This window comes from Pseudobacteriovorax antillogorgiicola, from assembly GCF_900177345.1.
Classification (GTDB): Bacteria; Bdellovibrionota_B; Oligoflexia; order Oligoflexales; family Oligoflexaceae; genus Pseudobacteriovorax; species Pseudobacteriovorax antillogorgiicola.
This window is the reverse complement of sequence record NZ_FWZT01000001.1, coordinates 172,282-228,135: the sequence shown is the minus strand read 5'-3', so window position 1 is coordinate 228,135 and position 55,854 is coordinate 172,282. Positions and strand designations below refer to the sequence as shown.

The window sequence follows — 55,854 nt, the reverse complement described above, 5'->3', positions numbered from 1 at the left end:
CTAAGAGAAATTCTTAACTGGCGCTTTCTTCTAGGTAGAACACCCGGGGATTCACGTGTTCGTGCCGTAGGTGCCTAAGCTGCTGGCGAGCCAACTTTTGTAGGACGATATTCACCTGAAGATCTTCTTTTTTTAGCTCTTTTTTAACGCTTTTGCGAATGCTGCGGTACGCTTTATGTGGATGGAAGATGAGTCCTCGGCTCAGCCAGTACTGATCTTGTATCTGGTAGATGAAGCCTTGGAAAATATCATTTTTTAGGATTCCATCAAAACGTTCTGTCGATCGCGCCGAGATCTTATATCTTGTCTTGTGAATCATGTCCTTCAAAATGATCCCGACATCTGAGATCTTGTGGACCGAAAATACCGAGTGATGAAAATCTTGAATTTGATGGTCGTCTTTCAAGTCCTGGTAACATTCAAACGGAGTTTTGCCAGAAAACTGATTCGATGTTTCTAGCGGTCGTTCAAATATAAAGTAATCAATAAAGTAGCTAATTCTATTTACATAAAATATATCGTCTGGAAAAAACTTTCCTGTTTTCCAATAGAATTGCTCTTTGGCTTGAACGAGCTGCTCAGCCCCTATCTTGCTGTGAGCCCAGAGTAAGATCTTTTCGATCGCTTCTTCGATAGAAGACTTGTGGCCCCCTAATGAGTCATCGATCGCTACCGCAATGATGTTACTACTGCCCTGGTCTATTTCATTGTCAGACACCATTCGAACACCTTTTCACCTAGCATTGGAAATCGGAATCTAAGAGGAATCCAGACGAAGGTTTGACCAGCTCCACAGGCTTTACGAAGCATCTTAAGCTGAGCAATATTGGTACCTCCTTCTAGATCTAATATTATGTCATCGATCGGGATATAAATGCCATAATCTAAATAGTGTCGCTGAATTTTACGCTTTCCGGCTGTTCTTGGGAGGCTGGAAAAAGCCTCATCTTCAGCGAGAGATTCTAGTGCGTGGCTAGCGGCCAATGCCTGGAGTGAAGGCTGGGTCGTGCTATAGCAGGCAGCACATAGAGGGATGAACGATGCTAGAATCCACAAATAGTGGAGGGCATCTGATTTAGATAACTTAAACTTCATGGCTTCTTTTGGTTCCAAATCAACTCCGGAACGCCAAGTGTATGACTTATGTGTCGACTTAAAATAAAGAACCAATCGCTCAAGCGATTCAAATAACGAATCGGCTCGTCTCGGATCGCTTCGGATGCCTTTAATTGTATCGCGAAACGCTCGGCACGACGACAGATGGTACGACAAATATGAGCTGCGGAGTTGCCAGGGTGGCCCCCGGGAAGGACGAAATTTGCCAATGGTTCAAGCTCGTCATTGTAACGATCCATCTCTTGCTCTAAGCGCTCAACGTCGCGATCATTGATCAGAGCCGATTTACGGGATTCAACCATACTCTGAGGTGATGCGAATTCACCGCCAATATCGAATAGCTCGTTTTGGATCTGAGCGAGTTGGGCGTCAATATGATTAAGCTCAGGGTAGGCTGTAAGGGTGTCCTTGAGCCAACCAACAGCTGCATTCAATTCGTCTACGGTACCATAAGCTTCTAGGCGAGGGTGTGTTTTGGCGATTGAGCTACCATCCGCTAGCCTTGTTTCCCCTTTGTCGCCCGTCTTGGTATATATCTTTGAGAGCCTCATTCTTCCTCCTTATTCTGAGCTGGTCTAATGTAAAGCAAGAATGAGAGGTCTCCAAGAGAGCATAACGGCGGAGATGTCCAAGTCTTATTATTTAATCATTGCTTTGGTTTCGATTCACTTGATCACGCATTTTGTCGCTAGGGTGAAAGGTCACCACACGGCGGGCTGAAATTTCGATCTTTTCACCGGTATGGGGGTTACGCCCTGGACGAGCGCGCTTCTCTTTCACTGTCCACTTGCCAAAACCCGAGATCTTCACATCCTTGCCGTCTTCTAGCCTGAGTTTGATTTCTTCCAAAATGATCTCAAGAATTTCTTTGGCTTCTTTAACCGGGTATCCCACCTTATCTCGGATCATCTCGACCAATACATCTTTCGTAAGAGTTGACATGCTATTTCCTCCTGGATCTGAATCCTCGCCCCTGGTTCACATGTGGAATCGGAAAATTCCGAACTTACCTAAGTATATTAGCAGGTTCATTGTGTTTCGAGAAGAAGCTGGAGAAAATTTTTTTAATAGTTTCAGGGTCAAGGGGGATTTCGAGGGGTACAATGTCGATTATAAGCTTTTTCTCATGAGGTTTGGTGCAGGCTTTCGGCCCGATAATTGAGGTGAGTCTCCCTTGACTTGCCCTAATCCGAATATAAAATATGTTGAATTCATTTCAAAAGTTGTTCGAGACAACCCATAGGAGATGGTGAATGATAGAAATCTCGGGGATCAGTAAGCGCTTCGGCGAAGTCGTAGCCTTGAAAGATGTGTCTTTTAAAGTTGATAAGGGGCAGATCATTGGTTTTCTAGGGGCAAATGGTGCGGGAAAAACAACGACCATGGACATCCTCTGTGGGTGCATTGGCGCTGATTCAGGGCATGTTAAGATATGTGACTTTGACATTACTGAGAATCCAATAGAGGCCAAGGCTCGCATTGGATATCTGCCAGACGAACCTCCCATCCATGGCGAAATGACTGTTAGAGAGTTTGTCACCTATGTGGCAAAGCTCCGTAAAGTCCCTGTCGGCCAAGTGCCACAAAGGGTAGATGAAACTCTGGAAAAACTCTCCTTGACTCACATGCAATCGAGACTCGTGGCGAACCTATCGAAAGGCTATCGGCAACGGGTTGGTCTGGCTCAAGCCTTAGTGCATAACCCACCAATTCTCATCCTCGATGAACCCACTGAAGGCTTGGACCCAAATCAGATTATTCAGATTCGTGAGCTGATTCTGTCTCTCAAAGGAGATCACACTATTCTCTTCAGCTCTCATATCTTGTCGGAAGTACAGTCTCTCTGTGATCGCCTGATCATCATTAACGACGGTGAGATTGTGGAACAGGGCACGTATGAAGAGATCGTCAAGAAATTTCAAGGGGAGCGCTCTTATGAACTTGTGGTAAGGCAGGGTGCAAGCGCCTTATGTGATAAGCTCCAGGGCATCGAAGGCTTGACTCACGTTGCAGTAGATCCCCAAAATCAGAGTCGCATTAGTTTTCATGCTTCGGGCCGTGACGATGTTGTCGATGATGTGGCAGCTGCAGTGCTAGAAGGGAAATTTGGCTTGCTCGAAATTTCTCAAAAATCGGCGAGTCTTGAAGATGTCTTCCACCAACTGACGCGACACTGAAGGAGTGAACTATGTCCAGTGTTTTCTTAATTGCTAAGCGGGACCTAGTGTCCTACTTCCATTCTCTTAAAGGATCGATCATCTTTTGGTTCTTTCTGATATTCATGGGTTTCTTTTTTCATTCATTTGTATTCACCTTTGTTGAATATCAGGCGCAATCCGCGGGCTATGGCGGAGGCGGACCAACTTTAAGTCAGCTTTTAACTGCTATCTTTCACAACTTACATTTCATTTTGCTACTCATTGTGCCAGCTGTAACCATGGCTTCGTTTGCAGAGGAGAAGCGCACCCAAGTGGATCGTCTGCTTCGAACTTCGCCAGTTACGATGCTTCAGATTGTCCTTGGCAAGTTTTTTGCCAGTATTGGAGTTCTAACCCTTGTGCTCATAGCCTCGATGGTATTTCCAGCCTATACGATGATTTATGGCAACGCAGACATCGGAGCGATCGCTTCCTCTTACCTTGGTGTTTTCCTCTTGATGAGTTCCCAGGTGGCCTTAGGAATTTGGATTTCCTCCATGACAAGCAATCAGTTCATCGCCTTCGTATTCACGATGTTTGGCCTATTCCTGCTTTTGATTCTAAACTGGATTGCTCCAAACATTACCAGTTCAGGGGGCGCTGAGGAGTTTGTCAAATACTTAGCATCGACTACGCACCTTGATAACTTTTTTAAGGGTCTGATTACCGTTGCGGATCTAGTGTACTTCGCATTGTTTACAGCGACATTTCTGCTCTTTGCTCATGTTTCTCTAGATTCCCAGCGTTGGAGGTAGTGCCATGAAATCAAAACTATTAATTCTTCCATTTTTGTCGATTTTCTCTGTAGCTATGGCGGTTTTGGTCGGTAGTACCATGAGCGATATCCCGTGGCTGTCTCATAGCCTTTGGGGGCTGGCAGCAGCGCTGATAGCAGCGTGGATTGTGGCGGAAAAAGACAGTATCCAGCAATCGTTTGCCGTTAAAGGTGCTCGCTATGGTATGAGCACAGGGCTGACTGTAGTCCTGGGTTTAGTCATTATTGTTGGGGTAGGCTTCCTATCAACTCGGGCACGTTTCAATCAATCTTTTGATGTCACTCGGGACGGGATCAATACCCTTTCCGATCAATCTCTCAAAATGATTGAAAAGTTTGATGAATCCAATCCCATTACCGTGCTGACATTTTTCGACGACGACATGAAAAAAACAGAATTCACGCAGTTGTTGGATCTTTATCTTGGGGCTGGGCTTCCCGCACAAGTTGAACATATCGACCCCAAAGCAGAGCCGACGCGAGCCCTTGCGGAGAATGTTACCACCGTTGATACGGTTATTTTGAAGCTAGCAGATCAGAATAATCGTCTGACAGACTTCACAGAAGAGAAATTGACCAATGGATTCCTAAAACTATTAAAGCAAGATAGTAAAAAGGTCTATTTCACCCTGGGTCATGGTGAGCGAGACTTGGAGAATCAAGAGGCTGAAGGCTACCGCTTGATCAAAGATGAGCTAGTCTCTGAACGTTACGAAGTAGCCACGGTAAATCTTCTAGAAGCTGGTAAGGTTCCGGATGATGCTGATATTGTGGTGGTTGCGGGTCCAAAATACGATTTCAGGGAAACAGAAATCGCCCTACTAGACGCTCACCTCGCAGCAGCGAAGCCAGTTCTAGTTCTCGTTGACGCTATGACCAACGTTCCAAACTTACAAAAGCTTATGGAAAACTATGGTTTGAAAGTCGATAATAATATGCTGATTTTGAGACCCGATGATCCCAGGGCTCAGCTTTTAGGGCAGAACAACGCCCTGATCACAGAGTTTGATGAATTCTCTCCCGCAACGAAAGACCTAGCAGCCAAAGGAGCGGTAACCCTCGTTGCTGCGAACTCCCGATCTATCTCAGAGTCTGTGGATAACGACAAGGGCATGAAGCCGACTCTAGTGGCGAAGACAGCCGACATCATTATTGCCGTCGACAAGGTTACTAAGCCGCAAGACTTGGAAGATATTGGTCCAGATAGAATTGTAGGTGGTCCGTTCGCTGTGCTTGGAGTTGCTGTTGGTCAAATTGGAGGTGAAGAAATTGCCGAAAATAGTCGCAAGAGCGAATCCACAGAAGCTAAGGATGTCGGCAATGACAAGCTTGGCAAGGCAGCCAAGGAGCTGAGAGTCGGAGTAGTAGGGTCGTCCGACCTTGTGACGAATTTAGGTGTGCAGCGCGGAGAAAATGTGGATATGTTTTTGAATATGGTGAACTATCTGCTTCAAGATGAAGACTTTATTTCGATCCGCCCTAAAGATCTAACCGAGTCGCGCCTCGATGTTTCGAGTGCATCGAGCCAACTACTTTTACTGTTCTTTGCGTACATCTACCCCACAGTGTTCTTGGGTGGGGGTATCTTCTACTGGGTTAGAAGGAGGCGTGCATGAAGTCACTAAAAACCCCCCTCATCCTTCTTGTCATCATCGCAGCCCTTGCAGGTGTTGGATACTGGGATGAGTGGCAAACCAAACAAGACAAGGATGCAAGTGATAAGAAGAATCTTCTATTCACGGACCTGAAGGCTGAGGATGTATCAAAAATTTCCATTCAGTCGCAAGATAAGGGCTTGATTGTAGCTGAAAAGCGAGATGCGGTTTGGCATTTAGTTAAGCCGCGTTCGGCTCGTGCTGATCAAGACAAGCTATCGTCTCTGGTGAAGTCTCTTGTAGACTACAAGTACGAACGAGATCTTGGGGCCCAAAAGGATGATGGCTATGGTCTTGAGGAGCCGAAGGTGAAAGTCATAATCACCCATGGCGACAAGACAACAAGCCTTATGATCGGCAATAAAAGTCCGGTGGGCTTTAGTAGCTATTTGAAGCTGGCTGATAATGATGCCGTTTTTCTTGGAAACCACTATATTTTTACTAGCCTAGACAAGAAGTTTGATGACTTTCGGGACAAAACCCTGGGGCTTCCTAAGCTATCCCGACTGGATCGTTGGGAGCTGAACCTTCCAGAACAGCAGTTTGCCTTTGCAAGAAAGGATCAAGGTTGGGTGTTTGAGAGCCCTGTGACGAACCAAAGCCTCGATGAGGAAGCCTTGCGGAAAAGTGTTTCAGCCTTTTCCGGATCAATTGTTGAAGAGTTTATCGACGAACCATCGACGGAGCTGATGGAGGCCCTCAAGATTGGTCAGAATGGTACTGAAAACTTAGGAAATGTCGCCTGGACGGACTTCCAGGGTCAGCGATCTAGCTTACTGATTCTTAGCAACAATGAAAGCTTGTACGGTAAACTCAATGATCAACAGGGCTACCTAAAGCTTAGTGACGAACTGCGCTCAGAGCTAGAAAAGACCCTTTGGGATTTCCAAGACAAGCGGCTTGTTAGCTTCGATTCTAATAGCGTTAAGTCTGTGCTTATCGATGGCACGTCTTTTATCAAATCCGAGAATGGAGTTTGGAATGAGGCTGGGAAGGAGGAAGTCTCTGTGGAGCATCCCAGGCTTCTCCTTGTCGATCTTGAGTATGGACGAGCGATCTCTATCATTGAGAAAGAATGGGACTTGGGTGAACCCCTTCACCGAGCTGAGATCACCATGAATGATGGTGGTGTGCTCAAAATTTCAGTTTGGCAACACCCTGAGAATGAGGGCGAAGCGATAATTCGAAAAGAGCATGAATCATCCAAGTTTTACATCACAGAAGACTCTATTTTAGAAAATTTCGTCGCAAGCGAAGTTGAGGATGACGAAGCCCCCCTTGAATCTCAAGGGTAGGTGACTTCCGCCTTTTTATCCCTTCCAAGAAGATCAGCCACTGCTTGTTGCAGTGGCTTTTTCGTGTAAATAACCTCATAAACAACTTTGGTAATCGGAGCATCAACATTAAGCTTTTGGCTTAGTTGAAAGGCTGACTGAGCTGTTGTCACACCTTCGGCGACGGAGCCGAGCTGATCGAGAACATCAGCAAGTTGCTTGCCTTGTCCAATTTGAAATCCAACTTTGTAGTTCCGGCTTTTTTCAGAGGTGCAGGTGAGAAATAAATCGCCAACACCTCCCAGGCCGTTGAATGTAATGGGGTTTGAGCCCATGGCCATCCCAACTCTTGTGATCTCTGCCAAACCTCTGGTGAGAAGTGCGGCCCAGGCATTGTTCTGCAACCCCATTCCTCGTGCTGCACCGGATGCGAGAGCGATCACATTCTTGAGTGCTCCTGCAACTTCAAGGCCGATCGGGTCATTGCTGGTATATGCCCGAAAGGCTCCTGTGTGAAATAGTGTTTGTATGAATTCGGCGGTCTTTTCATCGTGAGATGCGATGGACACCGCTGTAGGTGCATCTTGGGCAACTTCGATAGCAAAGCTGGGGCCGGACAGAATCGCAATATTTTCTTTTGATGTCTGTGGTACCAACTCTTCAACGATGGCAATGGGCATCTTTAAGGTTCCCATTTCAATGCCTTTTGAGGCGCAAACTAGCCGAGTATTAGGGCTAATATGCTGAGCAATAGGCTCCAGCGCCTGCCGCATATATTGGGTTGGAACCGCAATAACAATGACCTCGGAATTGTTGACAAGATCAGAGGATAGGGTAGCTGTCGCCTTAAGATCAGGGCTCAAAGTTACGGACTTTAGATAGAAAGGGTTTTGGTGGGTTTGATTGATGGCGTTTGCGATTTCCTGGCGACGAGCCCACAAGGTAGTGGTTTCGCCCTTCTTTGCTAAATGATGAGCTAGTGCAGTTCCGAAATTTCCTGCTCCTAGAACTAGTACCTGCGAATTTGACATTGTTAACCCTCCCCCGTGAATCCTCTTGCTCTTCCATCCGCGCTCAGTCATAAAAAATGCTCACTGTGAATTCGTTTTCGGGAGCAACCGTGTTTGAATCCAGTATGGTGGTCTTCTACGCAATATTAGCCGTATTCCTGACCAGTGCGCTGACAAAAGGAGGCTATATTAGGCTAGGGGGCCTAATGATCTCAAGTGGACTTTTGCTTGTTACCTCCCTAGATTTGGGAAATGTGGAACATTTACTGCTATTTGTGCTGGTAATGCTGTTCCAGCTAAGTTCGGTTATGCTGTTCTTGGTACGCCATGATGATAGTTGGAAGGCTAGTCAAGGCTTATTGCTTGTAGGAATGGCGCTATTGATCCAATACACAGAATCCTCTATCCATGAGATCACAGTGCTTGTCATGGCCTATGGTTTTCTTACGTTAGCTTTCGCGGTTTCGTTCCGTCGCTGCTTGGAAGCTCTGGAGCTCGTTGTAGTGGCAGTGTTGCTTCTGGCCATTCACCAGGGTAAGGAAGGCTCCTTCCTAATTGCTGTTTTAGGGTTAAAGGAAGCTGTGAAGTGGTTGGTGGTAGGTTTTCTAGGAAAAACTGTGAAAAAGGCCGTGGGCGACTTCAAATACCTTGAAATACTGAGAGGCTAGTTATTGATTTCCTTACTTTGTTTGCTCACTATCCTATTTTTCTCATTGCTAAGTGCTGGGCTCAGGCGTCAACGTTGGTCTCGATCGACATCGTTTGAATTAGGTGAGACCGCCTTAGGGGGGCCAGCCCTATACTCATGGCTTGAGATTCTTGGTTCGGTGCTATCAGTAAAACAAGCACCTCGCTTCACCAAGACTTTGGTTTCAGGCCTTGTGATTTGTTTACTCATCACCTTGGCGAGAAACTTATGACGACTATCCCTTTGGAAGCTTGGTTAAGTCTCTTAGGGCTGCTCGTACTGCCCTTTAGCGTTCGAGCCAGCGTTAGGCAGCGCTTTTTATGGCTGGTGACTTCCAGCCTTGCTTTTATAGCAGTGTTTTTGGAGCAAGATATCCTGCGTCTGCTCGTGATCGACCTGCTGGCATTGGGTATGATGTTTGGTAGTATTGAGGCTAGCCATCGTCGTGTGGAAGCGCTTATTAAGTTCCAAATATTCCAGAGTTTAGGAACGCTTATCCTAATAAGCCATATTCTTTCGTTCAATCTTCTATCAGACCCTGCTCGGGACTTACTCCTGATCCTCGGTTTGGCATTGAAGCTAGGGTTATTCCCGATGCATCGTGCCTGGGTGGATCATATGGATGCTAGTTCCCCCCTCGTGGGACTATGGTTTTCCTTTGTCTATCGCCTGTGCTGGATCTTTTCTCTGCTGAACACAGGAGTATCGTTTGTACCTGGGTTATGGCTAGGGATGATGACGCTATTCGTAAGTGCTCTTTTGATACTCCCTCAGTCGAACCTCAATCGTGCGCAGGCATATCTAAATTTGTTCGTTACCGGTCTTCTAGGGATTGCTTTGGGTCTGTTCTTTCCTCAGCAGAGTGCGTTAGCTCCCATTTTGCTCGCTTTGGCAAGTTTCCCTAAGTCTTGTCTGCCAGATGCCGATGGCTTTTTATCTTTTGATCACAGAGGCAGTCTCAGCCAGAGGCAGGGGCTAGGATTATGGGCAATTGTGATAGTACCCATTGCTGTGAGTTTGTACACGATAGAGGCAGCCGGTCAGGCCGCCTCAATAAATCAAACTATTGTTATCAATGGATTGATCATCTTAGCCAGTTTTCCGCTGATCTATCGAACTTCGAAAATATACTGGCTCCTGAAACCATAGTTTAGGCATCTATTATTTCAACGAGCAAGTCAGCCTCTTCCACTTGATCACCTTTGTTCACAAGAATTCGTTCAGCCTTTCCATCAACCTTGGCTGTGATAATATACTCCATCTTCATCGCTTCCATCACGATAAGTGCCTGGCCTTTTTTAACAGTATCTCCAGGGACGATGTTCACCTCTAGGATTTTGCCTGGCATCGGTGAGGGAACGTGGCCAGTATTAAAGCTGTCGGCTTTTTCTCGCTTAGTTGATCCTTGGTTGGCAGATTCATCTTCGATTTCAAGGGCCCGTGGGAAACCGTTAAGCTGGAAAAACAAGCGCCGAATACCTTGTTCGTTGGGCTCTGTCATTCCAGAAAGGCTGACATAAAGGGTTTTGCCCATCTCAAGCTCAATTTCAACCTCTCGGTTTGGTTCTAATCCATAGAAAAATAGGTCAGTTGGGACCTTTTCGACCCGTCCATACTGCTCCTTGTGCTGCATGAAGTCTTGCCAGACCTTTGGGTAAAGGCGATAGGACAAGACATCGCGATCAGACATAGAACGTTTGAATTTTGATTCAAGCTCTTGGCGGGCCTTTTCAAGGCTATCGTCGTTTGCCACAGGGGGAGCGCATGGTGGTGGTGGGTTGTCTCCCAAGACCATCGCGCGAACCTCTTCGTTAAAGCCGCCGTAGGGAACTCCCATGTGACCTTTGAAGAAGCTAATAGCGGAATCGGGGTAGTCTAACTTCGGCTTCTCTTTGAGGAATGTCTCTCCGGTAAGTCCATGTTTTTGGAGCAATAGGGCCATGTCGCCGACGACCTTGGAAGATGGGGTCACTTTAACAATATCACCGAGGAGTTGATTGACCTCTTTGTAGCGAAGGGTCAGCTGGTAAAACTCGTTCGGGCTGACTCCGACTCTTCGAGCTTGATCCACGAGGTTTGAATATTGGCCACCAGGGATTTCATGCTCGTAGACATCCGTTGATGTCGCTTTCAAACCAGGATCGAAAGCATGGTATTTCTCTCGAACGCTGCCCCAATAGCGGCTGAGTTCGTCGAGAACCTTGAGAGGTACGGTGGGGCAATTGTCTTGCCCTTCTAAAGATGAGATCGTAGCATTCAGGCTTGGCTGTGATGTTAAACCGGACATGGAGCTTACGGCCCCATCGACGATGTCACAGCCGGCTCCCGCCGCCGCGAGCAACATGGCTTCCGATGATCCTGAGCTGGCATGGGTATGCAAGTGAATTGGTAGGTCGATACTGTTCTTGAGCTCTTTGATCAAAACTTCCGCAGCCTTGGGGCGGAGCAAGCCAGCCATATCCTTGATACACAGGATATCAGCACCCATAGTCTCTAGTTCTTTGGCAACCTTGACAAAATAATCAAGAGTGTACTTGGTCTTGCTAGGATCGAGAATATTTCCTGTGTAGCAAACGCAGGCCTCAGCAACTTTTCCATGCTTTTTGACTTCTTCAATGGCTGTGACCATCTGAGTAGCATTGTTCAAACAATCGAAAATGCGGAATACATCCAATCCTGCTTCACAGGTCAGTCGCACAAAGTCACGAACGACCCATTCAGGATAGTTGGTGTATCCTACTGCATTGGAGCCCCGGAACAGCATCTGAAGCATGATGTTTGGAATCTTCTCACGAAGGATGGCAAGACGCTCCCAGGGATCTTCTTTTAGAAAGCGCATGCAGGTATCGAACGTTGCTCCACCCCACACTTCCAATGAGAAAAACTGATCAGCATGGGTGCGATAGTAATCCGAAGCTTGCAAGATATCGTAGTTTCGCAATCGCGTGGCGAACAGAGACTGATGGGCGTCTCGCATTGTAGTATCTGTCAACAGCAGGGACTTTTGTTCTTTGACCCAGCTCTGGAGCCCGCTTGGGCCCGCTTGCTCCAGGATCTTCTTGGCAGTGACGGCTGAGTCCTTTTCAAACTCCGAAGTCTTTGGCAAGGAGTAGCTTTCCCCGACTGCGATCCGGTTTTTAGAGCTTAAATTATGAGGGTTATTGACCGTTGTATTAGCGATAAACTTGAGTAGGCGCGTCGCTCGATCTCTAGGTTGCTTAAATTGGAATAGCTCAGGATGGCTGGATAAGAAGCTTGTGTCTATTGAACTTTCCAAAAAGTTTGGGTGCTCAAGGATATTGATCAACAGCGGAATATTATGCTTTACACCCCGAATGCGGAACTCTTTCAAAGCCCGTGACATTTTTCGAGCTGCGCCATAGAGGTCGAAGCTATGGGCCGTGACCTTCACTAGAAGGGAGTCATAGTAAGGTGTTACAAGGCCGCCTGAGGTACCTAGGCCTTCGTCCAAACGAATTCCAAACCCTTGAGCTGGTCGATAAGCAAGGATTACACCCGTATCTGGAGCAAAGTCGTTTTGAGGATTTTCTGTTGTAATCCTGCATTGGATGGCTACGCCGCGGGCTTTGATACTTTCCTGGCCATCAATGCCAATCGCTGGGTGATTCATCTTCCGGCCCGCAGCCATCAGGATGGACATCTGAACCAGGTCGACACCCGTAATCATCTCTGTAACTGTGTGCTCCACCTGGATTCGTGGATTAACTTCAAGAAAATATGGTTTTCCATCTTGATCGACGAGAAACTCAACCGTTCCTATACCAACATAATCAACGCTTTTGGCCACGTCCACGGCGTACTTTAGGACCTGGCTTCGAGTCTCAGTAGAGATCCCGATGGCTGGGGCTAGTTCAACGACCTTCTGATGGCGTCTTTGGATCGAGCAATCACGCTCGAAGAGATGGATCACTTGACCATGGCAATCACCAGCAATCTGAACTTCGATATGCTTGGGGTTTTGAATATTTTTTTCTAAGTAGACATCTGCTTTGCCAAAGGAACTCATAGCTTCGGAGCGAGCACGATTGAAGGCTTCGATCAACTCGGGTTCGTCTTTGACGATTCGAATTCCTTTGCCACCTCCTCCTGAGAGAGCCTTTAGGGTGATTGGGTAGCCAATCTCTTGGGCCTTGATTTTGGCTTCTTCAAGGGTTTCAACGGGGTTTTGTGTGCCTGGAATGACAGGCAGACCAGCATCGAGTGCCACTTTTTTGGCCGTGAGTTTGTCTCCAAATGCTTTTAGTATCGTTGAATTTGGGCCGCAGAATAGAATGTCATTGTCTTCGCAGGCCTTTGCAAATTCATCGTTCTCAGAAAGAAATCCGTAGCCGGGATGAATGGCGTCGATCTTTTTATCTACAGCGAGTTCCACAATCTCTTGCCAGTTTAGATAGGCTTCAAGAGGAGCTCCCTTTTGCCCCACTTTATAAGCTTCGTCAGCTTTGAAGCGATGGACTGAAAAGCGATCTTCATGGCTGTAAATAGCGATTGTTTGCATATTGAGTTCGGTGGCTGCACGAAAAATTCGGGTTGCGATTTCGCCTCGGTTAGCGACCAGCAGTCTTTTATTTGCAACGACGCGAGACTTTAGTTCCATTCTCTTCCCCTATACTGTCGGATAATTCCTACTTCCTGTGAGATCTTTTGACTTTGCGGAACGAATACCAGCAACTTTTTGGTAGATTATTTACAGGAAGACCCGCATTTACGAAGATGTACGTCTCCTTTTATAGGAAAAACGATGGGGTCACAAGCGGCACCTAGGAAAACATGGAATTCTGGCGAAAGATCTGTAGGTAGTGGATTATGGAAAGTGTCAAAAAGTCTGTAGTAGTGGCCCTAGAGCCTTACCTGAAAGGCCTTGATGCCTCAAGTTATGACAATTCGGTATTGAATATTCTTGGGGCTCAGCCGGTCCAGGTTGAGTTTTTAACCTTGGTTGCCATTGAGGAAGAGTTTCGTGGCAGCGACGGGCAGGGCACTATTGTAGTGCTTTTACCACATAGTCGTGAGTTCAAGCGCTGGCATGAGTTGATCGCCGAGAACTTTCATGGTGCTGTCAAAACCTTTGAGCTTTCTGCAAGTCAGTTTTGGGGAAGTGATCGCTACGCAAACCAAGCTCGTATTTTGCACCAGCGTATGAACGCTTTGAGTCAGCTAGCGCAAGGACAAGGGTTCAAAGTTGTTTTAGCTAGTTTCCCAGGGTTGATGCAAGCTACGCTTGAACTCTCCGAACTGAGAAAGCTAACCATTCCGCTGAAAAGAGGAGATGAGTTCGATTCAGATGAATTACTCGATAGGATTGGGGATCTAGGCTACCAGGAAAGTGATGTGGTGACTGAACCCGGGTTTTACTCCCAGAGAGGAGGTATTCTTGATATCTTCACGCTTCATCAAGATCAACCGGTACGCATTGAATTCATCGCAGATACACTGAGCACTATGAGGACTTTCGATCCCGTCAGTCAAAGATCCACAGGAGAAATCAACGAGTGCCTCATCCCGCCTGCCCTTGAACTTGACTTTCATCACTCAAATCATCGAGCCTATAGCCAAGACTTACACACATTCCTTTTAACGAATGAACGTTTGGATCGTCACGAACGCCAGGGCATGGTAGATGCTCTTCTAAAAGGTTTTCGTTTTCCTACCTTACCACTGTTTTTTCCTCTGTTGCGGCGGAGCAGTGGCCAACGGTCACTTTGGGATCAAATTGAGGGTGTTCCCATTCTGTCACATGGATCGTGGCCACGGCATGTTGACGACTATGGTTCATTTACCAAAAATATCAGGAATGCTTTTAAGTCGGACCTAGAAAGCGGCAAGGCGAGCTACCCTCCAGAAGAGCACTTTTCTGCGCCACTGCCAGAACCTAGTCAGCCACTGATCGAGTTTGGTAACCCCTTCCGCGAGGGTCCAAAGATTTGGGACGGGCAGTCGCGAACGTTAGGGCCGCTTAACCTAGACACTTCTGTGCGCTTGATTGCTGAAACTCTCCAAGAGGGGCAGAGGGTTTTTGTACTTGTTCAATCGAAATCTCAGCAGCAGAGAGTCTCTAGTGTTTTTGATGCTCATAACATTTCTTGGCAAGAGTCAAAGAAACCCGTTATGGCATGTCTTCGCCATGTTTATGAAGATCAGTCCGTGACTATCCTTAGGGGGGATCTATCACAGCCTGTTTATCTTGATCTTCATCAATGTTTGATCATCCCAGAGCATGCATTCTTTGGTGAACCAAAGCGAAGAGCTATGTCAACCAAGAAGTCCTTGAAGGCTGTTCTAAGCTCGTTTCGCGATCTTAAAGAAGGCTCACTTGTTGTTCATATTGAGCACGGGATTGGCCGCTACTGTGGAATGAAAAATATTTCGGTCGCAGGCCTTTCCTCAGAATTTTTGGTGATTGAATATGCCGGTGGCGATCGGATCTATCTGCCGGTCGATAAATTGGAGCAATTACAGAAATACTCTGGCGGTAGCAGCTCGTCACCTCATTTAGATCGCCTTAAAAGCCAAGGCTGGACCAAGAAAAAGCAGCGAGTTAAAAAAGCTGTTAAGGATATGGCTGATGAGCTACTTAAAATACATGCCCAGCGAAAGACAAGCCCAGGTACGGCTTTTTCAAACCCCAATGATCTATACTTTCAATTAGAAGCTGATTTTCCCTACGAGGAAACCGATGATCAGTTGCGTTGTATAGATGAGGTTAACGCTGACTTGAGTTCCGCGCATCCGATGGATCGACTAATCTGTGGTGATGTTGGTTTTGGAAAAACTGAGGTTGCCATTAGAGCTGCCATGAGGGTTGTCATAGATGGCTTCCAAGTTATGGTCTTGGCCCCAACTACTGTTCTTAGCTACCAGCACTTCAATACCTTTCAAAAGCGCTTTGAGAAATATGGTGTCGTGGTAGCCCTATTAAATCGATTTGTGAAAGCGAAGGCAGCGAAGGATGTGATTGATAAATTCAATCAGGGCCGTATTGATGTTCTAGTCGGCACTCATCGCGTGTTGAGCAAGGATGTCAAGGCTCGCAACCTTGGTTTGATTGTGGTCGATGAGGAACAACGCTTTGGAGTCGGGCACAAGGAGAAATTAAAGGCTCTGAAAGCCTCATCGGATATTCTTACGCTAACAGCAACCCCGATCCCTCGTTCACTTCACATGTCTTTGCTAGGTCTCCGCGACATCTCTACGATCATGACGCCTCCGACGGAAAGGCTAGAAGTAAAAACCTATGTGGTTCAATGGGACGATAGTATTATCAAAGCTGCCATCGAAAAAGAGGTGGCTCGGGGTGGGCAGGTGTTCTTTGTTCACAATCGAGTCGAGGATATCCTAGAATTAAGATCGTACCTGTCTGATCTGGTCCCAGGAGTTGATATTCGGGTAGGTCATGGGCAGATGACGGAACAGGAGCTTGAGAGGGTAATTGTCGACTTTCTAGAGCAAAAGTTCTCAGTGCTGCTTTGCACTACCATCATCGAGTCTGGGATTGACATGCCTAATGTCAATACTATCCTTGTTAATCGTGCTGATCGGTTTGGTTTGTCGCAACTCTATCAGATGCGAGGGCGAGTCGGGCGGTCTAGCCGTCAGTCTTATGCCTACTTTTTAACCAAAGCCCATATGATGATGACACCGGACGCAGAGCAGAGACTCCAGGTTCTCGCAGCTCACCAAGAGCTTGGTGCTGGGTTCTATATTGCTAACTACGATCTTGAAATGCGCGGTGCGGGAGACTTGCTTGGAGGAGCGCAGTCGGGGCATATCAGTGACGTGGGTATTGATATGTATACTCAACTTTTGGAAGATGAGATTCGCAAGTCACAAGGTGGTCCACAGCGGTTCGAGATCGACCCGGAAATCAAAATCGACATCAAAGCTTCGCTACCTCCCACATATATTGATGCTGAGTCTCAGCGCCTGAACATTTACAAGAGAATCTTCTCTAGCCTTGAGATTGAAGAGCTAGAAGAGATCAAATCTGAAGTCCAGGATCGCTATGGACCATTGCCAGCAGATGGCGGGGCCATATTTCAGGTTGCTCGCCTGAAGTTGATGCTTAGAACCCAAAGAGCCGTAACGTTGTCGCGAGTTTCTGACAGCAAATACGAGCTAACTTTTGGATCTTTGGAAAAGGAGCATATCAAAAGGCTACTCAAAGCCAGCGAAAAAAGGCCAGATGTTTTTAAGATCAATCCTGACTACAGTATGATAGTGACAGTAGAAGCGTTGGACGAGGCCTTTCAAGGTCTCGACGGGCTTATCTATGCCCTGGATATGCTGACGAAATACTGAAGGCTTTGGCTATGTTAAAAAAGTATCTTTACGGCTCGATCACCATTCTTTTCTTTGGTTTTGGGGTCTATTTTTGGAAAATTTTAAATACTGGGATCTATATTCCCGATTCCGACGATCTCTCCTACGATCGATTTGCGAATAACAAAAATTTGCTTGTGGTTGGCGATAAGGCGATCACATATGACGATGTTGAGTGGGAGTATAACCTTCTTACCCAGGGTCTCATCGACGATAGCGACCTAACATCCATTCCTGAAGTGTATAACCGCGAGGAGCAGCTAAAAGCTCTAAGAGAGCGCTTGGTTGCAAACTTGATCGAACGCAAGCTTCTCTTTGAGTTCATCGAGCAAGACAGCGATTTTAACCTTTCAGATCCTGCGCGTTACACAGATTGTGTCGGTGATTGGCAGAAAACGATCGATCAGAACAACGAATTTTTCTTGGCAGCAACTGACAAAGAAAGGCTTAAAAATAGGCTTTGCGAGCGGGATATCATTCTTCAGTACCTGAATGAAAGGATCTTTGCCCAGGTTGAGGTCACGGACAAGGAGGTTGCTGATTATTACTCTGCCAATATTAAGAGCTTCGAGTTTCCTAAGCGGGTTGTGATACGTCAAATTGTTTTGGCTTCAGAGAACGAGGCCAAGCGAGTACGGCACCGGGTGCGGGTCCATAATTTCGAGCGTTACGCTCGTGAAATGTCGATCACACCAGAAGCAGAGAATGGCGGTCTGCTAGGGCCATTTGCCAAGGGGGATATGCCACGTATCTTTGATGTAGCTTTTTCCATGCGCCGGGGAGAAATTAGAGGCATCCTCAAATCGACCTATGGTTTCCATATAATAAAGCTTGAAAAAAAACTCCCAAAGTCCAAACTGAGCCTAGGAGAGGCAAGGCCTAAGATCGAATTAGAATTGCGCAAGCAAAAGCAGGAAAAGGAATACCAGAAATGGGTAGAATTGGCACTCAGTGCGGTTCCCGTAGAATCGCCCAAGCCATTGTAATATTATCATATTTTTTCTTTCAATCAGTTGCATTTGGAGAAGAGTTAATCGATCGTGTGGTCGCTGAAGTTAATGGAGAGCCGATTACCTACAGCGAAGTTCAGGAGAAAGTGCGCAAAAAAGTCCTTGTGGAGGTCTCCCCTTATCCCGCCACCAAAGATGATGATGAATTCACCATCGCCCTTCAGGATTCGATCAATCTTAAGCTGATTCTTCAGAAGGCCGAGGAACTCGACCTAGAGATTAGCGACGAGGAGTTAGAAATTGAGATCGACAAGTTCATTAAGCGTCGAAATCTCACGCGAGACTCTTTGCGTCAGGCACTCGCTCAAGAAGGGATGACCTATGAGCAGTATCGCCGAGACTGGCGTAAGCAGATGTTAATCTCTCAGTTTCAAGGACGTGAGATTTTGCCGTCTGTGAAGATTACGGATAAGGATGTTGAAATCTACTATCTCCAGCAAACTGGTGCCAGCGGAGAGAGCATTAAGCTGACGCTAAGACAGCTTTTTATTCGCATTCCCAGTTCTGGTCCAGACAGTGTGAAAAAAGGCAAAGAGGAAATTGTCGATCGCGTCTATAGCGAACTTAAAGATGGTCTCGACTTTTCGAAAGCGGTGCGCGTTTATTCTGATAGTGAAAGCGGGCGTGAGAACGGTGGGAAGATGCCTCCTGTTCTCTTGAAGGACCTAGCACCGGTTTTTCGTCAGGCCATCGAAGGTTTGGATGAAAAGCAGTTCACAGCACCTGTAAAAGTTGGTCCGGGTGCTTATTTCTTCTATCTAGAGAAAAAGGAATTTGCTGGAAATGATGAGTTCCGCAAGGTTAAAGGACAGCTTGGTCAGCGTTTACGCCAGGAGCAGATTGGAGATCAAACCATGAAGTGGATCGAGAATCAGCGGCGGCGCTCAGAAATAAAGATCATCGACTAGATACTAAGGCCGGGTTTTCCCGGTCTTTTTTTACTCAAAAAAATCCAGCCCGACTTTTGATTTAGGTTGATGTCGCCGCATCAAAGAATTATCACACAAGCCATTCGTCACTTGAATGCCATGGAGCCTGTCTGTTCGTAGATCAAAAAAACAGTTAGGAATTCTAAAGGGGGAAAATAAAGTGGGGTGGCTAGTGGGGATCGAACCCACGTATGTCGGAATCACAATCCGATGCGTTAACCACTTCGCCATAGCCACCAGAAGTGAGGCTCAGTTTTTGCTCATTCTGAGATTTATGTCAACAGTAATTTGGAGACTCACCTCGTTTAGAGAATTTTTACCCCAGACTCACCGAGCTCAGTTTGTATAAAACGGGAATCGCTCCAAGTTTGCGTATCTTCGGACAGGCTGATGTGAATATTAAATGTTCCTCCGAGACCGATAATCAGATCCGACAAAGGTGAGCCAAATGGGCTCGATTTGCCGTTGATATAGAAGCTCGTCCGAGCATTGGCTCTTTTTGTAGACCGATTGCTGGTTGTTGACAGCTTGATCACTTGGTCGAATAAGACAAATCGCCCGAAGTTAACTGAACCACTCTGCTCTAGTTTGATATACACATAAACTGTCTTTCGCTCACTATTGGTAAGGTTGAGGTTTAGGTCTACAAGATACTCGATATCCTTGCGTTTAATGGGAGTGATTCTAATCTTGCTAAGCTGTGGCCGGGCGCGATTATCGATAAAGTTGTTGGGATCGAATGCTGCCAATTTACGATCGATTGTTTTGAACGTAAAGGACTTGGGAAACTTGGTGCGTGACTTGATAACCTTATGGTTGAGCTTGGCAAAGGTGTTTTTCGCGCGCTTCATGTCACCTGTATCAAGGGGTTTGTGCTTGGCCTGGGTGCTAAAGGATAGCAGGCGTGGCAGCCGCCTATAGTCCCCGAGTAAACATAGGGCTCGTATGAGCTGAACCGGGTAGGCAGAATCGAATAGGGTGCTGAAAGCGTTCAGGTGTTCCATGGGCGTCACAGCCTGGTTGAGCATTTCAAACGCATCGACGGTGCGCTTTGTTTCATTGATGAATTCGAAGTCGGGAACCTTGAAGTTGATTAGCTTAAGTGGTTGCACAGTGACCCAACCCATATATTGGAACATCCAACTCCATCTCTCACGAAGCTGCTTCTGAGCCCAGTAGTTAGCATCCATGCCATAGGCTAGGGCCATAGCTCGTCTGATCTGAAAGGGCTTTTTCTGAGACATATGCTTTAGGTATTGGCTGGGAAAAGAAATGTGGGCGTTTAAACTCATCTTCCCTAGATATGTGGGGCTGACTTTAATATTGCGAATATCATCCATGGGGTTCATGAGCGTGTTATCGAGTTTGTACTGAAGCTGCCGTTGATGGGAGTACACCGGTATTGTCGGTACCTCTCTCAAAGGCAATGCCAGATAGTAACGCATAAGATTGATAACCTTTTGGAACTCGCGGGCGTCTGTGAACCGATCGGTTATATTCAAACTTGAAAATATATTGATAGGAGATTTCATATAAGGGTCAAAGAGGTAACGAGGGTTCTTCTTGCTGTAGCTACTAGCTTTTTTGACTTTCATTTCAACGCGATTATTCATCTTGATGTTCTCTGCACCCACGAGTACATCCCAGTCTAAGTTCTCCCAGACTTGCTCTGCTTCCAGGATGTTGGTTTCCCCCGAGGGGTCATGAATTTCAATTTCGGAACTAGTAATCTGGTTGGCATGTTTCAGCTGTTGCACGAAGAAGTTTCGCTCTGTCTGCGTTCCTTCCTGGTGAGCAAAGGTCACCTTGTTGAACTCAAAGCTGACGCCAGTGAAATCAGATTTCTGCTTTACCCCGCGGCTATGGGCCCGGAATGCTGGTGCTAAATCGCCGCGGGTGGCTTTTTCATAGGCTTTCCTTGCTACCGGGTAGCGAAAGTCAAAGGTATAGAGTTGCTCGATAGACGAGAGTTTAGCTTTCGATAAGAGAACATCGATAGGCGAGAATGGAGCTTTCACGCCACTCCACTGGGGGATGAGCTTCGTGAAAAACTTAAAACTCGTGGCTAAGATGCTCTCGACCTTAACTCCCTGGGTGCGTCCGTCGGTGACAAGGACCCAATAAATATATTGGCTTTTTCTAAGAACGCTGATGGTGTGATTGCCTGTTTTGAACACGGTAAATGGCACGTCTACATTCAGGTTTTCGGAGTTGATCTCATCCTGAAGCCTTAGCAAGCTTTTTCGCAGCGGGTCGAAAGACAAATTTATTCCTCCGGATATCCCGTATTGCCTAATGCTACCAATGGGGATTTTAGACGCCTGTTCGGAGTTGCTGGGAATCATGAGCGGCGTTTGAAGATAGGTTAGAGGGTCATAGAGTTCTTCCTGATTGAAAGAAGGAGGTAGTATGTTTGCCAAAATAGGTAGAATGCCAAACCAGTGATTGAATAGGGTTCGCCAGAGGGGAAGGTTGCGGCGTTCAAAGGCTCGAATCGCATCGGTACGGTGATAAATATTGCGAACAAACAGATAGCCATCAGATCCTAGGTTGATAGGAATGTTCCCGATGCGATTGATTTCTTTTTGGTATTTGGGGCCAATGCGAAACTGGTCTGTGACGATATAGGTTCCCACCGAGGTTTCATTCACATCTCGGGAGAAGTTCGTTTCAAGGTCTAAGTCAGCTGTGAACTCGATATCGAAGGTTTGATCCATGATGCTATAAAAAATAGTTTCCATTAGGGTATCAACAGTTTGGTTGATCGACTTTGCACCGCTGGTGAGACCGGAAGCAAGGGTTGGGTTCTTTACAACCCTTTGAACGCTTTCGTATTGGGATCGTTTTTGCTCTTCAGCTTCCAACATCTTGCTAGCTGATCGCAAGGGCTTCCCTTGTGCCTTGGTTATGGCGTTCACGAGCATCAGAAGGATTAGGGTCGATTTCATTTTTGAAACGCCCCCTAAAGATTGACTTCGGTGCCGAAGAAGGCAAACCACTTGGACTTTTCCCCTGCTTGAAAACTTCTCCGATGACTCACAGTCAACATCAAGGTGGAGAAGCTAGTAGGAAACAGGCGCCATTGTCCCGTCAACAGCCACGCGTTCTTGCGATCGTCTTCAAACTGAATGAGCCACTGACTGAATTTGGCCCGTTTGCTAAGATAGTTAAGCCTAAATAGTTGGTGAAACCAGTAGTTTGAGCCCTCTGGTAGAAGCTGCCGGACCCATTCCAAAGAGATAAAGGCACCTTGGCTTCTGTTTAGGATGGCCATGCTGTAGTGGTCGAGCCTATCAGCATCAGTGAGAAAGGAGGCAATCAGTTTGGTGCCTTCGAGGGCTGCTAGGTCGATGCTAGCCCGAGCGCTGGCTTGATCCAGTTCTCCTTGTTCTAAGGTGTCTTGCCAGCCTTCGACGTCTTTGAGGGATACACCAATTTCGTAGCGAGTTTGGTTGTTGTTTTTCTTGCTCAGCTGTAAACCCCACTTCCTCCTTGGCCAGTAGTTCCTCTTCACATGGTCCATAAGGGTCTCCAAGGGGCGATCATTAAGACCAAAGGGTAAATCGATCTTTCCAACAGATGCCTGGATCGGTGAGAGGGTCGGGTTTCCCAGCTGGAGGAAGGCGTACTCAGTGATTTTCTGGTCGAAATTTGGGGAATCGCTATGTTCGAGATCTTGTCGCGATTTGGCGAGGCCTTGGAAATGCATGGTCACGGAGTGCCAAAAATTTAAACCCAGGTAGCTGCGCCCGAAAAACAGGCTTTCTGCCTCCTCATCTTCAAAACGGTGATCTTCCATATTGAGGTGGGCTCCGTTGAGATAGTGAACTCCAAGGTGATTGCGAATGCAGATATTGGGCCAGATTTGGCTGTAGTTTTTCGGAATAGGTTCCTGTGCAAGCTGGCAAGTCCCGGTATAGATTCGAGCTGAAACCCCTGTTGTGAGGCCAAGAGTGCTACCTATGGCGACCAATTTGGCAATAAAAGGGATGTAAGGTCGGGTGCGAGCGTGCATCCAATAAGCTCTTTGCTGATGTTTGCCTTAAGAGCTTATTCTCCTACGAATGATCTAGGGATGCAATGTTTGCGTATTATTTAAGGCAGGATATTAGGGCCTTAAATGGTTCTACGGGAAGCTTTGCCCCTATCATCTTGTGTTTCATGAAGTCGAGAGCTTCGAATCGAGATCGTTTGTTCTGGTACGAGCGCGTCGATGTGAGAGCGTCAAATACATCGGCTAAGGTTGCTATCTGTACTTCGGGAAGCAGGTTTTTCTTGTCCATGCCGTGGGGATAACCGCTGCCGTCTAGCTTTTCATGATGGTGGAGAATGATTTCTTGTGGGACGAATTCCAGGGCAGAGTCCCGGATTGATTCGTGCCCGTATTGCGGATGAGATCTCATTTTGGTCCACTCCTCGTCAGTTAATGCACCGCTTTTATTAACAATATCGAGGCCTACATCCTTCTTGCCAATGTCATGGAAAATTCCTCCGATGGCGATCTCCTGAATCTTTGCTTCGTCCGTGAGGCCCATTTCCGTAGCAATTGCTACGGCATAGGTGGATACCCGGATACTATGGAAATAAGTATAATAGTCATGATCCGCTAGCCCAGAAATAGCCTTGATACAACTTTTGTCTTCGCCTACGCAGTTGGCGATGCTCCTAGCGATGGTTTCTGCCTTGCCGATACAAGCTTCAGTGATTTCTCCGTCGTAGAGGCATTGCACGAACTGAGAACCAACCTGTTCGATGGACTTAATTCGTTCATACGGAGGAAGCTCATTGTCTATCTTGGGAATTTTATTAAGCTGGCAATACATCCCAGCCTTGCGAGAGTCCTTCTTACGGATGAGAAACTCCCCGTAGCCGTTTTTCAAGAGTGACTCAAGTTCATCCTTGAGCCATTTGTATCCTGAAGCCGCGTAAAGTATGATGGTTTCTGAAAGGTCCAGGAAGAGGTCGAAATCAGTGACAGAGTTATCGGTAATCCGATCGACTGAAAATACGTCGTAACTATTTCTTGTCTGCGGGTAAAGATCTATATTCATGGGGTTTCTCTCTTCAGATCTCTAATGGTTAACTATGCCTTCGGAACTTTCGACAAGAACTTTATGATAAGGACAATCAGCTCTGAAATGAGAAGCTATTGTGCTAGCTTGCCTGAGACAAAATAAATCTGATCTATTTGTCCAAATGACTTGACACCCCGGTTTGTTTGGTATATCTATCGGCTTCCACGCTACAGGTAAGCCTGCACCGAGCAAGCCAATGCCTTCTGTTTAGTCTTGGTATATCTCACCAGCTAGCTTTCCTGTAACGAGTTTTCGATGACCCATTGTTAAACTTGTAGGGTTTTAGATAATGAGCAGCCAAAATATTCGTATTCGTTTAAAGGGTTACGATCATAGATTGTTGGATCAGTCTGCGGTCGAAATTGTAGAGCGTGCCAAAAGAACCGGTGCTCGCGTTGCAGGTCCTATCCCGCTTCCGACAGCTATCAATCGATACACGGTACTACGTAGCCCACATGTAAACAAAAAGTCTCGTGAGCAATTCGAAGTTAGAACTCACAAGCGTGTCTTGGACATCATGGATGCCAAGGCGCAGACAATCGACGCACTCATGAAGCTAGACTTAGCTGCCGGTGTCGATGTCGAAATTAAACTTTATTAGGGTAACGTCAGTTTTAGCATGAGAAACTGTCGCTTGTTTGATGGACGTAACAACTAGAATCAACGAAAGTCATAGCAATGCAGGGACTGATCGCAAAGAAAGTAGGAATGACCAGAGTTCTCGATGAGCAAGGTCAAATGATACCAGTAACCTTGTTGAAGGTTGAAGATCAACAAATCACAAAAATTCTAACTGTTGATCGCGATGGATATCACGGAATTCAAGTCGGCTACTACCAGAAGCCGGAAAGAAAGCTAAATAAGCCGGATCTTACAAGACTAAGAAAAGGTGGAATCGAAGCGAATTTCACACGCTTCAAAGAATACCGATTCGACTCAGCTGTTGAGCTTGAGTTAGGGTCAAAGCTAAGTGCTGATCTTCTTGCAGAAGTAAAAGCAGTTGATGTCACTGGTGTAACTAAGGGTCACGGTTTCGAGGGCTCGATTACACGCTGGGGACACAAGACTGGCCGAAGAACTCATGGTTCTCACTTTCATAGAAGACCTGGTTCACTTGGTCAAAGAACGACTCCCGGTCGCGTTTACAAGAACAAAGAAATGCCTGGGCACATGGGTTCTGCTCAAAGAACAATTCAGAATCTCAAAGTGGTAGATGTGGATGTTGAAGCGAACGTAATTGCTCTTAAGGGCTCTGTTCCTGGTCACAGAGACGGGTTTGTAATTGTTAAACCATCTACCAAGCTAAAAGAGTCCAAGTAATTTGGCTCTCGAGGGAGATTTAAGAAATGCAAGTAGCAGTTAAAGATATTACCGGAAAGCAAGTTAAGTCGATTGACTTGCCAGAAGCTATCTACGGCCTCGAGCTTAACGATCACGTGCTTCATCATGTGGTTAAAGCCTACCGAGCGAACCGTCGTCAAGGAACTCATGCAACCAAGACACGTTCAACGGTAAACGGTGGTGGTAAGAAGCCTTTTAGACAAAAGGGAACAGGTAACGCTCGTCAAGGTACTAGTCGTTCTCCTCATTACCCAGGTGGTGCGGTTTCTCACGGCCCTCAGCCAAGAGACTACACACAAAAAGTAAATAGAAAGACAAAAGCGCTTGCTTTGAAAGTCGCTCTTTCTGACAAAGTTCGCCACGGTAAATTTGTGGTTGTTGATAACTTCTCTGTTGAGTCTTACAGCACAAAGAAAGTTGTTGGTGCTCTTTCTGCTCTAGAAGCTAGTCATGCACTTCTAGCAGATAACGTAGCTGCAGACTTCCTTTACAAGTCGACTCGCAATATCAACGGTGCGGCAGCAAAGACAACTGCTGAACTTAACGTTGAAGATGTGTTGCGCTACGAGAACTTTGTTATCTCTGAGCAGGCTCTTGAAGCTCTTAACAAAAGATTGGGAGGAGCTGAGTAATGCATCCATATAGCGTCATCATTAAGCCTGTCCTTTCTGAAAAAAGTAACGACGTACGCGAAAATGAAGGCAAGTACACCTTTGTAATCCGTCGCGACGCGACTAAGGAAGACGTAAAGAAGGCTGTCTCTAAATTATGGGATGTCAAAGTAGCGAAGGTTCAAACTCTCATCACACGCGGCAAAATCAAGCGTCGAGGAATGAACTTTAGCAAGCCTACGAAAACAAAAAAAGCTGTGGTCACCTTAGCTGAAGGCGCCAAGCTTCCATTGTTTGAAGAGCAATAAGAAAGGACTTTAGCGTCATGGCAATTAAGCAATTTAAACCTACATCTCCTTCTCGACGAGGAGCCTCTGTAGTTTCTTATAGAGACCTAGACAAAGTTGCACCTTTCGGTCCTCTTACAGTGGCTAAAAGTCGTAACGGTGGTCGTAACAATACGGGTCGTATCACTGTTCGTCATAAGGGTGGCGGTGCAAGGCAACACTACCGAATGATCGATTTTAAGCGTAACAAGATTGACATACCTGGCAAGGTAGAGTATATCGAATACGACCCGAATAGAACGGCATTCATCGCTCGAATTCTTTTTGTTGATGGTGAGCGTCGATACATTTTGGCTCCAGATGGCCTTAAGAAAGGTGACCAAGTCATCACATCGGAAAAAGTAGATGTGAAGCCTGGTAATGCAACTGCTCTTAAGAATTTGCCCCTTGGTACTGTAGTCCACAATATTGAAATGAAAGCTGGTAAAGGCGGCCAAATGGCTCGTAGTGCTGGTTCTTCGGCTCAGTTGGTTGGACGAGTAGATGGATATGCTCAGCTCAAGCTTCCAAGTGGTGAAATGAGACGCGTACGCGAAGAGTGCTACGCAACTGTTGGTTCAGTTAGTAACTCAGATCATTTCAATATCGATCTTGGGAAGGCTGGTCGTAAGCGTTGGAAAGGCGTCAGGCCTACTGTTCGTGGTGTTGCCATGAACCCGGTTGATCACCCTCATGGTGGTGGTGAAGGACGTACTTCAGGTGGTCGTCACCCAGTATCTCCTTGGGCTGTGCCAACTAAAGGTCATAAAACTCGTCGAAATAAGCGCACTGATAAAGACATTATCAGACGTCGCAAAAAGAAATAAAGGGAGGATGCTAAGTGGCTCGTTCTATTAAAAAAGGCCCATTTGTAGACAGCTATTTATTTAAAAAAGCTGACCAGGCCGCCCAAGATAAGAAGCCTATTAAGACTTGGAGCCGTCGCTCAACTATTGTTCCTGAATTTGTTGGCCTAAACTTCTTGGTTCATAACGGCAAGAAATTTGTTCCAGTATTCGTCACTGAGAACATGGTTGGTCATAAGCTGGGTGAGTTTTCGCCAAGTCGTACATACTACGGACATACAGCCGATAAAAAAGGTAAGAGATAGGGAGCTCCGTTTTGGAACAGCAATTTAAAGCAATATTGAAAAATACGCGAATCTCTGCTCGCAAAGCAAGACTTGTCGTAGATATGGTTAGAGGTAAGCCCGTATCAGTCGCTTTGGATACCCTAAAGTTGACAAACAGAAAAGCGGCTCCCTTGGTTTCCAAATTGATCCAGTCTGCTATGGCGAATGCCACTAGCTCTGCAACTGTTGATGTGGATCGTTTGGTTGTGTCAGAGGTATTCGTTGATGAAGGTGCGACTCTTAAGCGCTACCTACCTCGGGCACAGGGTCGAGCAACTCCTATCCGGAAGCGCTCATCACATATAACAGTGAAGCTCGCTGAGCTCTAAGTCGAGAAAGGGAGATTCGTGGGACAGAAAGTCAATCCAATTGGTTTTAGAACTGGCATTAGTAGACCGTGGGCTTCACGTTGGTATGCGCGTCACGATTATGCAAAGTTTCTTCAAGAAGACATGCGTATCCGTGAGTACATTGAGAAGAAGTTCGATAGCGCAGGCGTTTCTCGCGTAGAGATTGAGCGTGCTGCAGCAAATATGAGAGTGAACATCTACTCCAGCCGCCCCGGTATTATCATTGGTAAGAAGGGTGCTGGTGCTGAAAGTCTTAAAGAGCAGCTTGTGAAGATCTGCAAGATTGATTCTGGTGATCCGAGTGTCAATGTATACGAGGTTCCTAAGCCAGATCTTGATGCTAGTCTTGTAGCTCAAAGTATCAAGCAGCAGTTGCAACGCCGGGTTTCTTTCCGTCGCGCAATGAAAAAGTCTATCGGCGCAGCAATCAAAGCCGGTGCTAAAGGTATCCGTGTAAGCTGTTCAGGTCGCCTTGGTGGTGCTGACATGTCACGAACTGAGCGTTACCGTGAAGGACGAGTTCCTTTGCACACGCTAAGAGCTGACATCGACTATGGTACTTCTGAAGCTCTGACCACATACGGAATCATTGGCATCAAAGTTTGGATCTTTAAAGGTGAAAAACTTGAGGGTTAATATCCTCAAGCTTTGGATAAAGGATGGATAAATGTTAACTCCAAAACGACTAAAGTTTAGAAAACAACACAAAGGTCGTATCAAGGGTAAGGCACAGCGCGGGACACACCTTGCGTTTGGTGACTATGGTATCCAGGCGATTGAAAGCGGTAAAATCACCTCTCGACAGATTGAAGCAGCTCGTATCGCGATGACTCGCCACATCAAACGTGGTGGTAAAGTTTGGATCAAGATCTTCCCTGATCGACCTGTTACTAAGAAGCCACTTGAAGTGCGTATGGGTAAAGGTAAAGGTTCAGTGGACCATTACGTTGCTTACGTGAAGCCAGGCCGTGTTCTATATGAAATGGACGGCGTTGCTCCTGAAGTAGCTACCGAGGCGCTCAAACTCGCTGCCGCAAAGCTTCCTGTACGCACGAAGCTTTTGATGAAATCGGAGGATCTTTGGTCATAATGGACGTTTTAAAAGTTACAACAGAAGAGTTAAGAGGAGCCGAGGCGAAGGATCTTCGCACGGCTGAAGAAGATGTTCGTAAGCAATTGGCCGAGCTCAAGATGGACATTTACTCCGCAGCCGGTAACAGTGTTGGAACAATTCGTAAGCTTCGCAAAACTCTAGCACGTATCAAGACAGTACAGACTGAAAAAGCGCGTGCTACTAACGGTTAAGGTAAGAAAGTATGTCGGTACAAGATGCAAATGTAAAAAAGTCGAAGCCTCTGCAAGGGGTCGTTACTAGCGACAAGATGGACAAGGCTGGCGTTTGTACGGTCGAGCGCATGGTTCGTCACACACGCTACGGCAAGTACGTGAAGCGCAGAACAAAAATCATGTTTCACGATGAGAAGAACCAGTGCAAAGTCGGTGATTCGGTTCTCATCATCCCATCACGGCCACACAGCGCACGCAAGAGATTCGATCTTTTGAAAGTCGTTGAAACAGCTAAAGCTTAGTATTAGAGGGAACCGTAATGATCCAGATGGAATCAGTTCTCCAAAGTGGAGACAACTCAGGCGCGAAAGTCCTCAAGTGCTTCAAAGTACTTGGCGGCAGCAAGAAGCGCTTTGCGACTGTTGGCGATACGATCGTTGTTTCGGTTAAAGAAGCAATTCCCAACAGTAAAGTTAAAAAAGGTAGTGTTCACAAAGCTGTTATCGTTCGGACTAAAAAAGAAATTCTAAGACCAGACGGAACGACGATTCGCTTTGACGAAAATGCAGCAGTACTCGTAAAGGGTAAGGACAGCGATCCAGTTGGAACGCGTATCTTTGGCCCAGTTGCAAGGGAAGTTAGAAACAAAGGGTATATGCGGATTGCATCGCTTGCACCTGAAGTACTGTAAGACTTGGTAAACTAAATTAAGTATAAGGTGAATGAAAATGGGATATGTCCCCAGGCTTCAAGAGCATTATAGCAGTGTGAAGGCTGATCTAATTAAAGAGCTTGGCTTGAAGAACCCCAACCAAGTTCCTAAGATCGAAAAAGTCGTGGTCAATATTGGTCAGGGCGATGCTGTTCAGAACATCAAGATTCTTGAAGGTGCAATGAGAGATCTTGAAGCTGTTACTGGGCAAAAGCCAGTCATGACCCGTGCTCGCAAGTCTATCGCTGGTTTTAAGCTTCGTGAAGGAATGCCTATCGGTTGTAGTGTTACTCTTCGCAAGCAGCGCATGTACGAGTTCCTTGATCGTCTTATCAACGTGTCAATCCCTCGTATCCGTGACTTTAGAGGATTCTCTCCAAAAGCTTTTGACGGACGTGGTAACTACACTCTCGGTGTGAAAGAACAGATTATCTTCCCCGAGATTGACTACGATAAAGTTGATCGAATTCGTGGATTGGGTATAACCATCGTGACGTCGGCTGAAAATGACATTCAGGCGAAGGCACTCATGGACAAGTTCAACTTTCCATTTCGTAAAAACTAAGGTCTTGAGGAGATATCATGGCTAAGAAAGCACTGATTGAAAAAGCTAAAAGAAAGCCAAAGTTCTCAACGAGAGCTTACACACGATGCAATCGATGTGGCAGACCTAAGGCCGTTTATAGACGTTTTGGAGTGTGTCGTATTTGCTTCCGTGACTTGGCTTCCAATGGAATGCTAGCGGGTGTGACCAAGGCTTCCTGGTAATAAACGATTTTGTTTAAGGATTCATATTAATGAATATCACAGATCCTATTGCTGATCTTCTGACACGAGTCAGAAATGGACAAAAAGCTGGTCACGAAGTTATCTCGGTTCCAGCTAGTAAGATTAAGATTGCCATCACTCACGTTCTTCGTGAAGAAGGCTTCGTAAGAAACTACAAGTGTATCCGTGATAGTAAGCAAGGTATCCTAAAGATTGCACTTGCTTACGACGAAAGCGGAAAAGGCATTATTAAGAACATTCGCCGAGTAAGCCGGCCGTCAAGGCGTCACTTTGTTGGTGCAGACAAGCTACCATATGTAAAGAATGGTTTCGGAACAGCGATTCTTTCTACGTCGAAAGGTATCATGACTGATCGCGAAGCTCGTAAGAATCATGTTGGTGGCGAGTACATTTGCTCGGTATTCTAATTAGAGGTTAATCATATGTCTCGTATCGGAAAGAGGCCTGTAGCCATTCCTTCAGGAGTGGAAGTTAAGATTGACGGAAACCACGTCAAGGTTAAAGGCCCTAAAGGTTCTCTAGAGAGAACATTACATAGCGCTGTAAAGCTGGTACAAGAAGGTTCCGAGATCACAGTTTCTCCTGTGGTTGACGATAGCGAAAGCAAGAAATTTCATGGCTTAAGCCGGACTCTCCTTGCGAACATGGTTGAGGGCTGCTCGAAAGGCTTCGAAAAGCGTCTGAAGTTGATTGGTGTTGGTTACCGTGCTGCAAAGCAAGGCAACGCTCTTAACTTTACTCTTGGATACAGTCACCCCATTCTCTTCGAAGCCGTTGCAGGTATCGATCTGAATGTAGATAAGCAAACGACCATCATCGTGACTGGTGCTTCTAAGGAAGACGTTGGCGAAACTGCTGCTAAGATTCGTGCACTGCGTCCACCTGAACCGTATCACGGTAAAGGCGTTCGTTACGAAAATGAGCATATCGCTACAAAAGTCGGTAAGGCTGCGGGTAAAAAATAATCGATAGCTTGTAGGAAGAATAAAATGTCGAACACTAACAAGAAAAACTTGTTGAGACTTAAGCGAAAAAAGAGAATTCGCAAGAAGCTCTCAGGTACTGGCGAGAGACCAAGACTTTCTTTGTTCCGCTCAGCAAGGCACATCTATGCTCAAGTTATTAACGATGAGACTGGTGTTACCTTGGCATCGGTAAATAGCTACAAAAAAGGTAGCAACGCCCGAGCCAACAAAGACCTTTGTACTGAACTTGGTAAGCAACTCGCTGAAGCTTGCAAAAGCAAAAACATCGAGAAAGTCGTATTTGATAAGAACGGATATGCTTTCCACGGACGAGTCGAAGCATTTGCTAGTGGCGCGCGTGAAGGCGGTTTACAATTCTAGCTCAATTGGGAGGCTTCCGTGGCTAAAGAGCAACGTGAAAAAAGAGACGATAATTTTCAGGACCGCGTTGTAAACATCGCGCGTGTCGCTAAAGTTGTAAAGGGCGGTCGTCGTTTTAGTTTTAGCGCCCTAGTTGTTGTTGGAGACAGCAAGAACAAAGTAGGTTTCGGTTTAGGTAAGGCAAACGAAGTTCCTGATGCGATTCGCAAAGGATCTGAGCAAGCTAAGAAAAGCTTGATCACAGTCCGTAAAAACGGTGGTTCAATTCCCTTCGAAGTTGTTGGTCGTTATGGATCAGCTCGGGTTCTTATGTACCCAGCTAAAAAAGGTAAGGGAATCATCGCTGGTGGCGCCGTTCGTATTATCTGCGAACTCGCGGGAATCGAGGACATTGTCTGTAAGGTTCACGGTACGCGTAACCAGCAGAACGTAGTTCGGGCTGTAGTCGATGGTCTAAGTCAATTGGAAAACATCGAGCAGTACGCTGCACGACGAGGGAAAGAGGCTGCAGACGTTCTTCAAGTAAGACACAGCAACTAATTCGCTCAAATACTGGAGAAAGAAATGTCAAAGATTGTAGTTCGCCAGAAAAAAAGCCTCATCGGAAGCAGCGAATCCCTGCGTAAGGTTGTTAAGGCTTTAGGTCTTGGTAAGATTGGCCAAGAAAGAACGCACAAGGATAACAATTGCACTCGCGGCATGGTCAATAAGGTGAGGCACCTTGTTGAGTATGAGCTGGTTTCTGAATAAGAAAGAGGCAAGTTAAATGAAAGATTTAAGTAATTTATCGCCCGCTAAAGGCTCTAATAAGAAAAAGAAGCGAATCGGGCGTGGTCCTGGTAGCGGTCTAGGAAAGACTGCTGGTAAGGGTCACAAAGGGCAGAAAGCTCGCAAGGGTGGCGGAATTGCTCCTGGTTTCGAAGGTGGTCAAATGCCTTTGTACAGACGTCTGCCTAAGAGAGGGTTCAAAAACCCTTTCCGAATTGAGTATAATCCCATAAACTTGGACAGCCTAAACAGGTTTGAGGCCGGGTCTACCATTACGCCAGAAGTTTTAGATAAAGCTGGTCTATTACGAAAGCCCGGATGTCCCGTCAAGTTACTCGGACGCGGAACTCTAGAAAAAGCACTGACAATTAATGTTCAGAAGTTCAGTGCTTCCGCAAAAGCAGCAGTTGAGAAGGCAGGCGGTAAAGTCGAGGAGATCTAATCGTGGCACAGCGGACGTCGTCACTTCAGGAGATGAGCTTGAATCATCTCCAGAAGAAGATACTTTTTACTCTTGGTTTTTTAGCTTTATACCGAATCGGTGTTCACGTGCCGATTCCAGGCGTTGATGCAGCGAGGCTTGGGGAGTTTTTCCAAAGCCAGGGAGCAAACGCCTTCGGAATGATCAACATGTTTTCTGGTGGAGCCCTCGAGAGGTTTAGTATTTTCGCCTTGGGAGTGATGCCGTATATTTCCGCGTCCATCATAGCCCAGCTCTTGACAGTTGTGGTCCCTCATTTAGAGGCACTTTCGAAAGAAGGTGAAGCTGGGCGAAAAAAGATCACTCAGTACACCCGCTACGGGACAATTTTGCTTGCAGTGATTCAGGGTTTTATGATCGCAAGAACGCTATCCACCGCTGAATTTGGCGGTGGTTCGCTGGTTGTGGACCCAGGAATGGGGTGGTTGCTGTTTACAGCACTCAGTCTTACTGCAGGTACTGCTTTGGTGATGTGGATTGGTGAGCAGATCACGGAACGAGGTGTCGGCAACGGCATTTCACTAATCATTTTTGCCGGAATCGTTGCTGGTCTTCCTTCAGTAATTACCAATACTTATAGCAAGTACAACACGGCAGAAATGGAAGCTCTCCAGATCATAATCCTTCTGGTTATCGTCGTTGTGATAACAGCTGGGGTTGTTTTCATTGAGCAAGGCGCAAGGCAAGTTCCGATTCAATACGCAAAGCGGCAGGTCGGAAAAAGAGTTTACGGGGGACAAACCTCTCATCTACCGATCAGAGTGAACACTGCGGGCGTCATTCCACCAATTTTTGCGAGCTCCTTGCTTCAAATTCCAGTTACAGCAGCCCAAGTTTTAGAGGGTAGCCCAGTTGCTAATTTTCTAAATACCGTTTTTATCCCGGGTGGTTGGCTTTATAATGTCGTTTACCTTGCTTTGATTGTCTTCTTCGCGTTCTTCTACACGTCGATTCAATTTAAGCCAGATGACATAGCTGAGAACCTTAAGAAGCACGGTGGCTACATTCCTGGTATTCGACCAGGGGCTAAGACTGCAGACTTTTTGGGTCGCGTCATAAACCGGTTGACGTTGACAGGGGCTATCTATCTAGCTGCGATCTGTCTGGTACCGTCGATCATAACAGATCGTTTCAACGTGCAGTTCTACTTCGGTGGGACAAGTCTTTTGATTATCGTTGGGGTGGCACTCGAAACCTTTAGGCAAATTGACGCTCATCGTCAGTCCTTACGGTATGAAGCTTTTATGAAGCAGGGTAGTCCACGACGACGGGGTGCGAGACGATGATTGTAGTTATCACTGGCGCCCCTGGTGCTGGTAAGGGAACCCAAGCAGATCTATTAGTAGAGAAGCAGGGGTTTCGGAAGATATCAACTGGCGACGCATTGCGTCGGCAGATCAAGTTGGGTACGGAAGTTGGGAAGAAAGCAAGCGAGCTAATGTCAGCTGGCAAACTGGTTCCCGACGATGTTCTGCTCGATATTTTGAAGGCTGAGCTAGCTGCAACTACAGAGGAGAAGATTCTTCTGGATGGCTACCCCAGGAATCTAAGTCAGGCAGAAACACTCAAGACTCTGAAAGAGCAGTATCCCGTAAAAGCTGCGCTTCACTTGGATGTCGATAGCGACGTTCTCATGAGTCGGCTCTGTGGCCGAAGGACGTGCGGGAATTGTGGTGCTTCGTTTCATGTGAACTTCAGCCCTCCAAAGGTTGAAGGGGTTTGCGATCGCTGCGGTGGACAGCTGCAGCAGAGACCTGATGATAACGAGGAGAAGGTTCGGGTTCGGCTCGATGTATACGAAAATGAGACGAAGCCGGTCCTAGACTTTTATCAGGGCGAAGGCCTTTATGTTCGGGTCGATGGCAACGGGTCTACTGAAGAGGTGTTTGAACGCATCTCCAAAGCGATCCAGAGCCTATAAATAGCAACGGTAATCGTGGCTTATAGAATTTGTTAATCAAGGCTTGCCCATCCGTTTTTAACGGTGTAGAGTGTCGCAGCTCTGATTAAAGATAGGGTCTTTTCCTAAATTTTCAAACAGGTTAGAGCGGAAGATATGGCAAAAGAAGATGTTATAGAAGTGGAAGGTGTCGTAAAAGAACCTCTACCGAATGCAATGTTCAAGGTGGAACTGGAGAACGGGCATGAGGTGCTAGCCCACATCAGCGGTAAGATGAGGATGCACTTCATTCGAATTCTTCCTGGAGACAAAGTCAAACTGGAAGTTTCACCCTATGATTTAAGTAGAGGCCGCATCGTATACCGCTCTAAATAAATTATCACTCGGAGTTAGCAATGAAAGTTAGAGCAAGCGTTAAACCGATTTGCGAAAAATGTAAGGTTATTCGTAGACGAGGCGTCCTAAGGGTCATCTGCGAAGTTAAGAAGCACAAACAAAGACAAGGCTAAAGGTTAGGAGATATAATGGCTCGTATCGCTGGGGTAGATTTGCCCGCTCACAAGAGAGTAGATATAGCTCTTACAAGTATTTACGGAATCGGAAGAACAAAATCCGTTCTGATCGTCGAGAAGTCTGGAATCGATGCTAACAAGAAAGCTGGAGAGCTGAGCGGCGACGAGGTGAACACCATCCGTAAAGTGATCGATACCGAAGGGCTGCTTGTTGAAGGTGACTTGCGTCGTGAAGTGTCTCTTAATATCAAGCGTCTTGTAGATTTAGGTAACTACAGAGGTCTTCGTCACCGACGCGGTCTTCCAGTAAGAGGGCAGAGAACAAAGACGAACGCTCGAACCCGTAAGGGACCACGTAAAACAATCGCGAACAAGAAGAAGTAATCTGCCCATAGCAAGCTGAAGGAAGGTGCCAGATGGCTAAAGGTTCTATTGGTAAAAAAAGAAAAACGAAAAAGAACGTACCAATGGGTGTGGCGCACATCCAATCAACGTTTAACAACACCATCGTTACGATCACAGATCTTAATGGCGAAGTTGTTTCTTGGTGTACAGCAGGAACCAAGGGCTTTAAGGGATCTCGTAAGAGTACTCCTTTCGCAGCTCAGGTTGCCGCTGAAGAAGCCGCTCGTAAGGCGATGGACGTTGGCATGCGCTCCATCTCAGTTCTCGTGAAAGGGCCAGGCTCAGGTCGCGAAAGTGCAGTTAGAGCCTTAGCAGCTGCGGGACTAAAGGTTAACTTGTTGCGAGATATCACTCCGGTTCCTCACAATGGCTGTAGGCCGCCTAAACGTCGTAGAGTGTAAGAACCCAGCCATGAAGGGGGTGCCTTTGAGCCCTCTTTAAGGTTATTCTATAGACCAAGTCAAATAAATTGGTAAAATAGGACTCACTCGAATCATTCGACAATAAATAGGTGGCAGCTGGCGCTGGACCAGTGGATAAGTTAACGAAGCCCAACGGAGAGCATTCATGCATCGTAATTGGCAAGATCTAATAACCCCAAATAATGTTGAGATCGCCACACTAACTGATACATACGGTAAGTTTATCGCTAAACCACTGGAGCGGGGGTACGGTACAACTCTTGGCAATTCATTGCGAAGAGTACTGCTATCAAGCATCAACGGTGCAGCAGTCGTTGCTGTTCGGATTGCTGGCGTCGAGCATGAGCTTAGTACGATTCAAGGTGTGAAGGAAGATGTTACCGACATCATCCTTAATCTGAAGCAGGTCAACATTCGCTATCTAGGCGAGCAAGATGCAAGAATTACTCTTAAGTCTACGGGCGAAGGAGTATTAACTGCTGGTGATATTCAGGCGAGCAGTGATGTCGAGATACTTAACCCAGAGCAGCATATTGCGACGGTGGGTGAAGATGGTTCTCTTGACATGGAGATGATCGTACGGCACGGTCGTGGGTATGTTTCGGCGGACATGAATCGTACTGAAGATATCCCCACAGAATACATTGTCACTGATTCTATATTTGCGCCAGTAAGACGCGTAGCGTATAACGTATCCAACGCTCGTGTTGGTCAGATGACTGACTACGACAAGTTGACTTTAGAAGTGTGGACGAACGGCGCGGTAAGGCCCGACGATGCTCTAGCGTATGCGGCCAAGATTCTTAAAGAACAGCTGACGATCTTCATCAACTTCGATGAAACCGAGGAAGTTGAAGCACGGCCGGTCGAAGACGAGATGGACAATAAGCCACAACTCAACGAGAACTTGTTTAAAACAGTGGATTCTCTTGAGTTAAGCGTTCGGGCTGCAAACTGTCTTGAAAACGCCAATATCAAGTACATTGGCGAGCTTGTGACTAAGAGCGAAGCAGAGATGCTAAAGACTAAAAACTTCGGTAGAAAGTCTCTGAATGAGATCAAAGATATATTAGCGGAAATGGGTCTTTCATTGGGTATGAAGATCGATGGTTTTGATCCCAGTATGCTCAGACAGAGAGAATCAGAATCAAATTAACTATTAGATAGTGAGGCTAGAAAACGATGCGACATAAGCATGGTTATAGAAAACTTGGAAGAGATAGCGCTCATAGAAGAGCAATGTTGAGAAACATGGCGACATCATTGATCACCCATGAAAGCATCACAACGACTCTTCCGAAAGCAAAGGAACTACGAAGCGTCGTAGAAAAGATGGTTACTCTTGGTAAAAAGGGTGGTCTACACAATCAAAGACAAGCGGCCAGTTACCTTTTTGATAAGGCAGCTGTTAGTAAGGTATTCCAAGACTTGGCTCCTAGATTCAAAGATCGTCCTGGTGGCTATCTTCGTATCCTAAAAAGAGGAGTTCGATTTGGCGATGGTGCAAAATTAGCGACAATTGAATTCGTTGATTTTGAACCAAAAGCAAAGTCAGAGTAAGGAATTTACAATTATTTCAATAGGTCCTGCTAGGTTACTAGCGGGATTTTTTTATTTGATTATAATTTGAATGTGTCCTTTTTTTAATTAGAGACAGGTTGAGGCAATGAAGATTCTCCCGTTACTATTAGTTCTATTTGTATCTTCTTGCACAGAAGTTGAAGAGCTAAAGAAAAGCATCGATCATGGCAGCTTTAGCTGGAGCGGGGGCACTGTATTTTCCGAGCCTAGCTTGGTAACAACTAAAGAGATTCATTTCGACACAGGAAACCTTCTGGGGCGCGAAATTATCATTGAAGGTAAGATCGAATCACTGGGAAAGTATGATACCCATCTAGTAATATCAGATGAGTCTGGGCGTATGTTAGTGGTCCTAACTCATGTAGAAGATGCGAATCGATTGCTGGCAGAAGAAAGCTATGAGCGCCTCAGGGTGCTGGGAACAGTGGAGAGGGGAAAGAAGGGTTTGCCTTATATCCTAGCAAAAGCGCTGAATCTCATTTCGCAAGAAGACGTTAAATGACTTTATTTCTTTACGTCTTACGAGACTTTTTTAAGTTTGTTCTCGGTGCCTTAGCGCTATGTGTCTTCTTATTCTTGTTGTTCGATTTTATCCATAAAACCACCCGCTATATTCCTCGCTATGATCCTGAAACAAAAGATCTGATTGAGTTCTACCTTTACCAAATACCCAACCTAGTGATTCAGACGTTGCCAATTGCATCGCTACTAGCGTCGGTGATCACAATGGTTTTGCTAAGCAGGACCAACGAGATTACTGCGATGAGGGCGGTAGGTATGGGGCCACTTCGCATTGGTGCGCCAATTGCTGTAGGAGGTATGATCTTGGTCTTAGGGTCATTTATAGTAGGAGAGCTGCTTCTACCGAAGACTGCTCAAAGAGTTCACGACATTCAAGAAGTAAAGATCGAGAAAGGTTCTGTAAATCAACTAGCTGAAGGAGCAAGGTGGGTTCGCAAGGACGGCAGGCTCTTCAATTTTAAGGATTTCGACCCCCTAACAAGCATCATGTATAAGGTGAGGGTGATTGAGATGGGAACTAGTTTCAGGCCAAAGAAAACAATAGAGGCTGAAACAGCAGTATACCGCCCAGAGTCCAATGACTGGCTTCTCTCCCATGTAAAGATGCTATATTTTTGGCCCAATGGCACCTTGTCTTATACAGAGGAGCAAGACTTTTTATCCTTAGAAATTCCGGCAGAACCCAAAAAACTAAAGCGGGAACGTCGACTTCCGAACGAGCTGAGTCTTTCCGAGTTAAACGATATCATTTCAAAGGGCAGTAGCTCGGGTCAGGATATTCTCTCCTATCGAGTCGATATGCATGTAAAAATGGCATTTCATTTCGCTTCATTCGTGGTGAGTCTTATAGGGCTTAAGTTCGGCTATAAGTCGGAGCGTAGCATGGAAACCGCCAAGGGAATTCTTCTGGCTCTTGGTATCGGCTTGAGTTACTGGTTTTTCCTTAACTCGGGGCGAGCTTTGAGCAAGCAGGGAGAGGTGCCGCCTATTCTTGGTGCTTGGTCAGCGAATTTCATAGTGCTGGGTTTGTCTTGGCTGAGCATTATAAGGACTCGGAAGACCTAAGGCCTCTGAAGTCGAAAGCGTGCCTTGAGTACAGTACTTTGCGACCAACCTTTGACTGAGTTACTTGCCTCCCATCCACGAGCTTTCTCAGTATCCGCTTGGTGGTTGATTGAGAAACTTGAATGCTGTTGGCAAGTTGAATGGATGATTGTGGTCCTTTTTGGAGAAGCTCTAAGATTTTTTGATCGTAGTTTGCCTTCTCGGCGATTGGTTGAATCTCTATGGCCTCAGAAAATAGGCGAACAGCGTTGCCTTCGTAGAGAATAAGGGGGGCAATTGTTTGGGGAAAGAGTGCCCGTAGCCGAGTTATGGAATTTCGTATTTTTTGTTGCCAACCTTGGAGATTTGTTTTCTGTTGCCAGACATTCACTTGGATTTCCTCCGGTGAGGCCGAAAATCCTTCTTGACCCAATAGATACTGGGTGAGTTTATTTAATATCGGGGTGTCTTCTAATGAAACTACGTATCTTTCGCTAACAATATACTTAGCAGTACCCAAGCAACGAAATGAGGGCTTAAAGTAGGTTTTTGTTGTTGCTATGACGAATTGGGCTTTCCAACCGTGATTGAATCGGGGAGCATTGCCAGAAATGGTTTGTCGCCAAGTTCCTAAGACTTCGTCTTTCTGAATGGATAATCTGGGAAGCCTCAGAGCATCTGAAATAAGCTTGGCTGCGGTCTCGAAGTCGCCTTCATAATAGGCCCTGGATGCCTTTGCGAGTAATACCTGAGTCAAGAAAACCTTAAAGTCATTTGAGGTCGCCAACCCTTCTAGAGACTGACAAAATTGATCAAACTCGTCATCCCAGGTAGTGCTTCTTACCTTAGCTAGCAAGAGCACACATAGGCTTTGCGCTTCGTAGTAGGTGAAACCGTGCTCCAGGGCGTCTTGCAGGCTCATCCGAGCTTCATGGTAAGATTCATCGATGTCGCCTCTCACGATCATTTGGAAGGCTTTTGAGATACGATACTCAAGCCATGTAGCATTGTTGTTTTTTAGACTCCGGGCTATCTTTACAGAATAGTTGACAGGAGTATTGAGCTGAGCTGATTTAATGTTAAACCGACTTAATGCGGATAGCTCTTCTAGGGTATGAATGCCATTTGCTTCTAGGGGTTTAATAGCTTGAGCAAGTAGTTGATAAGCTTCCATCACATGCCCTTCTTGCCAATCAAGCTCTGCTTTCAGGGTAATGTAGCGAATCTTAAAACGCTCCGACTCATCTTCTTCAGCTAGCTTGAGGGTTTGGCGGCCATACTTGGCCGCTAACTTAAACTTACCTGCTTTGTAAAGGGTAAACGTCAGCATGGAAATGATATGAAGCTTGCGAAAACGATTCTCAGATGAAGGAATCAGTCTTAGCGCTTTCCGGTAGTAATCCACCGACTCTGAAAAACTACCGCGGTGATGAAGGTATGTGGCATGAAAGGCATAACAATGAGACAAGGGGCCTGGAAGACTATGTTTAATAGACATTTGTTGGCATTTTGCGACAAGACTCATGGCCTTCTCGCGATAGTCCATGCCGCTGTTGTCATAGCTCGCAGCTGAATTAAATAAGGCGCAAGCTGCAGATTCCCAGCGCTTATGAAATCGATAGATCCTATAGGCGCGAGAAAACAAGAAGGCTGCTTCGGTGTAGTTGCCAAGGAAAAACTTCGATCTTGCAATATTAAGCAGCATATCGGCTTTTGTTTCGCTGGGTAGATTGGTTGTACTTACCGAGCTTTCCAGCTTCTCCAGCATTCGCCGGGCCATAGTATGCCGCCCTTCTTCCACATAGCTTTTGCATGTGACTAATTGAAACGAAATGATGTCGGCCTGATTGATGGATTTTAGCCTAAGGCTTCGTTGAGACACCTTGCGGGCCTGGCTTGGAAGTCCGCTTTCCATAAAGATTTCTGCGATTTTAAGTCTGATCGCCGCTGAGGGGATTTTTTCCACAAAACTCGCGATTTCACAGCCCAAACTCAAATTCCAGGACGAGATACAACCCGAGAGGAGGCATTGCCACAGGGACTCCCCGTACTTCAGTGAGTGGCTATCATCGGTTAGTATTTTAAAAATTTCAGCAATAGGCTTTGAGTCATTGGTCGATGATAGATCTTCGCCAAATTCTTCGACAAATAATTGCCAAGATTGTCTGGAATGGCAGTTTCTTGCCTTTTTAATCACAGCAAACCATTGCATTACGCTGACATCTCGATTTTAAAAGTGGGACTGCTCTTTTCTACATTAGCAAACAGGATACCATTTGTCTTAGGAGAATCTAAAAATCCGAAGTTTACAGGAATTAACTTATGACATTAAATGAGACATAAGAAGGATTTGACAAACTCTAATAGTTTGAATTAAAACGGAAACGAAATAGCACGAAGTTTATAGAAGATTACAAGGCCAAACGTGACCTATGAGACTGTCTGAAAAGTCTGTGATCTAGGCTTGACTAAGATAATAAAGCGGAGTTTAGTCATCTAAGCGAAGATTTTTATCAAGCTATTATGCGGAGATTGGGTTTTTCAGACAGCCTCTAAAAATCTGGTCTTTTTCTTTCCTAAGATTCATCATCTGCTGACCTGGAGATTGATGATGGCGAAGTTTAAAAAAGCCATCAGGACTCTGTTCCTGGTTTTTCTTACGTTGATTCCCGAGTACGGTCGAGCTGAGCCTCTAGAGGTGATTAGTTCTATTCTTTGGCAGAAAGAAGATCGGCTGGTGTATTTCCCTGGCCTAAGATCGATATTCCATCGCAAAGGCTACGATCAGGACTTCAGGTTAGAGTTCTATACCAGCCGACCGCTAAACCCATACAATTTACAACTGCAGATTCGGGGACCGTTTCTGAATCAGTTGCAGCACCTGACTATACACACTATCGACTGTGACACGACTGTTGTGGGAGTTGACTCCCGTGGTACAGAAGGCTACCAGTGCTTTATTGATTTCACAGTTCAAGATTCGACTCCCAGTGGTTTGATTAGCTTCCAGGTGGCAATCTGGGACCAAGGCAACCTTGTCAGGCATCCAAACCTTTACTACGTGATGATACTGCCGGAAGCTGGCTTCCAACTCGAATCTGGATTCGAAAGAGAGAAGACCGAAAAAAATCATTCCTACGTGTCTTTCTCAGCTGTCGATCACGAGGCTGTGGTTCAAATTATTCTACCTGGAAACATGTCGATTGGTACGGGGTTTGTGGCTCGCAATGATCACGCCCTGACCCATCAGTTGGTACAAGGCCTAAAGCTTGAAGCTGGGATCTTTGTTGTCTCTGCTGCACATATCTTTCCTATGGATCGGGTGCCGGGAGTTCACGGTCACCAGGAGCGTCGGCCACCTCAGTTGTTTGATCTTCGGCTTAAAGGGCGTGTGATTCCCCAGGCTCTCGAACTTGCTTTTTGGGATATAAGCTCCGACGTATCTGTTTTAAGGGTTGTGGATCAGAAGGTTCAAGAAATCTACGATGCCTTTGGTCGGGATACATTCGGAATTCCCTTGGCTGAAGGCTCAGTCTTAGATCAATGTCAGGTTGGAGCCTGCCGCTCATTCGAGGTCCTTGGGTACCCTGTCTCAAAAATGGGGGCGTTGGCGCGCAAACGAGCACACCTCAACAATGAAGAGTTTCCCACTGATGATACGTCTAACTTCGGTCGAGTTCGAAAGTTTAAACTTGTTCCTGATGACGATGACCCATGGCCTTTGGCTGAACCTGGAATGTCTGGGGGGCCCATCATCAATTCAATGGGTCAAGCGGTAGGCATTGCGATTGAAAAGCCGATCGATGAGGATGAGTTGATCGGCGTCCTCTTTGAGGCCGACTATACAAAGATTGAATCCCGTGCAGGCTGTTTCTTAAATTTCAATCCAAACAGTCGCTTGTTGACAATTGAGAGTTACACAGAGGCTTGTGACTATGGGAATCTGGGCTCTCCTAGTTTGAAAGGGGTCGCGCCTCTCAGAGGGCAATGGCTTTTTCAAGAGGTCCTAACGATCACTGATAGCCCCAAAAATGGATTTCAACGAGTCAATGGTCACGGTATTATAAATGGCCATGGTATCATTAACGGTCACGGTATCATTCGTCAGGAGCAGGATAGTGTGACAGTTCTGATTCACGAAGGCAATGTGAAGGATGTCAATGCCAGCTTGCTCGATGGTGGGTTTCAGTTTGACAGCTACTCGTTCAAACCTTTATTTGTAGCAGGTGTTCGGGTGATTCAAAGTCCTCATAGTGCATTCAGTGCGTCTCAAGGGCGATTAATTGTTGGAATGAGAAACTCGGTTTACGAGCCGTTTTCAGGAATCTACTCTCTACGGGAGTTTGTTCGATGGCTCCACCTGAATATTAATCGCTCGGATCTCGTGAGCCTGATTCAGTATGCCGATAACTAATCCTGTATCTTGAGGGGTTTAGCTCCTCTCGCAGAGAGTCTACGAACTTTCTAATTCAAGTTGACGGGATCTTTTCCGTGTGATAGCCTCACCGGCAGTCGGATATCCTTATAAGGGTATTCGGCGAAAGAAGTCATGAAGTTATCGTGATGCCTTGCGGTCTCCTAGTTGGGGATGTAGCTGGGCTTTTTTATTGGAAAAAGATATGGACCGACAGAAACGTAACCAAATTGTTTCCCTGGTAGATCAGGCTATCAAGCCCTTGGGATATGAATGCCTAGAAGTCGAATGGGACCAAGTGGAGCGAGCCCTGCGGATTTTTATCGACGGCCCCAATGGGATTGACATGGATGACTGCCTGGCTGCTAATGGTATCCTGAAGGACCTCGATGACCTCGACGACATGGTTTCTGGTGCTTACCGCCTTGAGGTCAGTTCGCCGGGAATTGAACGGCCATTACGGACTGTAGATCACTTCAAAGAAGCGGTCGGGCAATTGATAAACATTACGCTGCTTGAGCAAGTGGATGGTCGCAAGCGCGGCAAGGGCATTTTAGAGAAGGTTGCCGACTCCGGTTCCCTAACTTTGAATATCGATTCAAACGAATGGTCGTGCCCGATTGAACTCCTTAATCGTGCCAACTTAGTATATGATTGGAGTTGAGTTTTTTGACGGGCCACAGGCTCAATTTGGTTTAAATCTATACCCGATGAGGTAAGCAATGACGTTATTGGATAGTTCTGAACTAGAATCAGAATTAAGGAAAGTCATTTCAGGTGTCAGTAGAGACAAGAACCTTGACAAGGCTGTGATTGTCGACGCTCTCGAGCAGGCTGTGGTTCATGCCGCTCGCCGGTCGTTGGGTGCAACATCTGACCTTGAAGCACACTATAACGAAGACACTGATGAAATTGAGCTTTATCAATTCCGTACTGTTGTTGATAACGACGATGTGGCCAATGACCAGCTTGAAATTGCCCTTGATGATGCCCAGAAGCTCGATTCAGAAACGGTAATGGGAGACGCGCTGGGCGTTAAGATCGATACGACAAAGTTTGGTCGCATCGCGGCTCAGTCAGCCAAGCAGATTATAGTTCAAAAAGTCCGAGATGCTGAAAGGGCTCAAATATTTGAAGAGTTCAGCGATCGGAAGGGTGAAATACTCAGTGGCTATGTACGTCGTTTCGAGAGAAGTGACATTATCGTTGACCTCGGACGTACAGAAGCTGTGATTCCATATAAAGAACAAGTCCCAACCGAGAAATTTCGCGTCAAAGATCGCATTCAGGCCTATGTCCTCGATGTGAAGCGGTCTTCGCGAGGACCTCAGGTTGTCATGTCTCGTGCGCATCCAGGATTCCTGATTGCGCTTTTCAGCCAGCATGTAACAGAAATTTATGATGAGATTGTCAGCATCGAAAGTGCTGCTCGTGATCCAGGCTATCGTTCGAAGATTGCTGTTTACTCTCGGGACTCGACGGTAGACCCGGTGGGCGCCTGCGTCGGTATGAAGGGTGCTAGGGTTCAAGCGGTTGTGAATGAACTTAATGGCGAAAAGATTGATATTGTGCCTTACGATCATGATCCAGCGAGACTTGCGTGTAACGCTCTTGCTCCAGCAGTGGTTAGTAAGGTGATTGTCGATGAAGACAACCAGAACATGGAAGTCATTGTGGCTGATGATCAGCTGTCGTTGGCTATCGGTAAGCGTGGTCAAAATGTACGCTTGGCTGCACAACTTACAGGTTGGCGTCTTGACATTAAGAGTGAATCGTCTATTGAAGAGAAACTCAGTGGTGCTAAGAATGTCTTGGCTTCAATTGAAGGTATCAACGATATGATGGCTGAACTCTTGGTCCAAGAAGGGTATAATACGCCAGCAGCCGTGTCAGAAATGACGCCGAGAACCTTCTTGCGTTTGCTAAATGTTGAAGAAGAGCAGGCACTTCCGATTATCGAAGCGGCAAAAGAGCTTGCGGAACGGCAGCAAGACGAAGGTCATGTTGTAAGTGCTGATAAGGAACTATTAGAGAACTCGTCCGCTGCCCCAGTTGAAGAAGTCGTCGAAGCTGCCAAAGAAGAGGTGGTTGAAGATGAAAAAGTTAGTATCTTCTTAGAACTAACGGGCGTAGGTGAAGCAACAGCATATGCTCTCGCAGATGGCGGTTACGGGACAATTGGAGATATCATTGCGGATACCGCTGAGGAAGTGGCGCAGAAAACTGGTCTATCGATTGGTGTTGCGCGAACTGTCCAAATGGCAGCAGATAGGTATTTGCAGTCTGAATAGAATTTATTGGGGGACTCAAAACGGATGTCCAAAGTTCGTGTTTATGAGTTAGCTCGTGAGCTTAAAGTAGAAAGCAAGGCGCTAGTTCCTAAAATCAAAGAGATGGGAATCGATGTGTCTAGCCACCAAAGTACCTTGAGTGCTGATCAGGTGGTTCGTATCAAACGGCAATTCCAAGGAGGAAGTAGCGACTCGGCAAAGTCTCCTCGGGTAATAAGGAGGCGAAGGAAGGCGCAAGCAGCCCCTGGGGCTGAGTCAGCCCCTCAGGACTCTACTGAGCAAAAGACTGAAGTTGGATCCCCTGAATCGAAACCAGAAACAGAAGAAGTCGCTCGTGTAGCGTCTACCGGAGCCCCTGAGGCGCCCAGCTCTGAAGTCGATCGCGAGGGAGAGCAAACGACAGCTGCGCCAGCGGCGGAATCTCCCCGAGCGGAACATGCCGCACCTGAGGCTGACCAGAGCGTGAGCGAGGAACCAGCCGAAGCCAAGGAACCGGAGAAACCCCAAGCTGAGCCTGTTGCGGAACGCGCGGAGCTAGGAGCATCTTCATCTTCTGAATCACCCAAGATGGAGACTCAAGCACCAGTGGAAGCTAGTCAAGCCGCAAGAACCCAAGAACAACCAAAGCAGACTGCCAAGCAAAGCGAGGCAGCAGCTGAGAAGAAGAATAGAGAGCCGCAACGTGCCGCTGCTCCTCGATCATCTGGTAGCGCGACGATAGTTCGGCGTGCAACTAAGGACGAGGTTGCTAAGGTGCAGCGAGAGCGTGCCGAACGAGCCGATCGTCGAACGCAACGAGGAGGTGAGCGACCTCAACGTGGTGGATTCCAAGGTCGACCTGGCAATGATCGCCCACGTCCGGAAGGTGGAAGTCCTCGCGGTCCTCGCGATCGCAACGACAGTCGCCCGCCGAGGCCACCTCGCAATCAGGAAGAGACTCCTGTAAGCCCAGCAGCGGCATTTGATCCAGGCTCTGTAAAAGAGAGTAAGTGGGGCGAGCCAAGGCGAGATAAGAAAAGAACGACTAAGCCTACTTCTGAGCAAGAGGCAGCCGCAGCCGCAGCCGCAGCTCGGAAAGCACCACCGAAACAAAAACGAGATCATTTCTCGACACGAGCTATACTAAGTCAAATTGATTCTCCCGAAGAGGCTCCAGTACCAGCTCCGGCTAAAAAGAAGACGGTTTATACACCGCAAGCTGGCAATCGTAAAAGAGACTTGAAGCGTCGCAAAGATCTCAAGAAAACTCAGATTACAACTCCCAAGGCTTCCCTTCGGGTTGTTAAAATGGGTCATGAGATTACTGTTGGAGATCTCGCCAGACAGCTATCTGTCAAAGCGGGCGAGCTTATCAAGAAGCTTATGGCAGAAGGGGTGATGGCGACTATCAATCAAAATGTCGATTTTGAAACCGCCACATTAATCGCCTCGGAATACAAGTACGAAGTGAAGAGTAACCTAGTTTCTCTTGACGATATTTTGTCCTCGAAGAAGGACGCCTATGAATCAGCGGATCAGCAAGAGCGGCCTCCGATTGTAACTATCATGGGTCACGTTGACCATGGTAAGACTTCAATCCTCGATGCGCTTCGAAAAGCTAAGGTCGCAGCTGGCGAGGCTGGCGGTATCACTCAGCATATCGGAGCTTACAGCGTTGAGAAGGATGGTCGAAAAGTGGCCTTCCTCGATACTCCGGGTCACGAAGCTTTCTCTGCGATGCGTTCTCGTGGTGCACAGGTGACGGATATCGTCATCTTGGTTGTTGCTGCTGATGATGGTGTGATGCCTCAAACAGTTGAAGCGATCTCCCATGCGAAAGATGCTGGGGTTCCCATCATCGTGGCGGTCAATAAGATAGACAAGCCTAATATCAATCTCGATCGGGTTTATACTGAGCTTACTGAGCACGGTATTCAGTCTGAAGAGTGGGGTGGTGACACCCAGTTTGTTAAAGTCTCTGCCTTACAGGGCACTGGGCTAGACGATTTGATCGAAGCAGTCCTATTGCAGTCTGAAATCCTTGAGCTTACGGCAGCAACCGATGTTCCTGGTACAGGAGCTGTAGTGGAAGCTCACCTCGATAAGGGCCGCGGTCCGGTCGCGACAGTTATGATTCGTGAAGGAACATTACGGGTCGGAGATCATGTTGTTGCTGGAACCAAGGTGGGGCGTGTGAGAGCAATGACCAACCACCTAGGCAAGCGACTAAAAAGTGCAGGCCCATCAACTCCAGTTGAGATCGTAGGTCTTTCTGAAGTGCCTATGGCTGGTGATACCATCGATGTGGTGGAAGGTGAGCGCCAAGCACGAGAGGTTGCTGCCTGGCGTGAAGAGCAAGCCGCAGCCATGGCTTCTGGCAAATCTAGCGCTGCGTCACTTGAAGAGCTGCTCAGCAAAGTCAAGGATGCGGATACCCCTGAAGTTCCAGTTATAGTTAAGGCTGACACTCAGGGCTCGGTGGAAGCTGTTACGGAAGCCGTAATGAAGCTAAACACTGATAAAGTTCGCAACCGTGTGGTTCACAAGGCTGTTGGCGGTATTAATGAATCCGACTTGTCACTAGCGGAGACATCGGGTGCCGTTGTGGTCGCCTTCAACGTCCGTGCTGCTCGTGGTCTCGATGAAGAGGCTGAGAAGCGTGGTGTTATGGTTAAGTACTTCAGTGTCATTTACGAGATTGTCGATGCTCTAAAAGCTGTTATGGCTGGTAAATTGCCACCTATTCAGCGGGAAGTTGTCATCGGTCATGCTGAGGTGAGGCAAACCATCAAGGTGCCGAAGGTTGGCTTGGTTGCTGGTACAGCTATTACTGATGGTAAGGTGGTACGAAACTCCAACGTTCGCTTGATTCGCGAAGATGTTGTGGTTTACAGCGGCAAACTGGGCTCTTTGAAGCGCTTCAAAGACGATGTCAAAGAAGTGGCTCAAGGATACGAATGTGGTATTGGAATTGATGGCTATAACGATATTCGCATTGGCGATATTATTGAAGCCTTTGTCATAGAAGAGGAGGCGGCGACTCTCTAGGGAGTCTGACGCCTTAAGATAGATCGGAATAACCCCTGGGGGCGGTTTGCCTTCTAGGGGTTTTAGCAGTTTAGCCCTTTGCACAAACTGTTCGACAAAATGAAAATAGGGCTTAGAAAAAAGGAATCATCATGGGATTGCGTCAAGAACGATTGGCAGATGAGGTTCGTGATGTTCTCGCTGAGTGTTTTCTCGGTGGGAAAATGTCAGATCCTCGCCTTGAATCGGTAACCATCACAGCAGTAAAAATCAGCGCAGACTTGCAATTGGCCTACGTCTACTACCGAGTGTACGGCGACGATAAGGGCGAGCAAGCACAGAAAGGCCTCGAATCCGCAGCAGGTTACTTGAAGAAGAAGCTTGCGAAGAGCTTAGATGTGAGACGAGTTCCTGAACTGAAGTTCTTCTTCGATGAAAGCATCGAGCATGCCTCGCGAATCGAAGAGCTACTCAAAAAGCTGTAATGGAGCAGAAACTTTGGAAAAGAGGAAAAGTAGAAAGGCCTTCTCTGGCCTGCTTCTTGTAGAGAAACCATATGAAATGGTATCTAAAGATGTCTCGCGCTGGGTTCAAAGGCATTTTGGGCGGCAGAAGCTGGGCCACGTAGGGACACTTGATCCCCTAGCATCTGGAGTCTTACCGGTTGTATTTGGCAAAGCCACACGCCTCCAAGATTATCTCCTAGAAATGGATAAAAGTTACGAGTTTGATATTAAATTCGGACAAGCAACTGTGACACTCGACGTGGAGGGGGAGGTCTATGAAGAAATGCCTCATGACCACGTCAATGAGCTGGAGCTTCGTAAGATTGCTACGGGATTGGTAGGGGCTTTCCCACAAGTTCCTCCACTTTATTCAGCGGTCAAGTATGAGGGCAAACCCTTGTATGAGTATGCCCGAGCCGGGCGTGGTGATGAAGTTCCTCTTGAGCGATTCAAGAAAGATGTTGAAATCCATGGCTTAGAGCTATTAAAGTTCGAGGAAGACACAGCAACATTTAGTGTTTCTTGCTCAAAAGGTACCTACGTTAGGGTTATAGCCGACACCATTGCTCGAAATGCAGGAACTTGCGGTCATGTGACAAGACTTGTACGCACGAAGGCGGCAGGGTTTGCTTTGGAGCAATGCTATAGCTTAGAATTTTTGACCGAGAACTTGGATCGATTCGAGGAATTCTTGATCCCCTTAGGGAAAATTCCTCTCCAACTTCCTAAATGGCAAGCTGTTGATGACGATTTGGTGAGGCGTCTTAAAATGGGGCAGACCATGCATGTGGATATGCGTTTTTTTGAAGACGGCCTTGAGCAAATGGGGGACCGTAGGGTCCGTATACATTCTATTGACCGAATGCTCCTTTTAGATAAGGATAGTAGGTCTTTTGGTATTGGTAGCGCCAGCATCCTAAATTCAGGGCGTATGGCCGTTCAAATGAGGAGAGGGCTCTCATGACCAGCGAAAATAAAAACTATCTATTTACTTCTGAATCCGTGAGTGAAGGCCATCCAGATAAAGTTGCAGACCAGATTAGTGACGCGATTCTTGATGCGCTCCTAGAGCAAGACAAGCATTCTCGTGTAGCTGTTGAGACCCTTGTCAAAACAGGGCTTGTGGTGATCGCTGGTGAAGTTACAACTAAAGCCGTTGTAGATTATGCCGCTATCGCCCGTAAGGTTATCGAAGAAATCGGTTACAACGATGGTTCTCTTGGCTTTGATGCTAAAAGCTGCGGTGTGATTACGGCTCTTGATCAGCAGTCTCCCGATATTTCTATGGGTGTTACAGCAGGAGAAGGCTTACATGAAGAGCAAGGTGCCGGTGACCAGGGTATGATGTTTGGTTACGCTAGTAACGAAACCCCTGAGTTCATGCCAGCCACTATCAGCTATGCGCATAGACTCCTACAAAAGCTTTCCGAGCATCGCCAAGCAAAAACCGTTGACTACTTGCGACCTGATGCGAAGAGCCAGGTGACCGCTGAATATAAGGATGGCAAGCTTGCGCGAATTGACGCTGTTGTAATCTCTACTCAGCACACAGAAGATGTTGAGCATGCTGAGCTTAAGCAGTTCGTTATTGAGCAAGTGATTAAAAAAGTCGTTCCTGCTGAGTTGCTGGATGATCAAACCAAGTATCATATCAACCCAACGGGCCGGTTCGTGATTGGTGGACCTCAGGGTGACTGTGGTTTGACGGGTCGTAAGATCATCGTCGATACCTACGGCGGCCACGGTGCCCATGGTGGGGGTGCATTCTCTGGAAAAGATCCCACTAAAGTGGATCGCTCTGCGGCTTACATGGGGCGTTACATCGCCAAGAATATTGTTGCGGCAGGTCTTGCAGATAACTGCCTCGTGCAGTTGGCCTATGCGATTGGTGTTCCAGATCCAGTAAGTGTTTATGTGAATACCTACGGTACAGGTAAGGCTTCTGATCTAAAAATCGCAGAGGCGGTTCGTGAGTGCTTCAACTTAACTCCGAAGGGTATTGTAGAAACTTTCGACCTTCTTCGTCCTATCTACAAGCCATCGGCTTCTTACGGACACTTCGGTCGTGATCAGTTCCCTTGGGAAAAAACAGATAAGGTTGCTGCCCTGAAAAAGCTTGTATAAGCAGTCCGTAACCAGTTCAATTTCAAAGCTTAGGTTTCCCTGAGCTTTTTTTCTTTGCCCCAGGTGTCTGCCTCGATATACTGGTTCTTATGAATCAAACGAATGACCGAAAAAAACAAAAGCGGCTTTATCTGGTTAACCGTGACTTCCAGATGCGTTATGCAGGTGCGGCCGTAGTGGTAGGATTACTGTCGACCGCTCTAACGACGACGTTGATCTTATTTCCCCTTTATCAATTTGAAATCCTGAGAATTCCAAGGTTTCTACCGCTGCCTGTTATGGTGATTATGGGGATGGCTGCAGTCATCAATGTGGCGTTGGTTGGCTTGCTGGCAATTTTCATCACCCATAAGATTGCTGGACCCATGTATAGCTTAGTACGACATTTTCGAAGTGTTGAAGAAGGCGGGGTTTGGACGGGAAATATGAGACTGAGGGATGGAGATGATCTTCGTTACGTAGTGCGCAACTTCAACGGTATGATGGATGCTATCACCAGCCGTCTTCATGCTGATCTTGCGGTTTTGGATGAGATTAGCCAGGATATTCAGGGCAACGAGCTTAATGCTGAAGAAAAACTTGAAAAAACCCTCCAAGCTGTTAACGATCTGGGGTCGGATATTCGATCACGGCTGCCCAAAGGCGACGCGAACCCCATAGCGAGCTAGATTATGTATATTGAAAAACTTTCGGGAGTCTATGACACCCAGCTACCCACTGGCATTATCCTCAATGTCAATGGGGTTGGTTATGGCCTAGAAATGCCCTTGTCTTCTATGTGCGAACTCCCTCCACTAGGCAAGTCAGTTACACTTTGGACTTATACCTATGTGCGAGAAGATAGTATTAAGTTGTTTGGCTTTTTACGCTACGAAGATCGGGTGTCTTTCGAAGTGATGCTTAGCCTGAGTGGTGTTGGACCAAAAGTGGCTCTGGCAACGCTTTCGACTTTGAGTATTGCTGCGATTAGACGAGCGATTCAATATAACGATCCCAAAATCTTGGTTGCTGTTCCTGGTGTAGGGCCTAGGCTTGCCGAAAAGATCTTAATCGAACTCAAGCCAAAGCTAGAGAAACTTAGCAACGTGGCATCGTTCGGCTTTGATGACGGTGCTATGCGGATGGATGAAGCAGACTTCGATCACATACACCCCGAAGAGCGATTTGAAGCTAGGGATGCCCAAACTCAAATCCTAGATGATGTGCGTTCGGCATTGGAAAACCTTGGTTTTAAGGATAAGGCCATCGATCCGATCATCAAGTCGATCCAGAAAAAAGCTGATGTTACCAGCTTTCAGGATGTGATGAAGCATGCTTTAAAACTTCTCACCGACCAAGGCCAAAAAGACCCCAAAAAAGGTTCTGTGCGGGCACCGAGTGCTAGTCTTGACCGGGAACTATTTTAGGAGAGCGGTATGACAGCAGAGATCGAGCGAGTGATCCTATCTCCCGTCGCTGATGAACCTGAGTCTCAGGAGTCAGAAGTTATTTCAGGGCCAAGCCTTCGGCCTCAATTATTTGATGATTATCCCGGTCAGGAAGCCGTGAAAGAGAACCTGCGGGTCTATGTTCAGGCAGCGAGAAAGCGCCAAACGCCCTTAGATCATAGTATTTTTCATGGCCCCCCCGGTCTGGGCAAGACTACGCTGGCGAAAATTGTCGCTAATGAGTTGGGTGCACCGTTTTATCAGACAAGTGGGCCTTCGATCGATAAACCAGGAGATCTAGCTGGGATTCTCGCTGGGATTGAGCCGGGGGGAGTATTATTTGTTGATGAGATCCACCGTTTGCCTATTACTGTTGAAGAAGTTCTCTACTCCGCCATGGAAGACTTCTGCGTTGATATTTTGGTCGGTCAGGGACCAGCCACAAGAACCGTGCGGATGCCGATCAACCCATTTACGTTGATTGGCGCAACAACACGGATCGCAAGCATTTCTGCGCCATTAATTAGTCGATTTGGCATTCAAGAGCACCTCGACTTCTACTCTGAGTCGTCTCTTGCCAAGATTCTTATGAGAAGCGCCAGTATCTGGGACATCCCACTAGCGGAAGATGGAGCTATGGAATTGGCCCATCGATCGCGGGGTACACCTCGGATTGCCAATCGACTACTTCGAAGGGTCCGTGATTTTGCAGACTTTCATAGCGTAAGTGAGCTGCATCGGGATATCGTCGATCTGACCCTGTCTCGCTTGGACATCGATCAACAGGGGCTTGATCGTATGGATCGGCGTATACTCTATACTATTCGAGACCGCTATCGAGGTGGTCCGGTTGGTATCGAGACATTGGCTGCTACGGTGGGCGAGGAGCGTACCACCATTGAAGATGTCTATGAGCCTTACCTTACCCATAAAGGGCTTATTCAACGAGGGCCTCGGGGCCGAGAGCTGTCTGAAGAAGCTATCAATCACCTAGAAAACTGTGATCAACACCAATCCCTATCGAGGTGAACGTGGATATTTCAGCACTTATTTATGCTTTGATCTTGGGAGTTGTCCAAGGGATCACAGAGTTTTTGCCGGTTTCAAGTTCTGCTCACTTGATCATTGTGTCTTGGTTCTTTCAAGGGGACACCTTGCCCCTGAGCTTGAATGTAGCCCTTCATATTGGAACCTTGGTTGCGGTTCTGATCTATTTTAAGAAGGATTGGTGGGCGATCGCGGACGGTGTGCTGAAAGCTGCCACCAAGAAGGAAAAGTCCTTTTCAAGCCATGTCTTGCTACCTGGTATGATCATAGGTTCCATTCCTGCGGGAGTGATCGGCCTCTTGTGGAAAGACGAGATTGAAAGATTTTTTCACAACCCAGGCTTTGTCGTTTACCCCCTTGCTATTGTGGGTGTCGCTCTATGGCTTGTAGACCTAAAGGTGCCTGCAAAACGATCTCTGCAAGATCTTTCGATTCGCGATGGCTTTCTGGTGGGGCTAGCCCAAGCCTGTGCCTTGATTCCGGGGACTTCTCGAAGCGGGGCTACGATTTTAGGGGGGCGATTGCTAGGCTTTGATCGGGAGAGCGCCGCACGTTTTTCCTTTCTGCTCGGTACGCCAGCCATGCTTGGTGCAGCTCTTCTTGAGGCTAAGAATATTAGTCAAAGCCTCTCTGACCCGGTTTTTTACATCGGCTTTGTCACCTCGATCATTGTTGGCATCCTCTCGATCCACTTTCTTTTGGAATTTGTAAAGCGATTTGGGCTCGCTGCATTTGCGATTTATCGAGTAATTCTAGCTATCTCTCTGTTTTTCTTGGTCAACTAGCCGAATTTGGTATAAGTCCTATGCTGTGAGTTCACCAGCGGAGGGCCTATGCCACCCAAACTGCGAAGATCCTTAGTGGTCCGGCTGATTGCCTTAGGATTTATCTATCTGATAGTCTTAGGGAACATCTGGTTTATTCAGCTATTTACAGAAAAGGTCACACCACTCTGGATGCAACTTGCATTTCTCATTGGGGTTGCTTGGGTCGGTATCCTTGGGGTGTGCCTAGGGATTTATGGCACCTATTTGTGGAAGACTGGGGCCCTACAAGAGGATGAAGACGATGACACAGAATCCGAAAATCGAGTATGACGACGGCACTCTGGTAATTGGCAATCTTCCCGAAGAGCTTCGGAATGAAGTGGAACACATTGTTTTTGATCAGAGAACCAAGCAGTGGCGTAGCCCAGCTTATCAATATCGTGATATCGTCTATCAAGCCTTTCAGAAAAAAATTCCATTGGAAGATCGCGCCCGCGCTTACGATAAACTTGATTTGAGCCTGCAGCAGCGGATCATTCCTCGTGACCATCAGAAGAAGGCTTTGGAAAGCTGGGAAAGCCATGGTGGCAAAGGGGTTGTATGTCTCCCAACGGGGGCGGGTAAGACGATCCTCGCTGTGCTAGCGATGGCAAAAATTAAACGACCTACCTTA

Annotated in this window: 62 protein-coding genes, 1 tRNA gene and 1 pseudogene (1 of these 64 only partly in view); 53 read left to right on the top strand and 11 right to left on the bottom strand. The window is 46.7% G+C overall.

Annotation, left to right across the window (positions count from 1 at the left end; genetic code table 11):
• Positions 1-13: 13 nt before the first annotated feature.
• The 4 genes from B9N89_RS01165 to B9N89_RS01150 form a co-directional block, all read right to left on the bottom strand.
• Entirely contained in the window at positions 14-721 is a 708-nt protein-coding gene (locus B9N89_RS01165) for a hypothetical protein (RefSeq protein WP_132314638.1), read from the bottom strand.
• A complete protein-coding gene (locus B9N89_RS01160; RefSeq protein WP_159455058.1) occupies positions 700-1,095 on the bottom strand; it encodes a hypothetical protein in 396 nt (131 codons plus the stop codon). Before B9N89_RS01160 ends, B9N89_RS01165 begins: the two co-directional genes overlap by 22 nt.
• Positions 1,092-1,667, bottom strand: coding sequence for a cob(I)yrinic acid a,c-diamide adenosyltransferase (locus B9N89_RS01155; RefSeq protein ID WP_132314640.1), 576 nt, complete (start codon positions 1,665-1,667; stop codon positions 1,092-1,094). The genes B9N89_RS01160 and B9N89_RS01155 overlap by 4 nt, the downstream gene beginning before the upstream one ends.
• A 91-nt stretch (positions 1,668-1,758) precedes the next feature.
• Positions 1,759-2,058, bottom strand: a complete 300-nt coding sequence (locus B9N89_RS01150; protein ID WP_132314641.1) for an integration host factor subunit alpha — start codon at positions 2,056-2,058, stop codon at positions 1,759-1,761.
• Between the two features lie 311 nt (positions 2,059-2,369).
• On the opposite strand from B9N89_RS01150, the gene B9N89_RS01145 reads away from it, so the two are divergent.
• Genes B9N89_RS01145 through B9N89_RS01130 form a run of 4 tightly spaced genes read left to right on the top strand, consistent with a single transcriptional unit; the run spans position 2,370 to position 7,039 of the window.
• Positions 2,370-3,293 carry an ABC transporter ATP-binding protein gene (locus tag B9N89_RS01145; RefSeq protein WP_132314642.1) on the top strand — a complete coding sequence of 308 codons (924 nt, stop codon included), beginning with the start codon at positions 2,370-2,372 and terminating at the stop codon, positions 3,291-3,293.
• Positions 3,294-3,304: 11 nt separating this feature from the next.
• Complete coding sequence (locus tag B9N89_RS01140; protein WP_132314643.1) at positions 3,305-4,069, top strand: ABC transporter permease; 765 nt, start codon at positions 3,305-3,307, stop codon at positions 4,067-4,069.
• A gap of 4 nt (positions 4,070-4,073) precedes the next feature.
• Positions 4,074-5,705 carry a Gldg family protein gene (locus B9N89_RS01135; RefSeq protein WP_132314644.1) on the top strand — a complete coding sequence of 544 codons (1,632 nt, stop codon included), beginning with the start codon at positions 4,074-4,076 and terminating at the stop codon, positions 5,703-5,705.
• Positions 5,702-7,039, top strand: coding sequence for a DUF4340 domain-containing protein (locus B9N89_RS01130; RefSeq protein ID WP_132314645.1), 1,338 nt, complete (start codon positions 5,702-5,704; stop codon positions 7,037-7,039). Before B9N89_RS01135 ends, B9N89_RS01130 begins: the two co-directional genes overlap by 4 nt.
• Here the strand turns inward: B9N89_RS01130 and B9N89_RS01125 are convergent.
• Positions 7,030-8,049 (bottom strand): NAD(P)H-dependent glycerol-3-phosphate dehydrogenase, encoded by a 1,020-nt coding sequence (locus B9N89_RS01125; protein ID WP_159455057.1) that lies wholly within the window; start codon positions 8,047-8,049, stop codon positions 7,030-7,032. The genes B9N89_RS01130 and B9N89_RS01125 overlap by 10 nt on opposite strands.
• 233 nt (positions 8,050-8,282) lie before the next feature.
• Between B9N89_RS01125 and B9N89_RS01120 the strand changes: the two genes are divergently transcribed.
• Both B9N89_RS01120 and B9N89_RS01115 read left to right on the top strand, forming a co-directional pair.
• Positions 8,283-8,696, top strand: a complete 414-nt coding sequence (locus B9N89_RS01120) for a hypothetical protein (protein WP_132314647.1) — start codon at positions 8,283-8,285, stop codon at positions 8,694-8,696.
• Positions 8,697-8,944: 248 nt separating this feature from the next.
• Positions 8,945-9,865, top strand: coding sequence for a hypothetical protein (locus B9N89_RS01115; protein ID WP_132314648.1), 921 nt, complete (start codon positions 8,945-8,947; stop codon positions 9,863-9,865).
• Position 9,866: 1 nt separating this feature from the next.
• On the opposite strand, the gene B9N89_RS01110 is transcribed toward B9N89_RS01115, so the two are convergent.
• On the bottom strand, positions 9,867-13,334 hold the full coding sequence (locus tag B9N89_RS01110; RefSeq protein ID WP_132314649.1) for a pyruvate carboxylase: 3,468 nt from the start codon (positions 13,332-13,334) through the stop codon (positions 9,867-9,869).
• A 209-nt stretch (positions 13,335-13,543) separates the two neighbouring features.
• On the opposite strand from B9N89_RS01110, the gene mfd reads away from it, so the two are divergent.
• The 4 genes and pseudogenes from mfd to B9N89_RS32355 all read left to right on the top strand — a co-directional run bounded on the left by mfd (position 13,544) and on the right by B9N89_RS32355 (position 18,974).
• Positions 13,544-17,035 (top strand): transcription-repair coupling factor, encoded by a 3,492-nt coding sequence (mfd, locus tag B9N89_RS01105; RefSeq protein WP_132314650.1) that lies wholly within the window; start codon positions 13,544-13,546, stop codon positions 17,033-17,035.
• A gap of 11 nt (positions 17,036-17,046) precedes the next feature.
• The gene (locus B9N89_RS01100) at positions 17,047-18,042 is read left to right on the top strand and encodes a peptidylprolyl isomerase (RefSeq protein ID WP_132314651.1); all 996 of its coding nucleotides are present in this window, start codon (positions 17,047-17,049) and stop codon (positions 18,040-18,042) included.
• Positions 17,988-18,425 (top strand): annotated as a pseudogene (locus tag B9N89_RS32360) (SurA N-terminal domain-containing protein); the annotation flags it as partial. The gene B9N89_RS01100 and the pseudogene B9N89_RS32360, both read left to right, overlap by 55 nt.
• A gap of 159 nt (positions 18,426-18,584) precedes the next feature.
• Positions 18,585-18,974, top strand: a complete 390-nt coding sequence (locus tag B9N89_RS32355; RefSeq protein ID WP_412535392.1) for a peptidylprolyl isomerase — start codon at positions 18,585-18,587, stop codon at positions 18,972-18,974.
• A 182-nt stretch (positions 18,975-19,156) separates the two neighbouring features.
• On the opposite strand, the gene B9N89_RS01090 is transcribed toward B9N89_RS32355, so the two are convergent.
• From B9N89_RS01090 to B9N89_RS01075, 4 genes are all read right to left on the bottom strand, one after another.
• A tRNA-His gene (locus B9N89_RS01090) sits at positions 19,157-19,232 on the bottom strand.
• 68 nt (positions 19,233-19,300) lie between these two features.
• A complete protein-coding gene (locus tag B9N89_RS01085; protein ID WP_132314653.1) occupies positions 19,301-21,943 on the bottom strand; it encodes a hypothetical protein in 2,643 nt (880 codons plus the stop codon).
• Positions 21,944-21,957: 14 nt separating this feature from the next.
• Positions 21,958-23,010 (bottom strand): hypothetical protein, encoded by a 1,053-nt coding sequence (locus tag B9N89_RS01080; RefSeq protein WP_132314654.1) that lies wholly within the window; start codon positions 23,008-23,010, stop codon positions 21,958-21,960.
• A gap of 76 nt (positions 23,011-23,086) precedes the next feature.
• Positions 23,087-24,046 carry an HD-GYP domain-containing protein gene (locus tag B9N89_RS01075; RefSeq protein WP_132314655.1) on the bottom strand — a complete coding sequence of 320 codons (960 nt, stop codon included), beginning with the start codon at positions 24,044-24,046 and terminating at the stop codon, positions 23,087-23,089.
• A 313-nt stretch (positions 24,047-24,359) separates the two neighbouring features.
• Between B9N89_RS01075 and rpsJ the strand changes: the two genes are divergently transcribed.
• From rpsJ to lptG, 30 genes are all read left to right on the top strand, one after another.
• Positions 24,360-24,671, top strand: coding sequence for a 30S ribosomal protein S10 (gene rpsJ / locus B9N89_RS01070; protein WP_132314656.1), 312 nt, complete (start codon positions 24,360-24,362; stop codon positions 24,669-24,671).
• A 77-nt stretch (positions 24,672-24,748) separates the two neighbouring features.
• Entirely contained in the window at positions 24,749-25,390 is a 642-nt protein-coding gene (gene rplC, locus B9N89_RS01065; protein ID WP_132314657.1) for a 50S ribosomal protein L3, read from the top strand.
• Positions 25,391-25,416: 26 nt separating this feature from the next.
• Positions 25,417-26,043: a 50S ribosomal protein L4 gene (gene rplD / locus B9N89_RS01060; RefSeq protein ID WP_132314658.1), complete on the top strand. Its 627-nt coding sequence runs from the start codon at positions 25,417-25,419 to the stop codon at positions 26,041-26,043.
• Positions 26,043-26,330, top strand: a complete 288-nt coding sequence (rplW, locus tag B9N89_RS01055) for a 50S ribosomal protein L23 (RefSeq protein WP_132314659.1) — start codon at positions 26,043-26,045, stop codon at positions 26,328-26,330. Before rplD ends, rplW begins: the two co-directional genes overlap by 1 nt.
• 17 nt (positions 26,331-26,347) lie before the next feature.
• Positions 26,348-27,175, top strand: a complete 828-nt coding sequence (gene rplB, locus B9N89_RS01050) for a 50S ribosomal protein L2 (protein WP_132314660.1) — start codon at positions 26,348-26,350, stop codon at positions 27,173-27,175.
• Positions 27,176-27,189: 14 nt separating this feature from the next.
• Positions 27,190-27,459, top strand: coding sequence for a 30S ribosomal protein S19 (gene rpsS, locus B9N89_RS01045; protein WP_132314661.1), 270 nt, complete (start codon positions 27,190-27,192; stop codon positions 27,457-27,459).
• 11 nt (positions 27,460-27,470) lie between these two features.
• On the top strand, positions 27,471-27,809 hold the full coding sequence (gene rplV / locus B9N89_RS01040) for a 50S ribosomal protein L22 (protein ID WP_132314662.1): 339 nt from the start codon (positions 27,471-27,473) through the stop codon (positions 27,807-27,809).
• An 18-nt stretch (positions 27,810-27,827) separates the two neighbouring features.
• Positions 27,828-28,466, top strand: coding sequence for a 30S ribosomal protein S3 (gene rpsC / locus B9N89_RS01035; RefSeq protein WP_132314663.1), 639 nt, complete (start codon positions 27,828-27,830; stop codon positions 28,464-28,466).
• Between the two features lie 31 nt (positions 28,467-28,497).
• The gene (gene rplP / locus B9N89_RS01030) at positions 28,498-28,920 is read left to right on the top strand and encodes a 50S ribosomal protein L16 (protein WP_132314664.1); all 423 of its coding nucleotides are present in this window, start codon (positions 28,498-28,500) and stop codon (positions 28,918-28,920) included.
• Complete coding sequence (rpmC, locus tag B9N89_RS01025; RefSeq protein WP_234996058.1) at positions 28,920-29,135, top strand: 50S ribosomal protein L29; 216 nt, start codon at positions 28,920-28,922, stop codon at positions 29,133-29,135. The genes rplP and rpmC overlap by 1 nt, the downstream gene beginning before the upstream one ends.
• Before the next feature lie 11 nt (positions 29,136-29,146).
• Positions 29,147-29,419, top strand: a complete 273-nt coding sequence (rpsQ, locus tag B9N89_RS01020) for a 30S ribosomal protein S17 (protein ID WP_132314666.1) — start codon at positions 29,147-29,149, stop codon at positions 29,417-29,419.
• A gap of 17 nt (positions 29,420-29,436) precedes the next feature.
• A complete protein-coding gene (gene rplN / locus B9N89_RS01015) occupies positions 29,437-29,808 on the top strand; it encodes a 50S ribosomal protein L14 (RefSeq protein ID WP_132314667.1) in 372 nt (123 codons plus the stop codon).
• Positions 29,809-29,845: 37 nt separating this feature from the next.
• A complete protein-coding gene (gene rplE, locus B9N89_RS01010; RefSeq protein WP_200820643.1) occupies positions 29,846-30,394 on the top strand; it encodes a 50S ribosomal protein L5 in 549 nt (182 codons plus the stop codon).
• A 17-nt stretch (positions 30,395-30,411) separates the two neighbouring features.
• Positions 30,412-30,597 (top strand): type Z 30S ribosomal protein S14, encoded by a 186-nt coding sequence (locus tag B9N89_RS01005; RefSeq protein ID WP_132314669.1) that lies wholly within the window; start codon positions 30,412-30,414, stop codon positions 30,595-30,597.
• Between the two features lie 29 nt (positions 30,598-30,626).
• Positions 30,627-31,025: a 30S ribosomal protein S8 gene (gene rpsH, locus B9N89_RS01000; RefSeq protein ID WP_132314670.1), complete on the top strand. Its 399-nt coding sequence runs from the start codon at positions 30,627-30,629 to the stop codon at positions 31,023-31,025.
• A 15-nt stretch (positions 31,026-31,040) separates the two neighbouring features.
• Positions 31,041-31,583, top strand: coding sequence for a 50S ribosomal protein L6 (rplF, locus tag B9N89_RS00995; RefSeq protein ID WP_132314671.1), 543 nt, complete (start codon positions 31,041-31,043; stop codon positions 31,581-31,583).
• Positions 31,584-31,607: 24 nt separating this feature from the next.
• A complete protein-coding gene (gene rplR, locus B9N89_RS00990) occupies positions 31,608-31,964 on the top strand; it encodes a 50S ribosomal protein L18 (RefSeq protein WP_132314672.1) in 357 nt (118 codons plus the stop codon).
• 18 nt (positions 31,965-31,982) lie between these two features.
• Positions 31,983-32,504: a 30S ribosomal protein S5 gene (rpsE, locus tag B9N89_RS00985; protein WP_132314673.1), complete on the top strand. Its 522-nt coding sequence runs from the start codon at positions 31,983-31,985 to the stop codon at positions 32,502-32,504.
• Between the two features lie 24 nt (positions 32,505-32,528).
• On the top strand, positions 32,529-32,714 hold the full coding sequence (rpmD, locus tag B9N89_RS00980) for a 50S ribosomal protein L30 (protein ID WP_132314674.1): 186 nt from the start codon (positions 32,529-32,531) through the stop codon (positions 32,712-32,714).
• Between the two features lie 16 nt (positions 32,715-32,730).
• On the top strand, positions 32,731-33,174 hold the full coding sequence (gene rplO, locus B9N89_RS00975; protein WP_132314675.1) for a 50S ribosomal protein L15: 444 nt from the start codon (positions 32,731-32,733) through the stop codon (positions 33,172-33,174).
• 2 nt (positions 33,175-33,176) lie between these two features.
• Positions 33,177-34,499, top strand: coding sequence for a preprotein translocase subunit SecY (secY, locus tag B9N89_RS00970; protein WP_327353916.1), 1,323 nt, complete (start codon positions 33,177-33,179; stop codon positions 34,497-34,499).
• Positions 34,496-35,134: an adenylate kinase gene (locus tag B9N89_RS00965; protein WP_132314676.1), complete on the top strand. Its 639-nt coding sequence runs from the start codon at positions 34,496-34,498 to the stop codon at positions 35,132-35,134. The genes secY and B9N89_RS00965 overlap by 4 nt, the downstream gene beginning before the upstream one ends.
• A gap of 135 nt (positions 35,135-35,269) precedes the next feature.
• The gene (infA, locus tag B9N89_RS00960; RefSeq protein ID WP_132314677.1) at positions 35,270-35,488 is read left to right on the top strand and encodes a translation initiation factor IF-1; all 219 of its coding nucleotides are present in this window, start codon (positions 35,270-35,272) and stop codon (positions 35,486-35,488) included.
• A 20-nt stretch (positions 35,489-35,508) separates the two neighbouring features.
• Positions 35,509-35,622, top strand: a complete 114-nt coding sequence (rpmJ, locus tag B9N89_RS00955; protein WP_132314678.1) for a 50S ribosomal protein L36 — start codon at positions 35,509-35,511, stop codon at positions 35,620-35,622.
• A gap of 15 nt (positions 35,623-35,637) precedes the next feature.
• The gene (gene rpsM / locus B9N89_RS00950; RefSeq protein WP_132314679.1) at positions 35,638-36,009 is read left to right on the top strand and encodes a 30S ribosomal protein S13; all 372 of its coding nucleotides are present in this window, start codon (positions 35,638-35,640) and stop codon (positions 36,007-36,009) included.
• 32 nt (positions 36,010-36,041) lie between these two features.
• The gene (gene rpsK, locus B9N89_RS00945) at positions 36,042-36,431 is read left to right on the top strand and encodes a 30S ribosomal protein S11 (RefSeq protein ID WP_132314680.1); all 390 of its coding nucleotides are present in this window, start codon (positions 36,042-36,044) and stop codon (positions 36,429-36,431) included.
• Between the two features lie 166 nt (positions 36,432-36,597).
• Complete coding sequence (locus tag B9N89_RS00940; RefSeq protein WP_132314681.1) at positions 36,598-37,608, top strand: DNA-directed RNA polymerase subunit alpha; 1,011 nt, start codon at positions 36,598-36,600, stop codon at positions 37,606-37,608.
• A gap of 26 nt (positions 37,609-37,634) precedes the next feature.
• On the top strand, positions 37,635-38,012 hold the full coding sequence (gene rplQ / locus B9N89_RS00935; RefSeq protein ID WP_132314682.1) for a 50S ribosomal protein L17: 378 nt from the start codon (positions 37,635-37,637) through the stop codon (positions 38,010-38,012).
• Positions 38,013-38,118: 106 nt separating this feature from the next.
• Positions 38,119-38,535 carry a hypothetical protein gene (locus tag B9N89_RS00930; protein ID WP_132314683.1) on the top strand — a complete coding sequence of 139 codons (417 nt, stop codon included), beginning with the start codon at positions 38,119-38,121 and terminating at the stop codon, positions 38,533-38,535.
• On the top strand, positions 38,532-39,620 hold the full coding sequence (gene lptG / locus B9N89_RS00925) for an LPS export ABC transporter permease LptG (protein WP_132314684.1): 1,089 nt from the start codon (positions 38,532-38,534) through the stop codon (positions 39,618-39,620). The genes B9N89_RS00930 and lptG overlap by 4 nt, the downstream gene beginning before the upstream one ends.
• Here lptG and B9N89_RS00920 read toward each other — a convergent pair.
• A complete protein-coding gene (locus tag B9N89_RS00920) occupies positions 39,598-41,811 on the bottom strand; it encodes an ArsR family transcriptional regulator (RefSeq protein WP_132314685.1) in 2,214 nt (737 codons plus the stop codon). The two genes, lptG and B9N89_RS00920, sit on opposite strands and share 23 nt — an antisense overlap.
• A 399-nt stretch (positions 41,812-42,210) precedes the next feature.
• On the opposite strand from B9N89_RS00920, the gene B9N89_RS00915 reads away from it, so the two are divergent.
• The 13 genes from B9N89_RS00915 to B9N89_RS00855 form a co-directional block, all read left to right on the top strand.
• Complete coding sequence (locus B9N89_RS00915) at positions 42,211-44,013, top strand: serine protease family protein (RefSeq protein ID WP_132314686.1); 1,803 nt, start codon at positions 42,211-42,213, stop codon at positions 44,011-44,013.
• A 205-nt stretch (positions 44,014-44,218) separates the two neighbouring features.
• Complete coding sequence (locus B9N89_RS00910; protein WP_132314687.1) at positions 44,219-44,677, top strand: ribosome maturation factor RimP; 459 nt, start codon at positions 44,219-44,221, stop codon at positions 44,675-44,677.
• A 58-nt stretch (positions 44,678-44,735) separates the two neighbouring features.
• Positions 44,736-46,304 (top strand): transcription termination factor NusA, encoded by a 1,569-nt coding sequence (gene nusA / locus B9N89_RS00905; RefSeq protein ID WP_143478088.1) that lies wholly within the window; start codon positions 44,736-44,738, stop codon positions 46,302-46,304.
• Between the two features lie 24 nt (positions 46,305-46,328).
• Positions 46,329-49,331, top strand: coding sequence for a translation initiation factor IF-2 (infB, locus tag B9N89_RS00900; protein ID WP_132314688.1), 3,003 nt, complete (start codon positions 46,329-46,331; stop codon positions 49,329-49,331).
• A 131-nt stretch (positions 49,332-49,462) separates the two neighbouring features.
• Positions 49,463-49,795 (top strand): 30S ribosome-binding factor RbfA, encoded by a 333-nt coding sequence (gene rbfA / locus B9N89_RS00895; RefSeq protein ID WP_132314689.1) that lies wholly within the window; start codon positions 49,463-49,465, stop codon positions 49,793-49,795.
• 13 nt (positions 49,796-49,808) lie between these two features.
• Positions 49,809-50,780, top strand: a complete 972-nt coding sequence (truB, locus tag B9N89_RS00890) for a tRNA pseudouridine(55) synthase TruB (protein ID WP_159455056.1) — start codon at positions 49,809-49,811, stop codon at positions 50,778-50,780.
• Positions 50,777-51,940, top strand: coding sequence for a methionine adenosyltransferase (metK, locus tag B9N89_RS00885; RefSeq protein ID WP_132314691.1), 1,164 nt, complete (start codon positions 50,777-50,779; stop codon positions 51,938-51,940). Before truB ends, metK begins: the two co-directional genes overlap by 4 nt.
• An 89-nt stretch (positions 51,941-52,029) precedes the next feature.
• Positions 52,030-52,608: a methyl-accepting chemotaxis protein gene (locus B9N89_RS00880; protein ID WP_132314692.1), complete on the top strand. Its 579-nt coding sequence runs from the start codon at positions 52,030-52,032 to the stop codon at positions 52,606-52,608.
• Positions 52,609-52,611: 3 nt separating this feature from the next.
• Positions 52,612-53,346, top strand: coding sequence for a Holliday junction branch migration protein RuvA (gene ruvA / locus B9N89_RS00875; protein WP_132314693.1), 735 nt, complete (start codon positions 52,612-52,614; stop codon positions 53,344-53,346).
• A gap of 9 nt (positions 53,347-53,355) precedes the next feature.
• The gene (ruvB, locus tag B9N89_RS00870; protein ID WP_132314694.1) at positions 53,356-54,396 is read left to right on the top strand and encodes a Holliday junction branch migration DNA helicase RuvB; all 1,041 of its coding nucleotides are present in this window, start codon (positions 53,356-53,358) and stop codon (positions 54,394-54,396) included.
• 2 nt (positions 54,397-54,398) lie between these two features.
• The gene (gene uppP / locus B9N89_RS00865) at positions 54,399-55,199 is read left to right on the top strand and encodes an undecaprenyl-diphosphatase UppP (RefSeq protein ID WP_159455055.1); all 801 of its coding nucleotides are present in this window, start codon (positions 54,399-54,401) and stop codon (positions 55,197-55,199) included.
• A gap of 48 nt (positions 55,200-55,247) precedes the next feature.
• The gene (locus tag B9N89_RS00860; protein WP_132314696.1) at positions 55,248-55,511 is read left to right on the top strand and encodes a hypothetical protein; all 264 of its coding nucleotides are present in this window, start codon (positions 55,248-55,250) and stop codon (positions 55,509-55,511) included.
• Positions 55,483-55,854, top strand: partial view of a DEAD/DEAH box helicase gene (locus B9N89_RS00855; RefSeq protein ID WP_132314697.1) — the 5' end (the start) only. The gene runs 1,026 nt beyond the window's last position; the window shows 372 of its 1,398 coding nt (coding positions 1-372); its start codon is at positions 55,483-55,485; its stop codon lies off the right edge, out of view. Before B9N89_RS00860 ends, B9N89_RS00855 begins: the two co-directional genes overlap by 29 nt.

Excerpts from the sequence above, each read along its gene's own strand:
- B9N89_RS01165 (WP_132314638.1), bottom strand. The coding sequence starts at position 721 with ATGGTGTCTGACAATGAAATAGACCAGGGCAGTAGTAACATCATTGCG.
- B9N89_RS01160 (WP_159455058.1), bottom strand. The coding sequence starts at position 1,095 with ATGAAGTTTAAGTTATCTAAATCAGATGCCCTCCACTATTTGTGGATT.
- B9N89_RS01155 (WP_132314640.1), bottom strand. The coding sequence starts at position 1,667 with ATGAGGCTCTCAAAGATATATACCAAGACGGGCGACAAAGGGGAAACA.
- B9N89_RS01150 (WP_132314641.1), bottom strand. The coding sequence starts at position 2,058 with ATGTCAACTCTTACGAAAGATGTATTGGTCGAGATGATCCGAGATAAG.
- B9N89_RS01145 (WP_132314642.1), top strand. The coding sequence starts at position 2,370 with ATGATAGAAATCTCGGGGATCAGTAAGCGCTTCGGCGAAGTCGTAGCC.
- B9N89_RS01140 (WP_132314643.1), top strand. The coding sequence starts at position 3,305 with ATGTCCAGTGTTTTCTTAATTGCTAAGCGGGACCTAGTGTCCTACTTC.
- B9N89_RS01135 (WP_132314644.1), top strand. The coding sequence starts at position 4,074 with ATGAAATCAAAACTATTAATTCTTCCATTTTTGTCGATTTTCTCTGTA.
- B9N89_RS01130 (WP_132314645.1), top strand. The coding sequence starts at position 5,702 with ATGAAGTCACTAAAAACCCCCCTCATCCTTCTTGTCATCATCGCAGCC.
- B9N89_RS01125 (WP_159455057.1), bottom strand. The coding sequence starts at position 8,049 with ATGTCAAATTCGCAGGTACTAGTTCTAGGAGCAGGAAATTTCGGAACT.
- B9N89_RS01115 (WP_132314648.1), top strand. The coding sequence starts at position 8,945 with ATGACGACTATCCCTTTGGAAGCTTGGTTAAGTCTCTTAGGGCTGCTC.
- B9N89_RS01110 (WP_132314649.1), bottom strand. The coding sequence starts at position 13,334 with ATGGAACTAAAGTCTCGCGTCGTTGCAAATAAAAGACTGCTGGTCGCT.
- mfd (WP_132314650.1), top strand. The coding sequence starts at position 13,544 with ATGGAAAGTGTCAAAAAGTCTGTAGTAGTGGCCCTAGAGCCTTACCTG.
- B9N89_RS01100 (WP_132314651.1), top strand. The coding sequence starts at position 17,047 with ATGTTAAAAAAGTATCTTTACGGCTCGATCACCATTCTTTTCTTTGGT.
- B9N89_RS01085 (WP_132314653.1), bottom strand. The coding sequence starts at position 21,943 with ATGAAATCGACCCTAATCCTTCTGATGCTCGTGAACGCCATAACCAAG.
- B9N89_RS01080 (WP_132314654.1), bottom strand. The coding sequence starts at position 23,010 with ATGCACGCTCGCACCCGACCTTACATCCCTTTTATTGCCAAATTGGTC.
- B9N89_RS01075 (WP_132314655.1), bottom strand. The coding sequence starts at position 24,046 with ATGAATATAGATCTTTACCCGCAGACAAGAAATAGTTACGACGTATTT.
- rpsJ (WP_132314656.1), top strand. The coding sequence starts at position 24,360 with ATGAGCAGCCAAAATATTCGTATTCGTTTAAAGGGTTACGATCATAGA.
- rplC (WP_132314657.1), top strand. The coding sequence starts at position 24,749 with ATGCAGGGACTGATCGCAAAGAAAGTAGGAATGACCAGAGTTCTCGAT.
- rplD (WP_132314658.1), top strand. The coding sequence starts at position 25,417 with ATGCAAGTAGCAGTTAAAGATATTACCGGAAAGCAAGTTAAGTCGATT.
- rplW (WP_132314659.1), top strand. The coding sequence starts at position 26,043 with ATGCATCCATATAGCGTCATCATTAAGCCTGTCCTTTCTGAAAAAAGT.
- rplB (WP_132314660.1), top strand. The coding sequence starts at position 26,348 with ATGGCAATTAAGCAATTTAAACCTACATCTCCTTCTCGACGAGGAGCC.
- rplP (WP_132314664.1), top strand. The coding sequence starts at position 28,498 with ATGTTAACTCCAAAACGACTAAAGTTTAGAAAACAACACAAAGGTCGT.
- rpmC (WP_234996058.1), top strand. The coding sequence starts at position 28,920 with ATGGACGTTTTAAAAGTTACAACAGAAGAGTTAAGAGGAGCCGAGGCG.
- rpsQ (WP_132314666.1), top strand. The coding sequence starts at position 29,147 with ATGTCGGTACAAGATGCAAATGTAAAAAAGTCGAAGCCTCTGCAAGGG.
- rplN (WP_132314667.1), top strand. The coding sequence starts at position 29,437 with ATGATCCAGATGGAATCAGTTCTCCAAAGTGGAGACAACTCAGGCGCG.
- rplE (WP_200820643.1), top strand. The coding sequence starts at position 29,846 with ATGGGATATGTCCCCAGGCTTCAAGAGCATTATAGCAGTGTGAAGGCT.
- B9N89_RS01005 (WP_132314669.1), top strand. The coding sequence starts at position 30,412 with ATGGCTAAGAAAGCACTGATTGAAAAAGCTAAAAGAAAGCCAAAGTTC.
- rpsH (WP_132314670.1), top strand. The coding sequence starts at position 30,627 with ATGAATATCACAGATCCTATTGCTGATCTTCTGACACGAGTCAGAAAT.
- rplF (WP_132314671.1), top strand. The coding sequence starts at position 31,041 with ATGTCTCGTATCGGAAAGAGGCCTGTAGCCATTCCTTCAGGAGTGGAA.
- rplR (WP_132314672.1), top strand. The coding sequence starts at position 31,608 with ATGTCGAACACTAACAAGAAAAACTTGTTGAGACTTAAGCGAAAAAAG.
- rpmD (WP_132314674.1), top strand. The coding sequence starts at position 32,529 with ATGTCAAAGATTGTAGTTCGCCAGAAAAAAAGCCTCATCGGAAGCAGC.
- rplO (WP_132314675.1), top strand. The coding sequence starts at position 32,731 with ATGAAAGATTTAAGTAATTTATCGCCCGCTAAAGGCTCTAATAAGAAA.
- B9N89_RS00965 (WP_132314676.1), top strand. The coding sequence starts at position 34,496 with ATGATTGTAGTTATCACTGGCGCCCCTGGTGCTGGTAAGGGAACCCAA.
- infA (WP_132314677.1), top strand. The coding sequence starts at position 35,270 with ATGGCAAAAGAAGATGTTATAGAAGTGGAAGGTGTCGTAAAAGAACCT.
- rpmJ (WP_132314678.1), top strand. The coding sequence starts at position 35,509 with ATGAAAGTTAGAGCAAGCGTTAAACCGATTTGCGAAAAATGTAAGGTT.
- rpsM (WP_132314679.1), top strand. The coding sequence starts at position 35,638 with ATGGCTCGTATCGCTGGGGTAGATTTGCCCGCTCACAAGAGAGTAGAT.
- rpsK (WP_132314680.1), top strand. The coding sequence starts at position 36,042 with ATGGCTAAAGGTTCTATTGGTAAAAAAAGAAAAACGAAAAAGAACGTA.
- B9N89_RS00940 (WP_132314681.1), top strand. The coding sequence starts at position 36,598 with ATGCATCGTAATTGGCAAGATCTAATAACCCCAAATAATGTTGAGATC.
- rplQ (WP_132314682.1), top strand. The coding sequence starts at position 37,635 with ATGCGACATAAGCATGGTTATAGAAAACTTGGAAGAGATAGCGCTCAT.
- B9N89_RS00930 (WP_132314683.1), top strand. The coding sequence starts at position 38,119 with ATGAAGATTCTCCCGTTACTATTAGTTCTATTTGTATCTTCTTGCACA.
- lptG (WP_132314684.1), top strand. The coding sequence starts at position 38,532 with ATGACTTTATTTCTTTACGTCTTACGAGACTTTTTTAAGTTTGTTCTC.
- B9N89_RS00920 (WP_132314685.1), bottom strand. The coding sequence starts at position 41,811 with ATGCAATGGTTTGCTGTGATTAAAAAGGCAAGAAACTGCCATTCCAGA.
- B9N89_RS00915 (WP_132314686.1), top strand. The coding sequence starts at position 42,211 with ATGGCGAAGTTTAAAAAAGCCATCAGGACTCTGTTCCTGGTTTTTCTT.
- B9N89_RS00910 (WP_132314687.1), top strand. The coding sequence starts at position 44,219 with ATGGACCGACAGAAACGTAACCAAATTGTTTCCCTGGTAGATCAGGCT.
- nusA (WP_143478088.1), top strand. The coding sequence starts at position 44,736 with ATGACGTTATTGGATAGTTCTGAACTAGAATCAGAATTAAGGAAAGTC.
- infB (WP_132314688.1), top strand. The coding sequence starts at position 46,329 with ATGTCCAAAGTTCGTGTTTATGAGTTAGCTCGTGAGCTTAAAGTAGAA.
- rbfA (WP_132314689.1), top strand. The coding sequence starts at position 49,463 with ATGGGATTGCGTCAAGAACGATTGGCAGATGAGGTTCGTGATGTTCTC.
- metK (WP_132314691.1), top strand. The coding sequence starts at position 50,777 with ATGACCAGCGAAAATAAAAACTATCTATTTACTTCTGAATCCGTGAGT.
- B9N89_RS00880 (WP_132314692.1), top strand. The coding sequence starts at position 52,030 with ATGAATCAAACGAATGACCGAAAAAAACAAAAGCGGCTTTATCTGGTT.
- ruvA (WP_132314693.1), top strand. The coding sequence starts at position 52,612 with ATGTATATTGAAAAACTTTCGGGAGTCTATGACACCCAGCTACCCACT.
- ruvB (WP_132314694.1), top strand. The coding sequence starts at position 53,356 with ATGACAGCAGAGATCGAGCGAGTGATCCTATCTCCCGTCGCTGATGAA.
- B9N89_RS00860 (WP_132314696.1), top strand. The coding sequence starts at position 55,248 with ATGCCACCCAAACTGCGAAGATCCTTAGTGGTCCGGCTGATTGCCTTA.